We start from the raw sequence: 43,975 nt of genomic DNA, 5'->3' as shown, positions 1-43,975 counted from the left end.
GAGCGTGGTGGGCGTGCCGAACAACCTGCCCAAGCCGACCACCGAGCCGGTGTTTCAAGGCGGCGAGATCGACCCCGGCGCGGTCGGCCCGACCTTCAAGGTGGTGGTGGAACCCAACCCCGTCCTCTTACCCGATGACAGGTTGACCGTTCACTGGGAGGGCCGACCTGGTGCCAGTACGTCCATTACCAACCAGCCATTTCCAAGCTCGGGCAACCTGGAAGTCACGTTGGCCAGTGATCCTTACATCGCTGGCAATAGCAATGGCTACGTAGAGGTTTGGTACGAGGCCACCCGCAACAGCCAGCCGGTGGGGAGCTCGCAGCGGCTGCAGCTGCATGTCGGGGCGGCGGCGGAACGGCCTTGGCCGCTGCCCAAGCTGGTGGATGCGTCAGGAAGCCAGGTCAACCCCTGGTCACCGGTCAGGCCGGGCACTCAGTTCGACAGCAACACGGCAACCATCGTGGTGACAGACAACCGCATCGTGTCCGGAGATACGGTGGGTGTGGTGTGGGCACTGCCCGACGGCACTCGGCCCGTTGTGCCTTGGCAAAACGCCGGGGCGTCCGGCGAAGCGCGCCTGCCGGTGCCCCCGCAGGTAATGGCGCAAAGCCTTGGTCAAACCGTTACGCTGGCATATGCCGTGTTTCGTGGGCCGCAGCAGACAGTGGTGGGTACTTCGACCGCCGACCTGCAGATCGGGCAACTGCCAGCATCGGCACTGAGCGAGTTATTCATCGTGGAAGCGGCTAATGGTGGGGCGGGGCCGGAGTTTGATGTCAGTGGGTTGACTGGGAATGCGACTGTTAGGGTCGGACGCTGGCCCCTCATTGCAGCCGGTCAAACGGCATGGTTGACCCTTGCAGGTACCAAGCAGGATGGTACTGCGTACAGCAAATCGCTGATGACAGGTGGTGCGACGGATGCGGATTGGGTCAGTCAGGGGTTCAAGACATTCAGCATCCTTAATGATGAGTTGAAAGGTCTTAAAAACGAGAGTCCGCTTACTGTTACGTTGAAGGTATCACTCGGCATGGGCTCGACCGAGAATCTTGCCACTATGTTCACCGTCAGGACCTATACAATCAAAGCTATTACGTTTGTTCGCCCAACTATTGCTTTCGTAGTGGATTCAACCGGAAATATTGCCAGTGGAGGCACGACATATGATTCTGAAGTCACAGTCGCAGGTGCCGCGAATCCAAATCAAGAGATACAGCTTATGTCTGGAGGAGACATCTTAGGTCGGGTCGATGCGAATATCAGTGGGACTTGGACTGTGCGGGTAAGCAACTTGGCAGTCAGAACCCATAGATTAGTGGCAAGAGAGCTAAATGGGAGTGGTTTATCATCTATTGAAAGAGTGTTGATCCGAGCAGCAGGGCTGAGCATTGATACCTCGGTTATGGTTTTGGATGGTACACACGCTCATTTGGAATATCATCCCTCTTGGGTTGCAACAGGTAGCTATGCCGCGAACGTCGCGGTCACGCGCAGAGCCACCGGTGGGAGCGGGGCTATCAGCTATCGATCGTCTAACACGAGCATAGCTACCGTTGATGGTAGTGGAAGGGTTATCAGTCAACGTAACGGTACCTCGACGATCACAGCATCTGATAGCGCGGGGCATGAGGTAAGCTACTCAGTCAGATGCACGAATAACTTTTTGCTGGTATACACCTCAGAACTGTTTGACTATCAGCAAAATCTGAATTGGCTAAGGCAGGATAGTAGAAACCATCCAGTCGATAACCTGACCGTGACTGGCGCTGCTGTTTTACATGCGATAGGAGTTCAGTTCAGGGATCAGGCAAGCCCGGGCGTGCAGAAACACCATACAGGTACACGCTACCCCTCACAGGCATCTACCAATCTTATCGTACGCGATGCCAATATTGGGCTAGCTCTACTGGGTCCAGTCGGCCTGGGTACTCAAGCTCATGGTCTATGCTTCCGAGCAAGATAGTTTTCGTGTCGACAAATAATTTTTTGGGTGTAAAGTGCTGGGAGCGGTGATGCCCGTTTTACTTAGTATGGGAAGGCGGCGGGATCCGTAGTTGGTGGAGGCGGGGGTGTGGTTGATAAGCAAACTTCGGCTAGTCCATGGGAGGGGCGGGAATTAGGGTGGGGTTAAGTGGTCGCTTATTTCTCTATAAGCTCCGCTTTTTGCAGCCCTGCCGTCCGCTATGGTCGCTCGCGCATGTACCCTGTTCAAATGGCTAGGCGCTTGGCTTTAACTATTCTGAGCCTGCCTCGAGCTCTTCGTGATTGTCCTTCCCCAGCCCTATACCTCGACCACGAGCTCATTACAGTTGCCTCACGCTGTTCGGCAAAGCCCGCTCGTACTTAGCCAAAGCGCTACAATTTTTTTTGTGCAATACATTAGGTAGCCTTGCCCAGTCGCTGCCAAATCAGCGGCCGGGTTTAGTAGCCTGAACAAATTTCCAGGCGCCAAAGCGCCATAACTTCCCGAAGTGCGTTTTTTTACGTTTGCCGGTATGTGTTATGGCGGCTGTGCGCAGGGCACCTTGTGTGCGCTGGGTTCCTGGAATCCCGGTCTACTAACCTGTGTCACAGCCGCCACCTTTCGTTTAGTAGCGACATCTGGCGGCTCCATCATTCCAAGAGCTCCACCATGGTCAAGCCGACCCCCGATCCCCCCGTCGTTCCACTCCCGCCCGATCAGCCTCTGTTTCATTACCCAAGCGTCTCCGAACATGTCGATGGCCACACCGTGGCTACTCGTTGCAACGTGCAGATGCCGGCACCGCCGAAGCTTTGGTGGCGGCCGTTCGGGCAACGGGGCTGACGGTTGTACCGCGCGAGCGGGACGGCCGCTCGTGCTTCCCATTGATGTTGAAAAGGAAATTGACCATGGTGGAAATCATTCAAACCTGCAATGTGCCGGTAGGGGCGTGCGGGTCGGATAAACCGGCGTTGTTCAGTGTGAATGCCGGTATTGCGCTGGAGGAGGCACTGGCGCACCTCGGGGTGTTACTGGAGTGCGCTCAGCTGACGGCGAATGAGTTGTGGGATGCGCCGGATCGGAGTTTGCTGGGCGTGACGTTGCATTGCATCGAGCAGGCGCAGGCGGTGGTGGCTTCGTTGCGGGTGCCGCAGGATTGATTCAAGGTTCTGTGGGAGATTTGTCTGGAATGTGTGTGGGCAGGGACGGCCTCTTCGCGGGCAGAGCCCGCTCCCACAGGGGACGTGGGCTGGCTGGGTGCGGCTTGACAGCGCCGTAGGCTGCCAGCCTTGCCCCGGTGTTGGCCGGTGGGCAATTACGCTATAATCCCCGCCTTTCGCCGCCCGTCGCCCCAGAGGCCTGCGGGCGCATCTACCCGTTCAAAGAGGCTAGACCCTTGGCATTGACGATTCTTGGCCTGTCCGGCGCCCTTAGCCATGACCCTTCCGCGGCCCTGTACATCGACGGCAAGCTGATTGCCGCCGCCGAAGAAGAGCGCTTCGTGCGCGACAAACATGCAAAGAACCGCATGCCCTACGAATCGGCCAAGTTCTGCCTGGAACAAGCCGGCATCAAGCCGTCGGACGTCGATGTGGTGGCCATTCCGTTTGCGCCCATCAGCCTGTTCGGCAAGGCGCGCTGGCACTACGCCAAGCGCTACTGGTACGCCCCGGACCGCGCCCGCGGCGCGTTGTTGATGGGAAGCCGCCGCTACAAGCGCTACCGCAACAAGATCGTCTTCTGCCTGGAGCAATTGGGCTTCGACGCCAAGAAAATCAAGATCGAACCGGTCGAGCACCATCTGGCTCACGCCTCCAGCGCCTACCACTGCTCGGGCTTCCAGGAAAAAACCGCGATCCTGGGCATCGACGGCAAGGGTGAGTACGCCACCACGTTCTTCGGCTACGGCGAGAACGGCAAGATCCACAAGATCAAGGAGTTCTTCGACCCGGATTCGCTGGGCGGCCTGTACGGCGCGATCACCGAATTCCTGGGTTTCGAGATGCTCGACGGCGAGTTCAAGGTCATGGGCATGGCGCCCTATGGCGACGCCAGCAAGTACGATTTCTCGCGCCTGGCCTCGTTCGAGAACGGCGAGTTGGTGATCAACACCGACTACGCCAACGTCATCGGCCTGCGCCGCTATAAAGAGAAGGGCAAGGGCTTCTATTTCTCGCCCAAGCTGATCGAGTGGCTGGGCCCGAAACGCGAAGGCGACATCGCCGACGAGCCGTACATCCACTACGCGGCCAGCATGCAGGCGCTGTTCGAGAAGCTCGCCTTGCAGATGATCGACCACTACCTGGGCGATGTGCTCAAGCAGACCGGCAAGCTGGCCTTCGCCGGCGGCTGTGCGCTGAACGTCAAGCTGAACCAGAAGATCATCGCCCGCCCGGACGTGAAAGAGCTGTTCGTGCAGCCCGCTTCCGGCGACGCCGGTACGGCGGTGGGTGCGGCGGCCTATGTGTCCCATGCCCGTGGTGTGCCCGTGGAGAAAATGGAACACGTGTATCTGGGCCCGTCCTACACCAACGAGGACGTGATCGCCGCCTGCGCGCGCCATCCGAACAAGCCCAAGGGCCGCATGCTTGGCAACATGCCCAAGCAGATCGCCCAGATCATGGTCGACGGTAATCCAGTGGCCTGGTTCCAGGGGCGCATGGAGTTCGGCCCACGCGCGTTGGGTGGTCGTTCGATCATTGGTTGCCCGAGCGTGCCGGGCGTGGCCGACCGCATCAACCACCAGATCAAGTTCCGCGAGCGCTGGAGGCCTTTCTGCCCCTCGATGCTCGACACCGTCGCGCCGCAGATGATCAAGATCGACCATCCGGCGCCGTTCATGACGTTCACCTTCGAGGTGGCCGAAGAATGGAAGACCCGTGTGCCGGAAGTGGTCCATGAAGATGGCACCTCGCGCGCCCAGGTGCTCAAGCGCGAATACAACCCGCGTTACTACGACATGATGAAGGCCCTGGAAGAGTTGACCGGTAACGGTGTGTCACTCAACACCTCGCTCAACCGTCGTGGCGAGCCGATGATCTGCTCGCCGACCGATGCGTTGAACATGTTCTATGGCTCGGACCTGCAGTACCTGATCATGGAAGACATTCTGGTGGTCAAAGAGGGCGCCAAAGCCTATGACACGCTCGACTGAGCGTCATGTACTGCAAATCTGCCACGGCTATGACGGGCTGCTTCTCGAAGGCGTCCGTCAATACGCCGGCGTGTTGGTGGGCCGTGGTTATCGGGTCACCACCGTGTTTTTGACCGGCGCAGCCGATGCTCGGGTGGCCGCCGACTGCGAGAGCGGTGAAGTGCTGTTCATGGCCTGCAGCGCCGAGGCCTTGGCGGGTCTGAAGCGCGGTGCCATCGGCGAGCTGCGCAAGATTGCCGCTGCGCGAACATTTGCTTTCTGCATCGCGCATCAGTTCGAGCCTGTCTACGTTGCCCTGTTGGGCACTTCGCTGCGGGTGATTGGTGTGCATCATGCAAGCGGTGCCTATCAGCGCCGTTCGCGCCGGCTGTTTGTGCAGTTGTTCCGCAGACGCCTGGGGCTGCTGGGTGTGTCCGATGTGGTACGCGACGACATTCGCCGCTGCCTGCCTGGCTGGGCATCGGAGCGTATTGCCACGCTCTATACCCGCATGAATACCTTCACCCTGCAGAAGCAGTTGCTGCCGGCGGCCGAAGCCCGCCAGGCCCTGGGCCTTGCGCCCGATGCCTGGATCGTTGGCAACGTGGGCCGTCTGCACTCGGACAAGGACCAGGCCACCTTGCTGCGCGGTTTTGCCCTGGCCTTGGCAAAGCTGCCTGAGCGAGCGCTGCTGGTGATCATCGGCTCCGGAGAGCAGGAGCAGCACCTCAAGGACCTGGCCGTGGAGCTGGGTGTCGCCGAGCGGGTGCGGTTGCTTGGCCAGGTGCCGCAGGCCCGGCTGTATTTCAAGGCGTTCGATGTGTTCGCCTCGAGTTCCCCCAACGAGCCTTCGGGCAGGGTCCTGCTCGAAGCCATGGTCGCCCATGTGCCGCTCCTGGCGGCGGCCTGCGGCAGTGCGCCGGAGATCGTCGAAGGTGCCGGTATCCTGTTCCCGCAAGGTGATGCCGAACGTCTGGCCCAGGGCCTGGAGCACATGGCCACAATGGATCGCTACCAGCGTGCGGAGTACCAAATGCTCATGGCCGAACGCCTGGACGCCCGCTTCTGCGAACGGGCCGTGCGCAGGGCCTTCTGGCAACTGCCGATGGTCACGGCACTGACGGCGCAAACATGATGCTCAATCGATTGCAAAGCGTGCGCGAGCGGGGCTGGCAAACGCTGGATGCAGCCAGCTACGCCCAAGCCTGGACACAGTTCGGCGGCAGTGTGGCCACTCATCCACTGGTGGTCGAGCGCCTGGCCGAGCTGGCCGGCATCCCGGTGCGCTATCTGGGCTGGGAACATGCGGGTGGACTGGTCGCGGCAATACCCACCTGGGGCCGTTACCTGGCGTTGTCCAAGGATGTGCTCAAGCAGCACGGCAAGAAGGGCTTGTACGATCTGGGCAATGCCGAGTTGATCCTGCCGGCAGCCAAGGATGCCCAGGCGCCGCTGCGCCACCATGGCCGTTACCTGTCCGAACTGAACCAGGGGCGTTTCAGCGGCTTGAAGGCGCAGGCCGAAAGCCTGGCCATGGCGCGCACGCCGGAAGACTTGTCGAAGAAGTTTCGCTACAACCAGCGCCGTGAACTGCGGCTGCTGGAAGAAGCGGGCGGGGTGGTGAAGCCTGTCGCCGAGTTCAGCAGCGCCGAGCTGGCGGCGATCTATTGCGATCTGTTCCAGCGGCGCTGGGGTTTTGCCGCAACCGGTGCCGAACGCATGGGCGAGGTCATCGAGTTGCTGCGCGAGCTGATGATCGGGTCTGTGCTGCTGCTGGATGATGCGCCCATCGCCATCCAGTTGGTGTACCGCGTCGAGGCTCCGGAATGGGTCAGTGTGGAGTACATCAATGGTGGTGTGGATCCGCAGTCCCGTGCGTTCAGCCCTGGCAGCGTGCTCAGTTATCTGAATACCCAGAGTGCCTGGGAACAGGCCCGCGCGGTGAACAAGCCGCTGCGTTTCTCGTTCGGCCGGGCCGATCGTGAATACAAGGACCGCTGGTGCAACCCCGTTCCGGTGTTTCAGGCATGAGCCGCAAGCAGGCGTTGCTCGCCCGGCATCGGCGCAATAAGCGGCGTGTGCTGCTGGCTGGGCTGGCGGTGATGCTGCTGGCGGGGGTACTGATCGCCTGGTGGTTGCCGCTGCCCCTGCTGGTGCTGGCCTGGGTAGCCCATGAGGCGTGGTTTGCCGATCATTTGTTCTATTCCCCCGGCGACGATTACGCCTACAGCTTCGACAGCACCGCGGAGCTGGCCGGGGTCAGCCTGAACGGCGACCTGCTGCAGGTCGCGGAGCGTCTGGAAGCGGCGGATACCTTGATTCTGGCCGTGGATGTGAAAGCGTCTTGGCTGGGTCGATTCCTGGATCCGTGCGTGCAACTGCAGGGCGTCGAGCTGGCGGACCGGCAGACGTTCGAGCGCGGTGTCGATGGTTTGCGCTATCTGAACCTGAGCGGCTTTGCTGACGAACTGAACCAGGGCCGCCTGCGGGTGCGTGGGCGTTTCTGTCGGATCGTCGGGGAACCGCGGTTGTGGCGCTTCCAGCATCCGGATTTTACCCAGCAGCGGGTCATGGTCATCGCACCCCATGCCGACGACGCCGAGTTGGCGGCTTATGGTTTGTACAGCCGAGCGGCGAGCAGTTGGATCGTGACCGTGACGGCAGGGGAGATCGAAGCCGAGCACTATCAGGCGATGGGGCTGGCGCCGGCCGAAGCGGCGCGCCTGAAAGGACGGCTACGAGCTTGGGACAGTCTGGCCGTACCGCGCTGGGCTGGGGTGCCGGCCGATCAGTGCGTGCAGTTGGGGTATTTCTGCCTGCAATTGCCGGTCATGCAGGCGGCGCCTGACCAGTCGTGTGGCTCGCGTGAGGCGGACATGACCGATATCCGCCCGTTCCGCCAGCTCAACCCTTTCGCCTTGCCAGCTGACGCCGACGGCGCGCCGACCTGGAACAATCTGGTGGCGGACCTGCGCGAGCTGTTGCAGCGTGCGCAACCGGAGGTGCTGGTGATGCCGCACGCGAGCATCGATCCACACCCCGACCACATCTGCGCCCAGGCGGCGGTGTTGCAGGCGCTGGAAGGGCTGGCACACCCGCCACGCCATCTGCTGGGCTATGCCAATCATTTGCATGACAACGACCGCTGGCCCATGGGCAGTGCAGGCGAGGGCGTGGCCCTGCCGCCGTTCTTCGATGCCCGCGAGCGGCTGGTGCCGTGCAGCCTGCCGGTCAGCACCACGGTGCAGATAGACAAGGCCATGGCCCTGGGCATGATGCACGACCTGCAACCGCCGGCCCCGTTCAAGCGTCGCGTGCGGCGCTGGCTGCAGTGGTTGCTGGCGGGTCGACGTTGGCCGGCCACCGGTGAGAACGAGTTCTTCCGCAAGGCAGTGCGCAGTCATGAGTTGTTCTGGCGCAAGGACTTGTAAGGCGGCGTTGGGGCGTTGAGGAAAGCTGCACGGCGTTCTTGCAGGTACATCGCCTGCGCCGCCGACGCGGCTTGCGCCGCTGCTACAGGGGTTGTGTTGTTGCGGGGACACCGCGGGCGCCGCTGATGCGGGTGGTGCGAATTTCTGGTGGGCACCGCGATCCCCTGTAGCAGCGGTGCAAGCCGCGTCCGGCCATACTGCGTCGGGCCTGGTGTTATTTCAGAACGGCCTTGTTCAGCTCTGCCAACGGGAAGCAGGCGGTCAATCGCTCGCGCTCCAGGTAGCGGGAGAAATGCTCCAGATTGCGCTTGATCAAGCGCCTGGACAAAGGCCCTCGCGTGAAGCTCATGTCGGCCATGTCGATCAAGCCCAACGCCCCTTCGGGCGTGACGATCACATTGCCCAGGTGCAGCGAGCGAAAATACACCCCGCAGCGGTGCAGCTGGCGGATCAGGGCGATCAGTGGCTCAAGGCTCTCCTGCCAGGTGAACTCGGCAGTGTCCATCAACTGGCGCAGATTCCTGCCGGGCAAGGGCTCGTACAGCACGGCCGTCATGCCGGGCTTGTCCAGACGGTAGTGCTGCAGCACCTTCAAGGTCGGCACGCCCAGTTGCTGAAGACGCTGGGCATTGGCGATGAAACGCGCCGAATAAGGACGCAGCAACGCCGAGGAAAACAGGCGTTTGCGACGGAACAGCTTGAGGATGTTCCCGTCCGCGAGCAGGTACACTTTCGCGCCATGGCTGTCGGCCTCCAACACCTTGGCGCCAGCGGTCAGCGTGTCAAAAGCGGCCTGAGGAAGGCGGGTGCATTGCATCGTGATAAAGCCTTGATTGAAGAGGGCGGTTGGCATGATGCCCAAAAGCGGCGGCATGTTCTACCGCCAGGCCCACGGCAGTGCGCACTTCGCGGGCAGAGGGCTCGGCCGCCCGCCCCGCTCCCACAGGGGACTGTGCAGGGAGCCCTTCGCGGGCAGAGGCTGAAACCACAAGGGACTGTGCTGTGGGAGTGGGCTCTGCCCGCGAAAGGCGCGGCGCTGTGTTCCTGCTGCACTGCGATCCCTGATCCGCCCCTGTGATAAAGTTCCCGTTCTACGCCAACAGTGAGTTAGACGATGAGTGATTCACCGCGCCCAGCGGAACAGGATTCAAGCCTGAAAATCTATTTGCGACTGCTCAGCTACGTTCGCCCCTACGTGGGCATGTTTCTGATCAGTATCCTAGGTTTCGTGATCTTCGCTTCCACCCAGCCCATGCTGGCCGGGATCCTGAAGTACTTCGTCGACGGCCTGAGCAATCCCGAAGCGGTGCTGTTTCCCAACGTGCCCTACCTGCGCGACCTGCAACTGCTGCAGGCGGTGCCGATCCTGATCGTGCTGATCGCCGCCTGGCAGGGCCTGGGTTCCTACCTGGGCAACTACTTTCTGGCCAAGGTATCGCTGGGGCTGGTCCACGACCTGCGCGTGGAGCTGTTTAACAAACTGCTGGTGCTGCCCAACCGCTACTTCGACACGCACAACTCCGGCCACTTGATCTCGCGCATCACCTTCAACGTGACCATGGTCACGGGCGCTGCGACCGATGCCATCAAGGTGGTGATCCGCGAAGGCCTGACGGTGGTGTTCCTGTTCATCTACCTGATCTGGATGAACTGGCAACTGACCTTGGTGATGCTTGCCATCCTTCCGCTGATTGCGGTCATGGTCGGCAGCACGAGCAAGAAATTTCGCAAGCAGAGCAAGAAGATTCAGGTCGCCATGGGCGACGTGACCCACGTGGCATCCGAAACCATCCAGGGCTACCGGGTGGTCCGCAGCTTCGGCGGCGAAGGCTACGAGCAGACCCGTTTCGCCAAGGCCAGCCAGGGCAATACCGACAAGCAACTGCGCATGACCAAGACCGGTGCGATCTACACACCGATGCTGCAGCTGGTGATCTACACCGCGATGGCCGTGCTGATGTTCCTGGTGCTGTACATGCGTGGCGACGCCACCGCGGGTGATCTGGTGGCGTATATCACTGCAGCCGGTTTGCTGCCCAAGCCGATACGCCAGCTGTCCGAAGTCAGCTCCACGGTGCAAAAGGGCGTTGCCGGTGCAGAAAGCATCTTCGAGCAATTGGACGTTGCCCCCGAGTTGGACACCGGCACGGTGGAACGCGAGCGCGTCAGTGGCCTGCTGGAAGTGCGCAACCTCAACTTCACCTACCCCGGCACTGATCGGCAGGTGCTCAACGACATCAATTTCACTGCCAAACCAGGGCAGATGATCGCTTTGGTAGGGCGGTCGGGCAGTGGCAAGTCGACTTTGGCCGGGCTGATCCCACGCTTCTATCATCACAACGAAGGCGAAGTGCTGCTCGATGGTGTGGAGATCGCCGATTATCAGTTGCGCAATCTGCGTCGGCACATTGCCTTGGTGACCCAAAGCGTGACGCTGTTCAACGACAGCATCGCCAACAACATCGCCTACGGTGATCTGGCCGACGCGCCGCGCGAGGACGTGGTGGCGGCCGCGGCCGATGCCTATGCCAAGGAGTTCGTCGATCGCCTGCCTGAAGGGTTCGACACGCAGGTCGGCGAGAACGGCGTGCTGTTGTCCGGTGGCCAACGCCAGCGCCTGGCGATCGCTCGGGCGCTGCTCAAGAATGCCCCGGTGCTGATTCTCGACGAAGCGACCTCGGCGCTGGACACCGAGTCGGAGCGGCATATCCAGGCAGCGTTGGACCACGTCATGAAGGGGCGAACCACCTTGGTGATCGCCCACCGCTTGTCGACGATCGAGAAGGCCGACCAGATTCTGGTGATGGACCAGGGCCGCATCGTCGAGCGTGGCACCCACGCCCAGTTGCTCGCGCAGAACGGCTATTACGCCAGACTGCACGCCATGGGCCTGGACGAGCCGGCGAAAACCGACATCACCTGACCCCCTGTTTGTTCTGCGGGGCGGGGCACGGCACGTGGTCTGTGAGAGCGGAACTGTGAGCGCGGAACTGTGGGAGTTGGGCTGTGGGAGCGAGACTGTGGGAGCGGGTCTCTGCCCGCGAAGGCTTCACCGCGACCTGCCTGCCATACCGCGTCGCCTTCTTCGCAGGCAGAGCCCGCTCCCACAGGGGCGGGCCGGGCACGGCATTTGGTCTGTGGGAGCGGGTCTCTGCCCGCGAAGGCTTCACTGCGATCTGCCTGCCCTACCGCGTCGCCTTCTTCGCGGGCAGAGGGCTCGGCCGCCCGCCCCGCTCCCACAGTAAGGGCAGGGGCGGGCCTATCGGGTGCTTGCGTGTTAATATCGCCGCCCTGTTCATTTTGTATGTGGGTTGCCCATGAAGTTATCCATGCCGCGATTCGAATCGGCCCCTGTGCTGGTGGTCGGCGATGTCATGCTCGACCGTTACTGGCATGGCGGTACTTCGCGCATTTCCCCGGAAGCGCCGGTCCCGGTGGTCAAGGTCGAGCAGATCGAAGACCGTCCTGGTGGTGCCGCCAACGTCGCGTTGAACATCGCAGCCTTGGGCGCGCCGGCTTCGCTGGTCGGCGTGACCGGGACCGACGAAGCCGCCGACAGCCTGAGCGACAGCCTCAAGGCCGCTGGGGTCACTGCAGTGTTCCAGCGCATTGCCCACCAGCCGACCATCGTCAAGCTGCGGGTCATGAGCCGCCATCAACAATTGCTGCGCATCGATTTCGAAGAAGCGTTCGCCACCGACCCAGCGGCGCTGGCCGCTGAGGTCGACGCGTTGCTCGACGGCGTCAAGGTGCTGGTCCTGTCGGACTACGGCAAGGGCGCCCTGAGGAATCACCAGGCGCTGATCCAGGCGGCGCGTGCACGCGATATCCCGGTGCTGGCCGACCCCAAGGGCAAGGACTTTTCGATCTATCGCGGTGCCAGCCTGATCACGCCCAACCTCAGTGAATTCGAAACCATCGTCGGCGGCTGTGCCGATGAGGCGGACCTGGTGGCCAAGGGCGCCACGCTGATGCGCGACCTCGAGCTGGGCGCCTTGCTGGTGACCCGCGGCGAGCACGGCATGACCCTGTTGCGCCCCGAGCATCCTGCCTTGCACTTGCCTGCACGAGCCCGTGAAGTCTTCGATGTGACCGGCGCCGGCGATACGGTGATTTCCACGCTGGCGGCGGCCATCGCGGCGGGCGAAGAACTGCCCCATGCCGTGGCGCTGGCCAACCTGGCGGCGGGTATCGTGGTCGGCAAGCTGGGGACCGCGGCGATCAGCGCGCCTGAATTGCGCCGGGCGATCCAGCGCGAAGAAGGTTCGGAGCGTGGCGTGTTGAGCCTGGAGCAGTTGCTGCTGGCGATCGACGATGCGCGGGCGCACAACGAGCGCATCGTGTTTACCAATGGGTGTTTCGATATTCTCCATGCCGGTCATGTGACGTACCTGGAGCAGGCCCGTGCCCAGGGTGATCGTCTGATCGTGGCAGTCAACGATGATGCCTCGGTAAGCCGCTTGAAAGGGCCGGGGCGCCCGATCAACAGCGTCGACCGGCGCATGGCAGTGTTGGCCGGGCTGGGGGCAGTGGACTGGGTGATCAGCTTCGCCGAAGGTACACCGGAGAACCTGCTGACCCATGTGCGTCCGGATGTATTGGTCAAAGGCGGTGATTATTCGGTGGATCAGGTGGTAGGCGCCGACATCGTCAGTGCTTATGGCGGCACGGTGAAAGTGCTGGGCCTGGTGGAAAACAGCTCGACCACCGCCATCGTCGAGAAAATCCGCAGCCGTTGAAGCGTCGGGTTTTACCGCGTTCCCGTAAATGCACCGCGTCCACCGCCGACGCGGCTCGCGCCGCTGCTACAGAGACCGCATCCACCGCCGGCGCAAGCCGCGGTTTCCCAGGCACACCGCACGACGGTAGCCGGTCGGGACAATGGGATTACTTGTGCAGACCGCTGCGCACCTTACGCACCAATACTCGCGCCTTGACCTTGAATTTCTCCAGGCTGGTACGTGGCTTCTTCGGGATGGCGAGGCCTTTTTCCGCCACCCAGTCACGCCACCGCACACGCTCGTCGCGTACCAGCCAGCCATCCTGTGCGGCGAAGCTCTCGGCCAGATAAACGCCCCGTGTGCTGGCAGCGTGCAGCTTGTCCTTCTTCAACGTGTACAGCTCGGCGACCGGCTGCCCGTCCTTCAAAGGAATCAGATACAGGTCAGGCTTGCTGCGGCTCAGGCGGGTGATTAATTCACCCTTTTCCAGCCGCTCCTCGACGTGGAACAGGCTCAGCCCCTTGGCCTGCGGCGGCACTTCCAGACGCAGGTCGTACACCAACTGCAACGAAGCCGTCGGTACGTGCACGTAGGCTCGGGGCCGCTCGATCAGGTTCAGGCTGCCACACTTCACCGGTCGCGCGGCACCGGAGCGGGTGCTCAAGCGAAAGGGCAGCTTCTCCTGATAGCGCAAGACCTGGTCATACGGTGTCGGCAGCCAGGTGTCGTTGAAGCGCCCACCCAGCCAGCCTTCCGACGTCTCCAGCAGGCATTCTTCGGCAATTTCCTGAATGGCCGTGTGCAGCGGCAGGTTCACTTCATGAGCCGGGACATAGCCAGAGATCAGCTTGAGCACCACGTCGCCGCGGTCTTCGCGGCGCTGGCGCACCAGCACCCAGTAGTCGCGGCCACGCCAGTTCAGGGTCAGCCGGACCGACACGCCGAGGTTGGCCAGTTCCACGCGAAAGCGTTCGCTGTCATTCACCTCGACCGGTTTGCGCCGCTCCAGGGTCTGGGCAAAATTCAACGGCATGCCCACGGCTTCATAGCTCAGGGCTTCGGGCGTGGCATCGACGGCAAGGGGCAGGGTCTTGAAATTGCCTGGATTCTTTCGGGTCAGGGTACGCGGCATTACGGCTCCTTCTTGCGTCGGGGTCGGCCGCGTCGGCGGCGTCAATTCCTGAGTAGCACGGCAGCGGCTGTCGCTACGTTGTGGGACAGGTGCAGCGGATTTATCGTTCCGACAATAGCACTGGCCACCCCGGGGTGAGCAAACAGCAGCTCGAAGCTGGCGCGCACCGGATCCACGCCCGGAGCCAGGCAGGCATGACCGCTGGCCAACGCCTTTTTCACCAGAATGGCCTTGCCGTGGGCGGCCGCGTAGTCGAGCACCGGGCGCTCGGACTGCTCGTTCAGGTTGTAGGTGACCATGGCGCAGTCCCCGGTTTCCAGGGCTTTGAGCCCGCCCTGCACGGTTTTGCCGGAAAAGCCGAAGCCGCGAATCTTGCCTTCGGCCTTCAGCGCCGCCAACGTTTCGTACACCTCACAACCTTGCAGAATATCCAGATCGTTGCCGTCCGAATGCACCAGCAGCAGATCGATGAAGTCTGTTTCCAGGCGTTTCAAACTGCGCTCCACCGAGAAACGCGTGTGCTCGGCGCTGAAGTCGAAGCGTGACTGGCCCGATTCGAATTCTTCACCGACTTTGCTGACGATCACCCAGTCCTGCCGCTGACCCCGCAGCAGCGGCCCCAGGCGTTCTTCGCTGATGCCATAGGCCGGCGCGGTGTCGATCAGGTTGATGCCCAGCTGACGTGCCTGGCCCAGCAACATGCGCGCGGCGCTGTCATCGGGAATGGTGAAGCCGTTGGGGTATTTCACCCCTTGGTCGCGGCCCAGTTTCACCGTACCCAGGCCCAGGGGGGAAACCCGCAGGCCGGTGTCGCCCAGCGGGCGGTGCAGGTCGTGCAGGGTGGGCAGGCTCATGGCAGCAGTTCATCCCAGACAGGTGTGGCCAGGGCCGGCTTGGGCAGCTCTGGCAGGGGAGCATGGCTGTGCGGTGCAATGCCATCGCGCTGCAGGGCAGCGATAACGCGGTCGGCAAAATCCGGCGCCAAGGCCAGCTTGGTCGGCCAACCCACCAGCAAGCCGGGTTGATCGGCCAGAAATGCGTTGTCCGGACGCACCAGTCCGGATTGAGCGGGCTCGGCGCGATTGACCCGCAAGGTGGCCCAGCGCAGCTGGCTTTGATCGACCCAGGGCAGCAGTTGGCCGATTTCCTTCTGGGCAGCGGCGATCTGCTGGGCCGGATCGCGAGCCACGCCATCGGCTTCGGCGATCTCGCCACCCAGGTACCAGACCCATTGGCCGTCGGCCCCCGGATGAGTGGTGACGGTGATGCGCGGCTTCGGCCCGCCGCCCAGGCAGTGGGCGTACAAGGGTTTCAGGTTGGCGCCCTTGGCCAGCACCATGTGCAGTGGCCGTCGCTGCATCGTGGGTTGTTCGACGCCCAGTTCCGCCAACAGGGCCTGGATGCCTTCACCCGCGCTGAGCACCACGCGCTGGGCGCGAATCACCCGGCCATCAACGATCAGTCCGGCCAGCCGGTTCTGGTCATACAGTGGCTCGATCCGCTCGCCCGCCAGCAGCCCATCGCCGGCCAACTCGGCGAGCCGAGCGACCAGGCTGGGCACGTCCACCACCAGCTCGGCCAAGCGATAGACCTTGCCCTTGAACGCGCGGTCCTGCAGAGCGGGCGGCAGTTGCTCGCCCTTGACCTGATCGACCCGGCCGCGCACGGCCTTGCTGGCGAAGAAGCTGGTGAGGTTGCCTGCCAGGGTGCCCGGCGACCACAGATAATGCGCCTCGGACAGCAGGCGCACGCCCGAAAGGTCCAGTTCGCCCTGGCCAGCCAGCGCTTCTCGCCAGCGCCGCGGCATGTCGGCGATGGCTTCGGAGGCGCCGGTCAGCGCGCCGTGCAGGGCGTATTTGGCACCGCCGTGAATGATCCCCTGGGCCTTGAAGGTCTGCCCGCCGCCCAGGCGCGCGTTCTCCACCAGCACCGTCGAATAGCCCAGGGCGCGCAGCCGCGCGTTGAGCCAGAGCCCGGCGACACCGGCGCCGACGATGACGATATCAGTGGACAGTTCAGACGGCATTGCAGACCTCGCAGGCTAGGACAGGCGGGGGAGTATACAGCCTCAGTGCCCGGTGGTTTTCGAGAACAGCTGGATCACCACCACGCCCAGCACGATCAGCGCCATGCCGAGCATGGCCGGCAGGTCGAGCTTCTGCCCGTAGATGAACAGGGCGGCGATGCTGACCATGACGATGCCCATGCCTGCCCAGATGGCGTAGGCGATGCCCACCGGCACCGTGCGCACCACCAGGGTCAGCATCCAGAACGCGATGCCATAGCCGGCCACCACCAGAAACAGCGGCAGCGGTGTGCTGAGCCCTTTGACCGCCTTCATGGAGACAGTGGCGATCACTTCGGCGCAGATGGCGATGGCAAGAAAAGCGTAGGCGTTCATGGTGGGGCTCCTGTTCGATGCAGGCATTCTAGGCGATGCACGGCCGGCGCGGGTTCGTCCATTTGGAGTGATCGCCGGGCAATCGGTTCGCAGGGTTGCGGCGGGCACTTGGTCAAGGATCATGACCTGAGTACACTTCGCCGCCATGAACAGAACTCTCTACACCTTGCTGTTTCACCTGGGGCTGCCGTTGCTGGCCGTGCGTCTGTGGCTGCGGGCGCGCAAGGCGCCGGCCTACGGGCAACGCCTGGGCGAGCGTTTCGCCTACCGGCTGCCGCCGATGCAGCCGGGGGGTATCTGGGTACATGCCGTGTCGGTGGGCGAAAGCATTGCCGCCGCACCCATGATCCGCCAGTTGCTGCTGCGCCACCCCGAGCTGCCCATCACCGTGACCTGCATGACGCCGACCGGGTCGGAGCGCATCCAGGCACTGTTCGCTGGCGAGCCGCGCATCCAGCATTGCTACCTGCCGTACGATCTGCCGTGGGCATCCGGCCGATTTCTCGACCATGTACGACCGCGCCTGGCCGTGATCATCGAAACCGAGCTGTGGCCCAACCATATTCACCAGTGCGCCCGGCGTGGCATTCCGGTCGCATTGGCCAATGGCCGGCTCTCCGCGCGTTCGGCCAGGGGCTATGCACGTTTCTCTCGGTTGACCGCGCCAATGCTGGCGGAAATGAGCCTGCTGGCGGTGCAGACGCAAGTCGAGGCAGAGCGTTTTCTGGCATTGGGTGCGCGCCCCGAATGTGTGCAGGTGACCGGCTCGATCAAGTTCGATCTCAACGTCGACCCTGCCGTGCCTGTCCGCGCCGCTCGGTTGCGCGAACAGTGGCAGGCGAGCGAACGTCCGGTCTGGATCGCTGCCAGCACTCACGAGGGTGAAGATGAGGTGATCCTGGCCGCCCATCGTCAGTTGCTCGCCAGCCACGCCGATGCCTTGCTGATTCTGGTCCCGCGGCACCAGGAGCGTTTCGCTTCGATGCATGCGTTGTGCAAGGCCCAGGGTTTCACCACGGTGCAGCGCTCGCTCGATCAGCCGGTCACGGCGGCAACCCAAGTGTTGCTGGGCGATACCATGGGCGAGTTGCTGTTCCTCTATGCCCTGGCGGACATCGCGTTCGTCGGCGGCAGTCTGGTGGCCAATGGAGGGCACAACCCATTGGAGCCTGCCGCGCTGGCCAAGCCGGTGCTGAGCGGGCCGCACATGTTCAACTTTCTCGAGATCGGCGCGATGCTGCGCGAGGCTGGTGCATTGGTCGAGGTCGACGATGCACAGGGTCTGGCAACGGCAGTGCGACAGTGGATAGAACTGCCGCGTGATGCGGTGCGCAGCGGAGAGGCCGGGCTGGCCGTGATGCGCGCCAACCAAGGCGCGTTGAAGCGTCTGCTAGATGCCCTCGACGCCAAGCTTTAGCGCCACGCGGAACGCCGGGGGCGGCCCGAGGTCTGTTATGCATCGACCTCAAGGAGCTGCACCATGGACATCATTCGCATCATTTTCGCCATCCTCCTGCCGCCTGTCGGCGTGTTCATGCAAGTGGGCTTCGGTGGCGCTTTCTGGCTGAACATCCTGCTCACGTTGCTGGGCTACATCCCCGGCATCATCCACGCGGTGTACATCATCGCCAGTAGAAAGTAACGACGTTGTTGCCGGTGCGTTCGTCCTTCGACGAGCGCACCGGCACCCGTTCAGAGCAGGTCGACCAGTCCGCGGTCGTCCTCCTGCATCACCTGCAGATAGAACCGCCACTCATGCTCCAACGCATGCGCGAGGTTCGCGACATTGCGAAAGCCATGCCGCTCTTCGGCATAATAATGCGCCTCGACCGGTATGCCGTTGGCCTCCAACGCAGCCACCATGTCGCGGGTCTGCTGCGGCACGACCACTACGTCCAGCTCTCCCTGAAAGAAGATCACCGGCGCGGTGATTCGGTCCGCATGCAGCAACGGCGTGCGGTCGGCGTAGCGCTGGTGGTCGATGTCCGGGTCGCCGATCAGCCAGTCCAGGTAATCATTCTCGAACTTGTGGGTGACGCGCCCCAGGGCGGCCGGATCGCTGACCCCGTACTGGCTTGCGCCGGCGCGGAACACCTTGGCGAACGCCAGAGCGCACAAGACCGTATAGCCACCCGCGCTGCCGCCACGCACGAACGCACGGTGCGGATCGATGCGGCCTTGCGCGGCCAGGTACTCGACCACAGCGCAGGCATCCTGCACGTCGGTTTCGCCCCAGCGCAGATGCAGGGCGTGTCGATAGGCGCGGCCATGGTTGCTGCTGCCGCGATAGTTGAGGTCGGCGACGGCAAAGCCGCGTTGAGTCCAGTATTGAATGCGCGGATCGAACACCGGATAGCACGCCGACGTCGGCCCGCCGTGGATGAACACCACCAGAGGCGGATGCCGCTCGTCGCTCTGTGCCGCGTAGAAGAAGCCGTGTGCCTGCTCGCCGCCGCTGGGGTAGCTGAGCGGGTGCGGCAGGCTGACCTGCTCGGCCGGCAATGGCGAATAGCCGCCCGCCAGGGGACGTACGCTGTGGGCGTGGCGGTGGGAGGCAATTACCGCCGATGGCTGCACCGGCGAGCCAGCGATGGCGGAGAGGGGATCGGCGCCCATGGCCAGCGCGCGAAAGCGGGGGGACTCGCCGGTGTAGTCCACGCATCGGCCTTGCCCATCGCACAGGCCCAGACGGCCGAAGCCTGCTTCGAACCAACTGCTCAGGTAGCCTTGGTCGCTCGTCGGCAACCAGGTGCAGGCACCCAGTTGCCAAGGGGCCGCGGCGTGATCGGCCTGGGCGGCGGGCAGTGGCGCCCAGTCGTCGCCGACCTCGGCCCAGGGTTGCCAGAAGCCCTGTGCGTCGGACAGGCAGTACAGCCGCCCCTGTTCGTCGAAGCGCGGCTGCTGCAGGCTGAAACCACTGGCCACGCATTCCGGGACAGCCGCCAGTTCGCTGCACATCAGGCGCGTTTGCGTCCAGGGCTGATGGGGCCGATCCCATTCGATCCAGGCCAGGCGGGTGCCGTCCGGGCTCAGCGCCGGTGATGCATAGAAGTCGGCGCCTTCGGCCAGCACGCGATGGCGTTCGCTGGCCAGGTCGATGGCCACCAGACGATGCGTGTCGCCGTCTTGCTCCACCGCCAGTACCTGGCCTGCGGCATATTCCAGCCCCCCGTAGCGCATCTGGCCGAAGCTCAAAGGCTGCGGCAGGCCACCGGTCACCGGCTGACGGTACAGCTGCTGGTCGGCCTCGTTGACGAACACCAGTTCGTCATTCGCCAGGCAGAACGAACCACCACCGTATTCGTAGACGCGGCTGCGCACGCTGTAACCGTCGGGTGTCAGGCACGTTGCTATGCCGTCGTGCTCGGTCCACACACGGCAGGCGCCATCCTGGGGGCGGAACTCGTTCCAGAACACGCCGGCGGGGCCGACGCGAAGCTCGGCGAAATCGGTCCCGGCGGCGACGGCCTGGGAGGCGCTGAAGCGGTCATGCTTTGGCGATGATGCGAGAATTTCGTTCATTGCGGAAGGCCAGTTGTTCGATCGTCTGGGTGGCGTGTTCCGCTTCTTCGCGAGCCCGCAGAATCACGCCATGGTGGGGTGACTTGCTGCACACCGGGTCAGCATTGGCAGCGTCCCCGGTCAGCATGAAGGCCTGGCAGCGGCAGCCGCCGAAGTCCTTCTCTTTCTCGTCGCACGAGCGGCAGGGCTCGGGCATCCAAGCATAGCCGCGGAAGCGATTGAAGCCAAAGGAGTCGTACCAGATGTGTTGCAGGCTGTGATCGCGAACGTTGGGGAATTCCACAGGCAACTGACGCGCGCCGTGACAGGGCAGCGCGGTGCCGTCGGGGGTCACGGTGAGGAAAATGCTGCCCCAACCGTTCATGCAGCCCTTGGGGCGCTCTTCATAGTAGTCGGGCGTGACGAAGATCAGCTTGCAGGCGCTGCCGGCCGCTTCCAGCTTGGCGCGGTACTCGTTGGTGATACGCTCGGCGCGTACCAGTTGCTCACGGGTGGGCAGCAGGCCCGCACGGTTCAGCTCGGCCCAGCCGTAGAACTGGCAGGTGGCGAGTTCGACGAAGTCGGCCTCCAGAGCCACGCATAGCTCGATGATGCGGTCAATCTTGTCGATGTTGTGCCGATGGGTGACGAAGTTGAGCACCATCGGATAGCCATGGGCCTTCACCGCACGGGCCATTTCCAGCTTCTGCGCGAAGGCTTTCTTCGAGCCGGCCAGCAGGTTATTAACCTGCTCGTCGCTGGCCTGAAAGCTGATTTGGATGTGATCCAGGCCGGCGGTCTTGAAGTCGGCGATCTTCTGCTCGGTCAGGCCGATGCCCGAGGTGATCAGGTTGGTGTAGAACCCCAGGCGCCGGGCTTCGCCGATCAGTTGTGCAAGATCCTGACGTACCAGCGGTTCACCACCGGAAAAACCGATCTGGGCCGCGCCCATCTCGCGGGCTTCGGCCATCACCTTGAACCACTGCTCGGTATTCAATTCCTTGCCTTGGGCTGCGAAGTCCAGGGGGTTGGAGCAGTACGGGCATTGCAGCGGGCACCGGTAGGTCAGCTCCGCCAGCAGCCAAAGCGGCAGGCCGACTTCAGGCGTGGGTGGCAGGCTGGGCAAGTTCGATCCAGTGCTGTGCACGGGCGACCTCCATGAATTGCTCGATGTCCTCGGCCAGTTCGGGCACGCCGGGAAACTGTTCTTCGAGCTGGGCGATGATAGTGGCCACACTGCGCTGACCATCGATCAGCCCGCCGATGGCGCTGGCACTCTCGTTGAGTTTGATCATGCCTTCGGGGTAGAGCAGCACATGGCCTTTCTGCGCGGGCTCGTACTGGAAGCGGTAGCCTTGGCGCCATTTTGGGGTGCTTTGACGGTCGAAGCTCATAGGGCGATCCCCTTATGCCAGACGCGCTGGTCGGTGACGCTGTGATAGGGCGGACGGTTCAACTCGTAGGCCATGCTCATGGCATCGAGCATGCTCCACAGAATGTCGAGCTTGAACTGCAGGATTTCCAGCATACGCTGCTGGCCTTCGACCGTCGTGTAGTGCTGCAGGGTGATGCTCAGGCCGTGCTCCACATCGCGCCGGGCCTGGCCCAGGCGGGTGCGGAAGTATTCGTAGCCGGCCGGATCGATCCACGGGTAGTGGGCGGGCCAGCTGTCCAGGCGCGACTGATGGATCTGTGGTGCGAACAGTTCGGTCAACGAGCTGCTGGCCGCTTCCTGCCAGTTGGCCCGCCGCGCGAAGTTGACATAGGCGTCCACGGCGAAACGCACACCGGGCAGGACCAATTCCTGGGAGCGCAACTGGTCGGGATCCAGGCCCACGGCCTGGCCTAGGCGCAGCCAGGCTTCGATGCCGCCGTCTTCGCCAGGAGCACCGTCGTGGTCGAGCAGGCGCTGGATCCACTCGCGACGAATCTCGCGGTCCGGGCAATTGGCCAGGATGGCGGCATCCTTGAGGGGGATGTTGACCTGATAGTAGAAGCGGTTGGCAACCCAGCCCTGAATCTGCTCACGGGTCGCGCGGCCTTCGTACATCGCCACGTGATAGGGGTGGTAGATGTGGTAATACGCACCCTTGGCACGCAAGGCCTGCTCGAACTCGGCGGGGGTCATGGGGGTGTCGGACATGGTGGTTCTCCCGGGGAATGTGTTGTCAGTGAGGGCCTCTTCGCGGGCAGAGGGCTCGCCGCCCGCCCCGCTCCCACAGGGATTGCATCGATCCTTGTGGGGAATGTGTTGTCTGTGAGGGCCTCTTCGCGGGCAGAGACCCGCTCCCACAGGGATTGCATCGATCCTTGTGAGGAATGTGTTGTCTGTGAGGGCCTCTTCGCGGGCAGAGACCCGCTCCCACAAGGGATTGCATCGATCCTTGTGGGGAATGTGTTGTAGGTGAGGGCCTCTTCGCGGGCAGAGGGCTCGCCGCCCGCCCCGATCCCACAAGGGCTGCATTGAACCCTGTGGGAGCGGGTCTCTGCCCGCGAAGAGGCCCTCCCTGACACTCCACTACAACTCAATGCTCATCCCATCGAACGCCACTTCGACACCGCGCCGGGCCAGTTCGGCCCGCTGTGGCGAGTCTTCGTCCAGGATCGGGTTGGTGTTGTTGATGTGGATCAGCACCTTGCGCTGGCGCGGCAGCCCTTCGAGCACTTCGAGCATGCCGCCCGGGCCGTTCTGCGCCAGATGGCCCATTTCGCGTCCGGTGCGGGTGCCAACACCGCGTCGCTGCATTTCGTCATCATCCCAGAGGGTGCCGTCTACCAATAGACAGTCCGCGTCCGCCATGCGTTCGAGCAGGGCATCGTCCACCTGGCCCAGGCCCGGTGCATAGAACAGCGTGCCACCGGTACGGGTGTCTTCCACGATCAAACCCAGGTTGTCGCCCGGATGCGGGTCGAAACGGTGGGGCGAGTAAGGCGGCGCGGCGCTGCGCAACGGCAGAGGGGTGAAACGCAGGTTCGGGCAGGCCGGAATCACGAAGCTGCCTGTCAGTTCGATGCGTTGCCAGTCCAGTCCGCCATTCCAGTGGCTGAGCATGTTGAACAGCGGAAAGCCGGTGCTCAGGTCCTGATGCACCATGTCGGTACACCAGACCTGATGCGGGCAGCCTTCGCGCAGGCTGAGCAGGCCGGTGGTGTGATCGATCTGGCTGTCGAGCAGGACGATGGCTTGTATCCCGGTGTCACGCAGGGCACGGCCCGGCTGCATGGGCGCAAAGCTCTGCAATTGCGCACGGATGTCCGGCGAGGCGTTGCACAGCACCCAGTTCACCCCGTCGTCGGACAGGGCAATGGACGATTGCGTGCGCGCATGGGCACGCAGGCTGCCATCGCGAAAGCCACTGCAATTGGTGCAGTTGCAGTTCCACTGGGGAAAGCCGCCGCCGGCGGCGGAGCCGAGAATCTGGATATGCATGGAGAACTCGCAGCATCAAGCCTGGAAATGAAAACGCCCCGGTCATTGGCTGGCCGAGGCGTTGCGTTGCAACTGAAGCTTAGCGGCTGGCGAAGTACATGGTGACTTCGAAGCCGATGCGCAGATCAGTGTAAGCAGGTTTGGTCCACATAAGAGATCTCCTTCTGGGTTGATGGGCTTGTAGCATTAGTCCGCCCCGACGGTAGGACGTTCAATGCTCCTTGGGGCGCTATGTTACTAAATAAGAAAGCCGCCTATGGGTATTTATTCGATAAAGTCCGTTACCTGCCCGGTAACGATCGCTGGGCCGGCACCCACGAAGGCTCCAGCGCAGGTCCCGTCGCCAGGCACAGCCAGCCGCCGGTGCCGCTGGCCAATTGCTGCGCGGCTTGGTGCAGATCGCCCGGGCGCAGCTCGCGCACGGCTCGCTGCAGGGCACTCAGGTAGTCGGCACCATGGCCGGCCTGACAGGCTTGCCAGAGCAACTCGGCCAAGGGCAGCAGGTCCATCTGCGAGCGCTCGTGGCGACTGGCGAGCTCTTCGCGCTGAGTGTCCAGCGCAGCGGGTTTCAGGGTATCGATCAGGGTTGGCAGGGTTTCGATGAAGGTCTGCACATGGCCCAGGATATCGGCCAGCGGTGCCTGGGGCGACTGGACACCGAACACCAGACCCGTACGGCCAGCCATCTGGCGCAGGCCACTGAACACGGCGTAGCCCAATTGCAGCTCGACGCGCATGCGCTGGTAGAACGAGGTCTGGCACAGCTGCGCCAGCAGGCGCCAGGCGGCTTCGTCGGCGATGCTCTGGCTCGGCACCGGGCAGAACAACAGCAGCGCCTGTTCGCTCGACTGGCAGGGCACATGACTCCAGCTACGCCCCGATTGAACCGGATGCGGTTGAGCCCGCTGCGGGCTGGCGGTGCCGGGCATCTTGCGCAACGCATTGTTCAGGGCGCTGCGTTCACCGTCGTTCATGCCGACGGCCAGGCCGTCCCAGCGCGCCGCGCCCCACAGCTTCTGCAAGGCCAGTGGGCGCAGGTCTTCGTCGGAGGTGCGGCTGTGGAAATAGCCCAGGCTGTGGTCGGGCAGGCGCTTGAGCAGTTCCTTGATGGGGGTCAGGGTGGTACTGGCGGATTCCTGCCCGGCCTGGTGCCAGACCTCCGGGGCCGGTATGGCCAGCAGCTCCAGGGCTTGCTCCAGCAGCGCCGGGATGGGCGCCTGCACGCCGCTCAGCTTGAGTTGCCAGTCGTCGCCCAGGCTGCTGAAGACCATCTGCACACCGGCCTGGCGTGCTTCTTCGGTGAGTTTGCGCAGGCTGTCCCGCAACGTACGGAACAGTCCCTGATGGCGCGAGGCATTGACCCGCCAGCGCAGGTACAGAGCGGCTTCATGGCTGTGCGCCGAAGCGCCGTCCCGATAGGCCAGACCTTGCGGATCCGGTACGGGATGGTCCGGGCGGCGGCTGGGGCGCAGAAAGCGGTTGCGCGGCGGCAGTCGCCAGCGACCGGCCAGGTCGCGTTCCGGACCGGCTGCCAGTGGATGCAACAGATGCTCGGGACGCAGGTGTTCGAGAATCTCGCGCAACGCCTGCAGGGCCTCTCGGCTCAACTCGCACGGCGTTTCATCGCTGTGATGGCGAGCCAGCTCCAAGGCGCTGGCGACCTGCAAGCGGCGCTCGTTGAGCAGGCGGAATTCCTCGCGCAGGCCTTGCCAGTCGTCGTGGGCCTGGAAGAACTCCAGCCAATCGAAGCACAGCTGGCCGATCAGCGCGGTCGCCGTTTCGCCTGCTGGCGTGAGCTTGAATTCGATATTGATCAGGGCCTGGTCGGCGAAGGTATAGAACGTGCTCAGTTCCAGGGTCTGCACCAGTTGCCGACGGCGCAGCTCGGCCAGCAGGCCGCCGTGCTGGCTGGCGCCCAGCCAGGTGGCGAGGAACTCTAGCGCCTGCGTAGCACCGCGGGGCAGGTTTTCGCAGGCGAACAACAGGTTGAAACGGCCTTTGTCCGGCGGCTCGACCGCTTCGCTCGGCGTGCCCACCAGCGGTGGCGGGGCGATCTGTTCGGCGGTGTCGCCGGGGCGCAGCGCTCCCGCCGCTTTCTCTGCCATGGCACGCAGCTGCTCCAGCGGTTGCGGGCCGACCAGGCACAGGGTCATCTGTCCGGTCTGGTAGAAGCGCCGGTAGAAGCTGCGCAGGTCCTGCTGGAACGAATCGCGCGGCACCGGTAGGCTGTAGCGATTGCCGGCGTGGAAGGCCCGCAGCGGATGCTCGGCGTCCAGCGCGCTGGTCAACCATTGCTGGTGGCGTGCCTCGGGGTCGCGCGACCAGGCGACGAATTCGGCGTGCAGCACTTCGCGTTCGCGCAGTTGCTCGGCCTGGGTCATGCGCGGATGGCCGAGCATGTCGCACAGACGTTCCAGCGCACCGGCGAAGGCATTCACCGGCACTTCGAAGAAATAGTCGGTGCAGCGCTCGCGGGTGCTGGCGTTGATCTGCCCGCCGTGGTTCTGCACGAAGGCCATCAGCCCGTGGTCGCCGCTGTGGCGTTCGGTGCCGAGAAAGAACAGGTGTTCAAGGAAATGGGCCAGACCAGGCCAGGCGGCGGGTACGTCGTGGCTGCCTGCGGCAACGCGCATGAAGGCGGCGGCACGCTTGAGACGTGGCTCATGATGCAGGCGCACGTGCAGGCCGTTGTCCAGCACCACATGTTCGGCGGCCGGCAGTGAAGGTTGAGGCATGTCAATTCCCTTTGAGCGGTCAGGCTGTAGGGCGTAATCGTAGCGGATTTGGGGGTAGGCGGGGGAGCCGTTCGCACTGGGATTTTCCAGACGAAACGAGCTTTTTTGCGGATTGCGGAGAAATACACATCTTGGGAGGCGATGTGGCGGCCGCCGACATGAACCGGCACCGCCAGACCACGGTCTTCAACTCAGCTCACAGACAGGCTCAAGCCTTGTCATCCTGCTCGTCCTGCTGCTCGTCGTCGTGCTTGAGCGCTGGCTTCATGCCCGGCTGTGGCGCGTGCTCGGCGTTGGGTGCGATCTCTTCGCCGTGGTTCTTCTTTTCCTGCTGGACTTTCTTGTCGTGGGCAACGTTGCGTGGGTCAGTCATGGGAATTCCTGGTGTGGGCAGATGATTCGAATACCCGTCGACGCGAAACGCTGGCAATGAGCGCCCGGGCAAGACTTGGAGTGGAGCGCTTGCCCAAGCGTTCAGTGCGGCTTCAGGTCAGATCACTGACTCAGCGCATTGCCAGTAGCGACCACGGACGCCGAGGGCAGCAGTTGGCTGATGAAGCGGTTCCAGCGGGTGATGTCCGAGGGGCCGACGAACACGACGTCCGAGGCTTGCAGGTCGAACTGGCGGGCAAGCAGGAATGCGGTTGGCTTCTTGGCGTTGAGGTAGAACACCGTGGCGGGTTGCTGGGCGCGCTCCTGGGCGCCGCGGATCACGTAGATGGCCTCGGCGTTGGCGGTTTCCTGGGACAGGCCGCCGGCGTTGCCCAGCGCTTCGAGCAGGGTGAAGGTGCTGGTGCCGTAGGTCATCACCTGGGGCGAATTGACTTCGCCGAGCACGTAGACCTTGTTCGCCCGGTTGTTGCCCAGGTGCAGCTGGTCGCCGTTCTTCAGGTAGATGCCGTTGAGCTTGGAATCCTTGCGATTCAGGGTGTCGATGTCGAGCAGGTACTCGTGACCGTCGCGCTTGAGGATCAGCCCGGCCAGGTTGCCGCTGCCATCGTCGCCACCGGCACGGCTGACCGCTTCGATCAGCGACAACGGCACGTTGTTCAGCACCTGGGGACCGGCGTTCTTGAACGAGCCGGAAAACACCACGCGCTGGCTGGCGTAGTTCTGCACGTTGACGTCCACCTGGGTGTCGGTCAGGTAGCGCGAGAGGGCGCGTTGCAGGTCATTGCGCAGTTCGCTGACGGTCTTGCCTTCGGCCTGGATGGAGTTGATGAAGGGGTAGTACACGGTGCCGTCGTTGCGCACGATCTGCGTGCCCTGGGCGCGCGGTTCCTGGTTGGTCGGCGAGTTCAGCTCGACGTGGTCCCAGACGGTGATCTGCAGACCATCGCCGGCGCCGATGCGGTAGTCGCCTGGCTTGTAGGCATACAGCGCTGCCGGCACGGGTTCGGGCCGGTACTGGTTCTGATGCTGGGCGACGGTCTGCGCGTTGATCGGCAGGACCGTGACCGGTCCGGTTTCGCCGATGTCATCGGCGGCATCCTCGGGCGTCATGTGTTGCCCTGGGGAAAACACACATCCTTGCAGCAGCACGGCGAACAACGCGACTACGAATACAGTTCGTTTCATTGCAATCTTCCTTGGAGAATCGGACTTCTCACACGGTATTTGGGAGGTTCGGAACAGCGGTGTGGCGGTGAAGTCTTTTCGTGTGGCCTAGAGCTTCTGGGCTGCGGCGAGCAGCAGACCGGCGTCGGCCAGGCCCAATACGGGGTTGCAATCGAAGGCGTCACCCAGGCGCGCCTCGTTCCAGCGGTTCTCGACGAACTGGCGCATTTCCCGTTCGAAGCGCTTTTCCGCGAATTGCAGGGCGTTCTCGCGGCAGGCGCGGGGGTTGAAGCGCGATGCCTGGCTTTCGAACGTCTCGATGGCGGCGGTGAGCGCCGCCACGGTCTGCTGGTAATAGAACACCCCAGTAGGGTTGTCCTCGTTGAGCCCGCGTACGGTTTCCAGGGGGCCGCCGCGGCCGAAGGCGATCACCGGCGTGCCGCAGGCCTGGGCTTCCACCGGGCTGATGCCGAAATCCTCTTCGGCAGCGAAGACGAAGCCGCGGGCGTTCTGCATGTGCTCGCGCAGCACTTCGAACGACTGGTAGCCCATCAGCGTGACGTTGGGGCCGCACACCGCACGGCACTTGTCCATTTCCGGGCCGTCGCCGATGACGATCAGGCGCTTGTCGGGCATGGCGCTGAACGCCTCGACCATCATCGGCACCTTCTTGTACGGCACCATGCGCTGGGCGGTCAGGTAGAAGTCCTGCTTCTCGGTCTGCAGGTTGAAACCGGTGGTATCGACCGGCGGATAGATCACGGTCGAGGGACGGCGATAGGCCTTGTCGATGCGTCGGCCGATGAACTGCGAGTTGCTGATGAACTCGTCGACACCGGCGGCGGTGCGCTGGTCCCACATGCGCATGTAATGCAGGATCATCCGTGCCACCTTGCTCTTGATACCGGCCAGCAGATTGGCCTCGCGCAGGTACTGGTGCTGCAGGTCCCACGCATAGCGGATGGGCGAATGCACGTAGCTGATGTGCAACTGGTTGGGGCCGGTCAGCACGCCCTTGGCCACCGCGTGGCTGCTCGACAGGATCAGGTCGTAGCCGGACAGGTCCAGTTGCTCGATGGCCATGGGCATCAAGGGCAGGTATTTCTGGTAGCGCGTGCGGGCCTTGGGCAGGCGCTGGATGAAAGTGGTGGTGGCACGCTTGCCGCCCAGGTGCACGCGATCTTCGTCGCTGAGAAAGTCGATGACCGAGAACAGATCGGCGTCGGGCCAGATCTTGAGCATCGAGGCCAGGACCTTTTCGGCACCGGCGTAGGTGACAAGCCAATCATGGACGATTGCTATTTTCATAGGGCACCTGCAGTTCGGGAATGAGGGGCGCTCTGGGACGAGCACGGGTGTTGAGTCGTTTGCTCAACTGGATAAAAGGCAGTTCGACGAGGCGATAGCTCACGTGCGCGGCCAGCAGCGACAGCGCGGTGGCAAGCAAGGTGACCGACAACGAACGACCGGGAACGCCCAGCAAGTAACGGCACAACAGCTCCATGCTCGGGTGCAGCAGGTACAGCGAATAACTGATGGTGCCCAGCCACAGCAACAACGGTTGATGCAGGCGAATGCGCTGGGTCAGCAGCATGAAGCTGCTGATGGCCAACAGGTAGGTGAAGCAGTAGCGAAACCAGTACTCGCCGTTGCCGGCATCGAAGCCGTAGGCGGCGTAGAAGGTCGGCGGCAGGGCCACGGCATAGGCCAGCAGCAGGCCCTTCACGCAGCGCCGCACCTGGGCATCGGCCTGGCCGAGCAGGCAGTCGCGCCAGATCGAACCGAACAGCATCAGCGACAGGCCCAGTGGCAAGGCCACCGGCAGCTTGCGTTCGAGCAGCATGCGCATCATGCCCATGCCCACCGCAGCGGCCAGCAGGGCCAGGGCGCAGGCGGCGCGGAAGCCGGTACTGCGCAGGCGACCGATCAGCATCAGGCCCAGGCACAGCGCATAGAACAGCCACTCGATGAACAGCGTCCAGTACAGCCCCATCACGTCTTCGACGCCCATGGCCGCTTGCAGCATGGTGATGTTGGCCACCACGCGCTGCCAGGTCGGCAGGGTTTCGCCGGTCAGCGCCAGCATGCTGATGTACAGCGCCAGCGACAGCCAATAGGCCGGGTACAGGCGCAGCACCCGCGAGACGATGAAGCGACGTGCGCCGCCGGGGCCAGGGTGCAGGCTGAACGGGATCACCACACCGCTGAGCAGAAAGAACCAGATGACGCCCAGCTTGCCGATGTCCAGCCAGAAATGCGGCAGCGCACCGGGGCCCAGCAACGGCTGCCACAAGTGACAGACCACCACCAGCAGGGCGGCAATGCCGCGCAAGGCATCCAGATACCCCAGGCGAGTCATGAGTGCTCCTTGCCGGGCGACGGCTGGGTCAATGCGGCACTGCGCGGACGTCGTGCCTGGACCGTGTCGATACGGTCGCTGATCAGCCGTGCCGATGCCTCCCAGCTGAACCGCGACACGTTCTGCAGGCCCAGGGTGCGCAGGTGCTGGCGGATGGTCAGGCTGTTCAAGGCCAGCGCCATCGCCCGGCTGATGTGTTCGATGTCCAGCGGATCGAAGTACAGGGCGCTGGACTGCAGCACCTCGGGGATCGAAGCGGCATTTGCCGCCAGCACCGGGCAACCGCACGCCTGCGCTTCGAGCGGCGGAATGCCGAAACCTTCATACAGCGAAGGAAACACGAACGCCGCCGCGCCCTGGTATTGCCCGATCAGTTGCGCGTCGGTCAGGCGCCCGAGAAAGCGCACCCGTGGATCGCTGTTGGCCAGGGCTTCCAAATTCGGGTCGGAAAACACCGCGCCGCCGCCACCGACGATGCGCAATTCCACCTGCTCGAAGCCCTTGAGCTGCAGGAACGCCTGGATCATGCGGTTAAAGTTCTTGTGCGCGCTGGGTGAGGACACGGCCAGCAGATAGCGCGGACCGGCCTGCAACGGTTCGCCGGGTTGAAATTCTTCACCCACGGCATTGGGCACCACGAGGATCTTCTGCGCCGGAAAATCGTAGAACTCGCCGATCTCGCGCTTGGAAAACTGGCTGACGGTGATCAGTGTCTTCAACCGTTTGAGCAACAGTGGCGTCATCAGTCGATAGGCCGTGCGGAACTGCCAGGTGTAGCTCTGTGGATGACGCACGTAGGTGATGTCGTGGTGCGTGGCGATCTGATTGCCATAGAACAGCGGCGCGGTGGCGCACAACGACAGTAACAAGGGGTTGCCCTGGCTGCGCAGGTAGCGCGGCAGGTCGAGCTGCTCCCACAGGTGGCCGGTACGCGTCCCTACGACCTGGGCATCCAGCAGCCGAGCGGTCTCGTGCATGCGCACACCCGGCGAGGTGACGAACACCAGGTCGTCACGTTGACGCTTGAGGGCCAGGCAGGTCTGCTCGGCGAACCGTTGCACCCCGCGCAGCTCCTGGGTCAGAAAACGTGCATTGATGACAATCATCGGAACATCCTTGGCTCACGCGCTTGCTAGAGGTAGTGCCGCGTCCAACGGTCGCGGTCGAAGGCGGCGCAAGGTGCACCGCAATTAAGGCCCGCTCCTGCGGGCGTCGCGTTTTCTACTGGGTGAACAACCAATTGGCTTTGCCCAGGCTGATGATCTTGGGGAACTCGGAGGCGGTCACCACGGTGGTGCAGTAGTGCTCACCGCAATCCCACGGGTTCTCGCTTTCGCGCATGCCCACCCCGGCCTGGCGTGTGTCGATCAGCCGCGCGCCGCCCTGCAGCAGGGCGCTGGACTGGATCCGTACCGGCCGCGACTGACCCACCGCCCAGACCACCAGCACCTGTTCATCACCCTTGGCGAAGCGCAGTTGGTACAGCGTGTCGCTGATCACGCTGTGCTTGGCGTCGTAGCGGTACTGGGTCAGGTACGGTGCAATCGCCTTGAGCGTGGTGTACGCCGGCTTGGGGTTCAGGTCGTTGTCGAGCAGGCCGAAGTTGTGTTCGCGCTCCTTGGGATCGCGGCCGTCGTTGAGCAGGTCGTACCACCACATGCCCTGGATCGCCGGATGAATCCGCGCCAGGAAAAACCCTCGCGCCAGGTACGCGGCCTGGGTGGTTTCGCTGACCCCGCAAGGCTCGTCGGCGCTGGGCCAGCTCATTTCCGTCAGGTACAACGGCACCGGGCGCTCGGCCAGGGCGTCGAGGCGGCTGGAGATGTCGCTCAGCCACTTGATCCAGCTTTCCGGGGTGTTGCCTGCATGGTCCTTGCGGCAGTGGACATACGGGTGCAGCGACAAGCCGTCCAGATCGTCCATCACACCGGCCTCTACCAGCCGGTCGGCGAAGCCTTCCTGCAGGCCCTGAGTGGTTACCGCGCCGGCCACCAGGCGCACGTCTGGGTCGTTGCTGCGCACCAGCGCGCTGGTTTCCTTGATCAGCGTGGCGTAGTCCTGGCTGAAGGCTTCGCTGGTCGGGTCTTCCAGGTCCCATTCGTTCCAGATCTCGTAGAAGTCCACCTGGCCACGCAGGCGCCGGCTGATGAAGTTCACGTAATTGGCGAAGGCATCGCGCACGAACGGGCTGCGCGGTTTCGCATCTTTTTCATACCACTGGTTGCCGTAGCCCAGGATGAGCATGTTGCCGATCTGCCGTTCGCGCAGGGCCTGCAGATAGCGCTGCCAGCCCATCGGAAAGTTCAGGCGCTTGGGCTCCAGTTCTACTGTTGACCAGAACAGGTCATCGCGGGCCGAGGTGATGCCAGCCTCTTTCATGAGCAAGGTCGGCCGTGCCACCGGCGCGCTCGAATGAAGCAGATGGGTACCGACCCCGACGATGAAAGTGTCGGCGGCCTTGGTGTTCGCATGGGTGAACAGCCCCAGCAGTAACCAAACCATACGTTGCAGCAATCTGGGCATAAAAAGGTTCACGTCAGTTGAAGGCCATCGGGGTAGTCATCACGGTTGCTGCGACGTCGCTCGGTAATCAACCACTGCACAGGCATGGCCTTGCGGCGCAGGGCATGGGCGATGGCCATGCCCAGAAAGATCCCGCAGACCGGCACTTCCAGCACGTCAGTCGTCCAGCCCACCACCACCACGCACAGGGAAATGCTCAACAGGGCGCGAGCCATCCAGCTGTTCTTGCTGCGCAGTGTCATCAGCAGTGGCAGGAGCAGCGCGTAGAGCATCGGGCCCATGACGCCGAAACTGGCCCACAGGTACATGAACAGACTGTCAGCCACGGCCGGGTACTTGACGTTGTCCACGGGAAACATGTTCACCGCGCTGCCGACCATGCCCAGGCCGCCGCCCGTCCAGCTCCAGTCGCGGCGGGCCACTTCATCGGCCAGGCGCGGCCAGGTGTTGATCATGCGGTCATACAGCGACACCAGGCTGCCTTCGGCGCCACTGGCGGCCAGGCTCGGATCCAGCGGCGTCCACAGGCCAACCAGCGGCAGCACGGCGCCCATGCCCACCAGTACGACGAAGGCCACTCGGCAGAGCAGGCGCTGGTTGTAGAACGGCATCACCAGCAACACGGCGATGAGCGCCACGGCGGTGGACTTGTTGGTGGTCACCAGAATGGTCACGAACGCCACGCCCAGCAAAGCAAGCAGCAGCACCTTGGAGCGGGTGAAGGCGCACAGATACAGGGTGAAGACCGCGGTCAGGGTGGCGGCGGTGGTCGACATCCGCGCGAAACCTGCAGGTCGGTCGATACCGTCGGCTGCCCAGGTCATGTTACCGGTCAGCTCCTGGTCGCCCAGGTTGTAGCTGTAGCCTTTCCAGGGCACCGAAAACAGGCTGTCGGCGTACACGCCGACGATGGTGGCCAGCAGGCACAGGCCGATCGCCCAGCCCAGCAGCTTGCGGCGTTGTTCCAGATGCTCCCCGCAGACCAGCCCGAACAGCAGCGGAATGTAGCCGAACAGGGCGAACAGCGGGTTCACCAGGGCCGCGCCGTGGAGCATGCCCAACCCGGCCGAGACGACCAGGCCCAGCAACAGGATCCAGAACAGGCGGTGGGTCTTGAGCGTGGTCAATTCCAAGGCGAACAAGCCCACGCACAGCACCTTGGGCAGGTACAGCAAGGCCGAGATGCCGGCCTGGTCGAAGTAATAGCGCAGCGCACCGGAAAACGTCTCGACTAGCAGCAGGGCGATCGCGGTCCAGACCACCAGCGTCGACTTGTTCATCGCAAGTCGTGTCGCCGGTGCCTCAAAGCGACTGAGTGACAGGGCTGATTTCATGATGGACATTTCTTCTTTGCAGAACATCGAGGAACAGCTGTTGATAACTGTCGAGCATCCGTTCCTGGTCGAGCAGGTGCTCGACGCTGTTACGCGCCTGGGCGCCCAGGCGTTCGCGCAGCTCGGGGTCGCGGTACAGCTGCAGCATCGCCAGACCCAGGGTCTGTGGCTCGTCTGGGTTGCACAGCAGACCGTTGACGCCGTCCTGGATGATCTCCGGCAGGCCGCCGCGGGCACTGGCGATCACCGGCACCGAGTGGGCGCAGGCTTCCACTGCCACCAAGCCGAACGGCTCGTTCCAGATCGAAGGCACGATGGCCACGTCGATCTGCCGATAGAAACTCTCCGGCGACTGATAGCCGACGAAGTGGATGTTTTCGCCGCTGGCTTCAAGCTTGAGCACCTGCTCGTAGTCCAGCTGCCCGCGCCCGGCGATCTGCAAGGTGGCGTTGAACGGCAATCGCTTGAACTGATCGATCAGCCAGCGCAGGCCCTTGGGCTCGGACAAGGTGCCCAGGTAACCGAAGCGCAACGGTTCGCCTTGGGCCATGCGGGTGAAACGCGACGGTGCAGGGTCGATCTTCGGGCTGGCGTTGTAGATCACCTGCTGCGAAGCGTTGCGGAAGAAGCGTGCGTCGGTGAGCTTGCCCAGCAGGTGCTGGCTGACCCCCACCACAGCGTCGACCTGGGCCGAGCGTTCGGCATGGCCCTGGCGGAAGTGCCTGCACAGCGTGCAGGGCACCTTGCAGGCGGCGTTCTTCTTGAACATGTTGCTGCTGGGGCACATCAGGTACATGTCGTGCAGCACCTGCACCAGCGGCAAACCGGAGGCGGAAATCTCGTCCCACGCCGACACCGACCAGCCACTGAGGTTGTGGCACACCACCAGGTCGACGTGCTCGGCGGCCAGCACTTCGCGCAGGTAGCTGCGCATGCCCATGTTGTACTTGTCGCGCAGATGCCAGCCCAGCCGGGCCAACGCGCCTGGGCGCTGCTCGCTGAAGTGCCAGTAGGTGTTGAGCAGCCCGGCGCGGTAGACCTTCACGCCCTTGACGTATTCATGCTTGAGGCCCGCATCGGGGCCGGTGCTCAGCACGCAGACCTGATGGCCACGCTGCTGCATGCCCTCGACCGTGCGTTGCAGAACGATTTCAGCACCGCCACCGATATGCGGCGAGTACAGGCTGCTTAGGAACAGTATCTTCATAGTGGGTAGGATTCATGAATGCCCAGACGACCCGATTCCCCGTCACGCATGGCTTGTTCGAGCAAGCCCAGGCGTCGGTCCGAACCGCTCCTTTTTGCGAAATAGCGCAGCAACAGCAGAAACACCGAGCGATTGAGCCGATACAGCAGCGTCGAGCCAGCCCACACGTGCTTGTCGAACCAGGCCTGATTGCGCGCGGTGTAATAGGCGCGCAGGTCCGAGTTGCCGAGCAGGAAGCTCTCGAAAATGTTGTTGGTGCGGGCCTTGGCATTCCACGACTCTTCCAGGTCGTCGAGCAGCGCCTCGGTCACCAGGAATATCTGCCCGCCGCTGGCGGTGATGCGCCAGGTGTATTCGGTGTCGTCGGCATACAGCAGCAGGTCTTCGAGCGGCAGGCCGATGCGCTGGAACACGCTGCGGTGCGCGAGCAGACCGCCATAGGTGGTGAAGGGCAGTTGCACCAAGGGCTTGCTGGCCGCCTTGCGCCCGGCCGGTTTTCCCCAGGGCGTACGCCGCCACAGCTTGTAGGGCAGTTGGGCAATGTGGAAACCGAAGCAGCTGGAGCGCAACTGGATCGCATAGCGATGCGGCACTCCGGCGGCGATGTCGGCCTGGTGGTTGGGGCGAAAACCGATCACGGCCGCCTTGTCCACGCCCACGATGCGCTCGCACTCGTGCAGCCGCTGGTGCAGGGTCTCGACAGCGCCGAGGGTGGGTGCATTGTCGTCGTCCATCAGCCACAGGTATTCAGCGCCCTGTTGCAACGCCGCCTCGATACCGACCTTGTAGCCATTGGCCGAACCGGTGTTGCTGGGCAACTCGATCACGGTGATCTGGGTCGGCCATTGCGTGCGCAGCGAATTCAGATCGGCGCGCGACGCGTTGCTCACCACCACCACCCGTTCGATGTGTGCAGAGGCCAGCGAACGCTCGATCAGCGCTTCGAGGTAACCAAGGCGGTCGCCGTACGTCAGTGTCACCAGGGTGGTCTTGGCATTCATCGAACTGCTCTCCTGAAGCATCGTATGTCGGTGCGCCGCTCAGCAGGCGTGCGCGGTAAGCCGCTGCAGGCTGCTGCGCGGCAGGCTGATACGCTGTTCGCGCTGCAGCAGGTTGAGCAGGATCACGGCGCGTTCGTCGCCGTCCTCGCAGAGGAAAATGGCCTGCACTTCACTCTCGCCGGTGCGCACTCGCACCGCTTCGCCTTCGGTGAAACGCACCGCGTTGGCGGCGCTTGCCTGGGTGCGCTGGCGAATGCTGGCGATCAGGCTGTCCGGTACCGGGCACGGCATGCCGCCGAAGGCGACGACGCGGCACACGCCACGGGTGGAGCGGATCGGGTACCAGTTGTCGTTGCAGTCCAGGCGAATGAACAGGTAGCCGGGGAACAAGTCCTCGTCGGCCACGCGGCGGCTGCGGGTCAGGGCAGGGGCGGCGCGTAATGGGCGAAAGCACTCGTATTGCTGACGCAGCAGATGTTCTTCGGCACGGGCTTCCTGCCGCGGCTTGGTCTGGATCAGGTACCAGTTGGCATTGCTGTCGAAGTCGTTCATGAGCGCATCTCGATGGCGTGGACGGAAGGACTGGTGGCCACCCTGTGGGTGTCCTGTGCAGCGCTCGGCTTGAGCGTGCTGTAGCACGGCAGCCATTGGCGAATCCGCGATACGGGGTTGAACATCAGCACGTCGATGATCGACAGGTTGGGCACGAACGGGTCTTTGAACTGCGTGTAGCAAAGCTCGTCCATGCGGTGGAAACGCAGCTCCAGGTCGTGGCGGGCGAAGTACTCTTCGTCGTACAGCGCCGTGCCGCCGATAGGATTGAGGTAGCGCTGCGCGCCGAAGTGGCGGGCCAGCTTCACCACGCGGTCCTGCTTGTCCTGCACCTGGCGCTCGTCCACCGGCAGGGTGGAGGCGACGTGGATCGGCGTGTCGATCTGCAGGTATTCGCAGACCTTGCGCAGCGAGTACTCCAGGTACAGCGCCAGGTTGCGTTCCGGGCAGGTCATCAGCGGCTTGAGCAGCGCCAGCACGTCGTCGCGGTAAGGCGCCCGGGAGTAGCTCATGGCAATCGTCTTGAGCAGCTTGCCCAGCACCTGCGGAGCACTATCGCTGAGCTCGCGCTGGTTGATCGCCAGGTCCGAGCGGTCCTTCTTCAGCGGCAAGGTGAACAGGGCCGGCGCGCCACAGCTGAGCAGCCGGTTGCGGTTGACCCAACCCGGATGGACGTACTGCAGGTTGTCGCCGAGCACAAAGGCATCAGCGCCGGCGATCAGCTGGAAATAGCCGAAATAGGGAAACCAGTAAGGCTGCATCATTGCAACGGTGCGGGGCATCGGGAGACTCCTGCCTGGATCGGCGATCACTTCTTGCTCGGCGAATAGTCGTAGCCGTAGGCAGCGCAGTCGTACTCGGCGGTGGACGCCTTGCGGATCACGCCGTTGAATATCGCGCCCTTGACCAGCACGCCGTTCTGCGCAAGACGACGCTTGCTGACCTCGATCTCCTTGACCGAACTCTGGCCGAAGCGAGCGACCAGCAGGGTGGTCCCGGCCTGGCGCCCGATCAGGCTGGCGTCGGTCACGGCAATCACCGGCGGAGTGTCGATGATCACCAGGTCGTAATGCGGCGACAGCTCGCGCAGCAGCTTGCTGAAGTTGTCATGCATCAACAGTTCGGAAGGGTTGGGCGCGGCAAAGCCGCAGGCGATCAGGTGCAGGTTGTCCACTTCGGTGGCATTGATCACCTCGGTGTTGCCCAGGCGCGCGGCCAGGGCATCGGACAGGCCGTGCTTGGGCTGCAGGCCGAACGATCGGTGCAGGTAGCCCTTGCGCATGTCGCCGTCGATCAGCAGCACGCGCTTGCCGGCCTGGGCAATGATCACCGCCAGGTTGGCGCTGACGAACGACTTGCCCACGCCGGGCATGGGGCTGGTGATCATCAGCACGTTGTTGCGTGCTTCCATCATCGCGAAGTGCAGGCTGGTGCGCAGGCTGCGCAACGACTCGATGGCCAGCTCGCTCGGCGCGGCCACGCTGAGCAAGCGCGATTCGCGGTTGGTCACACCCTTGCCACGTTTCTTCTGCAAACGTTCCTGCTGGCGCGACAGCGGCAGCGAGGCGTACACCGGCATGCCCAGGCTCTCGATCACCTCGGGGTTTTCCACGCCGCGGTAGAACGCCTGGCGGATGAAGATGATGGCCACGGCGACCAGGGTGCCCAACAGCATCGCCACCAGAACGATGACCGCGCGCATCGGCTTGACCGGCTCTTCGATGTTGCTGTCGGCCTTGTCGATGATGCGCACGTTGCCGATGTTGCCGGCGCGGATGATGTCCTGCTCCTGGCTCTTGTTCAGGACCAGGGTGTAGGTCTGGGTGGTCACCTGCATGTCACGGGTCAGGCGCAGCAATTCCTGCTGAGTCTCGGGCAGGCCCTTGATCTGCGCTTGCAGGGAGGTCTTCTGCGACTCGATCTGGCTGATCTGCTGGCTCAACGCTGCCGACGCGGGATGCTGACGGGTGTACAGGCGATCCAGGTCGGTGCGCTTGAGGCGCAGCTCCGAGAGTTGGGCGTCGTAGGCGACCATCTGGTCGAGCAGGGCCTTGGTCTCAAGGGTGATGTCCACCGACTTGGTACGCATCTGGAAGGCGTGCAGGGCTTCTTCGGACTTTTCCAGTTCCTTGCGCACCACGGGCAGTTGCGAGCGCAGGAAATCCAGGCGCTGGGCCGCTTCGGCCGAACTGCGTTCCACGTTCTGGCGCACGTACAGGCGGCTGACTTCATCCAGCACGCGGTTGGCCTGGACTGGGTCGGTGTCGTTGATGCTCAGGTAGACGATGCCCGAATCCTTGCCCGACTCGGCTACGCGCAGACGCTGCTGATAGTCCAGCGAGGTGTTGAGCAGGCGGTTCTTCACCAGGCGAAATTCAGTGCCGGGGCGAGCGGTGAGCTCGGCCAACTGCAGAGTCACGCCGTTGCCCTGGCTGACCTCGCCGACACGGCCGCTGAGCAGTGGCGCGCCGTCGGTACCCACGAGGCGATACGTGCCGTTCGGCCCGGCGATCAGGGTCAGGCGCTCGCCCAGCAGGTTTGCCGGCACGTCCAGGTTGAACACGTCGATCTTCTCGCCGCCCCAGGCGAACGCCTCCAGACCGAACAGCGGCGCGGCCAGTGTCTGGTTGCCGGTCGGGGTGAATTCGCGCGCCATGTAGCGCCCGATCGCCGGGAAGTAGCGCGGCGTGGCCACCACGTCCAGCTTGAGGTCGCTGACCACCTGGCCCAGCACGGTACGCGACTTGATCAGCTCGATCTCGGTCACCGCTTCCGATACCGAGGACGGCTTGGTGTTGAGCTGCGGGGTCGCATCCAGACCGACCTTCTTCGGTTCGATCTGGATCATGGCGTTGGCCTGGTACACCGGCGTGGCGACCACGGCGTAGAAAGCACCCAGCAGCGTGAACAGAGCCACGACTCCGGCAATCAGTTTCTTGTGATCGAACAAGGTCCGAAGAATCGTCGCGAGATCGATCTGGGTGTCCTTGTAGTACTCCAGGTTTGAACGGTTCATCGCGGTCATCTTTGTCGATCCTCGGAACTCAGGTAGGGCAGCCAGCCTTCGATACACCGAGTCAATTCGGTGTAGGTCCTTTGAAAGGCGGCAATGGGGCGGCGATAGGGATCGTCGATTTCGAAATCGTCGCGCCACTTGCCGATCAGAAACGTTTTGCCGCGCGTGTGCGGGGCCGTGTCGGTGATGCTGCGCAACTGGCGCTGGTCCATGACCAGAATCAGATCGGCCCAACGCACCTGCTCGTCGGTCAGCTGGCAGGCAGCGTGCGCCGGCCGTGGCACTTGGTTGTCGGCCAGTACCTGTGCGGTCAGGCTGTCCATGTCTTCGCCAACACAGGCCCTCAGGCCCGCCGATTCAACCTGCAGGTGCGGCGCGTGGTGACGCAACAGCGCCACTGCCATGGGGCTGCGGCAGATGTTGCCGATGCAGATCACCAAAACCTTGTTGATCATCTCGTCTTCAGCCTCTCGCCGCGGCCGGCGTCAGGCGCCGTATCAGGTTGCGGCTGACGTTGCCCGACACATGCAGCAGGGCGCGGAATTTCTGTACCGGACGGATCGCCGCCACACACATGCCGGACACCTGCACCAGAAAGTGCTCGTAGAGCACGCGGTCGCCCTGGCGGAAGTAGTAGTTGGCCAGGCACGCGTAGGTGTGCAGGGTCATCTGCAATTTGTTCTGGCCCGGGCGCTGGGAAAAGATCCCGCCAGGGTGCAGGCGGTAGCGTGCCGGGGCGATGTCGGCCAGGTACTTGCCCTTGCCGTGGGCACCGAGCATCGACCACCAGCACAGGTCCAGCACCGGCGCTTGCGCAAGCTCGCGGGGCAGCTCGTGCAGCACGTTGCGAAAGCAGGTGGTCAGGGTCGAGATCGGGCGGGCCTTGAGCAGGTCCATGGCGCTGGCATCGGCCTGGTACTTGCCGATCAGTTGGATACCCCGTTCACCTTCGCTGTCGAACGCCATGGCGTCGTGGTAGGTCAGCACGTAATCGGCGTTGGCTTCGAGGAAGTTCACCTGCTTCTGCAACTTGAGCGGGTCGATCCAGTAATCATCGCCCTCGCAATAGGCGATGTACTTGCCGCGGGCCCTGTTGAACAGCGCTGGAAAGCACCAGCGTCCCAGCTGGTATTGGTTGTGCTGATGAATCACCGGCTTGATGAGGTTCGGGTACTGCTCGGCGTAGCGCTCGATGACCTGCGTCGTGCCGTCGCTGGAGGCGTCGTCGTTGATCAGTATCTCGAAGGCGAACGTGGTGCGTTGCGCCAGAAAGCTGTCCAGGGTCTGCTCGATGTACTCGACCTGGTTGTAGGCCGGGCAGGTGATCGACAGCAACGGTTCCTGCCCCTGTGGCCAGGCCTGCATGATCTGTTGTTCGGTCCGCTTCATCGTTCGGCGCTCGCTCTGCTCAACTTGAGGAAGACCCGCAGGGCCAGTGGTTTGTAGGTGGCGGCCACCAGGGCCAGGGTCAGCACGCCACACACGGCCAGGGCGGCGAAGATCACCAGTCGGTCGCTGGAGCCGCCGGCAATGGCCTTGAACAACGGATGGGTCAGCAGCACGCCGAACACGGTGCTCAGGCTGATGCGCAGAATGTCGTGCAGCCAGGGCCGGTGCAGGCCGGGCGCCAGGCGCCGATGCACCACTTGTGGCCACAGCGCGAACGACACCAGGCGCAGCATGAACCAGGTCACGGCCGCGCCCAGGGCGCCCCAGCCGTACACCGCGATGATCATCGCCGGCACGCTGATCACGGCCGACACCACGCTGTAGCCGATGTGCAGGCGCATTTCGCCGTAGGCGTATTGCAGGTGGTACTGGAACGCGCTGACCGCCAGGATGGCGCTGCCCAGGGCGTACCAGAACAGGATCGGCGCCCCCCACTGAGCGGCTTGTGTATCACCGCTCCAGGCAAACAGCAGCGGCTCGGCATGGAACGCGATGATCGCCGCCAGCGGAAACAGGAAGGTGCTGACGAAGCGGCTGGCACCCAGGTACAGGGCATGCATGTCGCTTTCGCGGCCTTCGGCGACCTGTACCGTCATGCGCGGCAGCAAGGTCTGCACCAGTGGGTTGATCATCATCATGATGCCGGTGGTCAGCAATGCGACCAGCGAGAAGTAACCGTATTCGGCCAGCGGCAGCACTTTGGACAACAGCACCTTGTCGAGCTGGGTCAGCACGATCCAGACCACGGCGGTCAGCGATACGCTGGCCGCGAACGGCAGGATCGGCTTGACCAGCGCCCAGTTGAACCCGCTCAACGGGGTCGGTGCAGGCAGGTGGCGGTAGGCCTTGGCAGCGAAGATCAAGGTCTCCACCAGCGCCACGAACAGCTGGAACTCGAAGAACACCTGCGCGTCCTGCGACACCCAGGTCACCAGCACCAGGCCGCCGAAGTAGCGCAGCGTGGCGATGACCACGTTGGCGTTGTTCAACCAGGCGTGCATCTCCAGGCCTTGCAGGCCGCTCTTGTACAGCGTGGCGAACAGGCGCAGGCCAACCATCACCCCCATCAGAATCACGCAGTTGACGATGGTCTGCGGCTCCAGTGCCTGGGCCTGCAGCCAATGGGCGGCCATCCAGTCGCTGGCCAGGTACACACCCAACGCGCACATCAGTGCCATGGGCAGAAACACCAGCTCGAAGGAGCGCATCAACCAGCCGCCGATACGCTTGGCCGCCGCGCTGTCGCTGCTGCCCTGGTGATGAGCGATCTGGCGCACCAGCGACGGCGACACACCAGCGTCGAGCAGCAGCAGCCAGGCCTGCATCACGGCATAGAAGCCGATCAAGCCATAGGCCTCGGCACCCAGATGGCTGAGGTAGAACGGCATGATCAAGATGCCGATCACCAGCGCATAGGCCTGGCCCAGGTAGCTGAGGGCCGTGTTGTGGATGACCGAAAGCTTCTTCATCGACGCGTGCCCTGGTTCAACGAATTCATGCCTGTTTTCATACAGCGGTGGCCCATGAAACGGATTGTGGGTAACTCAGTTCGTGGCCGCGCAGCAGGGTGTCGACGACCTGGTCCTGAGTCGCCCGCGCCAGACCGGGGTAGATGGGCAGGCAAAGCACTCGCTCGCTCAGACTGCGCGACTGGTACTGGACCGCTTGCGGCTGCAGATATTCAAGAGTGTCGAGCGAAGGGTAGAAATAACGCCGTGGATTGATGCCGCCGGCTTGCAGTTCGGTGCGCATGGCCAGCACCTGGGTTTCGTTCTGCAAGGCTACCGGGAAATAGCTGTAGTTGACCTGGCTGTCGTCGGCCTGGCGTTGCAGGTCCAGATAGCCACCCAGGCGCTGGCGGTAGTAATGACCCATCTCGGCGCGACGCTCGAGGATGTTGTCGATGTCGTCGAGCACGCTCAACCCCATGGCGGCGCAGAATTCGTTGAGCTTGGCGTTGGTGCCCAGCCCCTCGATCTTGTCCACGTCGGTGATGCCGAAGTTGCACAGCTTGCGCACCCGCGCCGCGACTTCATCGTCGTTGGTGACGATCGCGCCACCCTCGATGGTGTGGAACAACTTGGTGGCATGGAAACTCAGGGTGCTGGCATCGCCCCAGTGGTACACGGACTGACCAGCGTGCTTCACGGCAAAGGCGTGGGCGCCGTCGTACACCACCTTGAGACGGTACTGACGAGCGATTGCTTCGATGCGTTCCACTGCGCAGGGATTGCCGAACACGTGAGTAGCGACGATGGCGCTGGTGTCGGCCTGCAGGCTGCCTGGAATCTGCTCTGGGTCCAGGTTCCACGTGTGCGGATCGATGTCGGCGAACACCGGACGAATACCTTCCCAGTGCAGCGAACTGCTGGTGGCCACGAAGCTGAACGGCGTGGTCACGGCGCTGCCGGAAAGGCCTAGGGCGCGGTAGGCCACTTGCAGCGCCAGCGTGCCGTTATTGGTCAGGATCAAGTGGCGCACGCCCAGGTAATCCTTGAGGCGCTCCTCCAGCTCGCAGCACAGCGGA

38 protein-coding genes (1 of these 38 running past the window's edge) are annotated in these 43,975 nt (G+C 63.3%); 10 read left to right on the top strand and 28 right to left on the bottom strand.

Annotation, left to right across the window (positions count from 1 at the left end):
- The 6 genes from AC788_RS21775 to AC788_RS20830 all read left to right on the top strand — a co-directional run.
- The coding region (locus tag AC788_RS21775) for a hypothetical protein (protein WP_161804309.1) at positions 1 to 1,966 on the top strand (1,966 nt) is incomplete at its 5' end.
- Between the two features lie 779 nt (positions 1,967 to 2,745).
- Positions 2,746 to 3,126, top strand: coding sequence for a DUF3077 domain-containing protein (locus AC788_RS20850; protein ID WP_152965781.1), 381 nt, complete (start codon positions 2,746 to 2,748; stop codon positions 3,124 to 3,126).
- Between the two features lie 236 nt (positions 3,127 to 3,362).
- A complete protein-coding gene (locus AC788_RS20845; RefSeq protein WP_049862463.1) occupies positions 3,363 to 5,120 on the top strand; it encodes a carbamoyltransferase family protein in 1,758 nt (585 codons plus the stop codon).
- Positions 5,104 to 6,234 (top strand): glycosyltransferase, encoded by a 1,131-nt coding sequence (locus AC788_RS20840; RefSeq protein ID WP_049862462.1) that lies wholly within the window; start codon positions 5,104 to 5,106, stop codon positions 6,232 to 6,234. Before AC788_RS20845 ends, AC788_RS20840 begins: the two co-directional genes overlap by 17 nt.
- On the top strand, positions 6,234 to 7,130 hold the full coding sequence (locus AC788_RS20835; protein WP_049862468.1) for an antimicrobial resistance protein Mig-14: 897 nt from the start codon (positions 6,234 to 6,236) through the stop codon (positions 7,128 to 7,130). Before AC788_RS20840 ends, AC788_RS20835 begins: the two co-directional genes overlap by 1 nt.
- Complete coding sequence (locus AC788_RS20830) at positions 7,127 to 8,530, top strand: PIG-L deacetylase family protein (protein ID WP_049862461.1); 1,404 nt, start codon at positions 7,127 to 7,129, stop codon at positions 8,528 to 8,530. The genes AC788_RS20835 and AC788_RS20830 overlap by 4 nt, the downstream gene beginning before the upstream one ends.
- Before the next feature lie 214 nt (positions 8,531 to 8,744).
- Here the strand turns inward: AC788_RS20830 and AC788_RS20825 are convergent, their stop codons facing one another.
- Entirely contained in the window at positions 8,745 to 9,347 is a 603-nt protein-coding gene (locus AC788_RS20825) for a lipopolysaccharide kinase InaA family protein (RefSeq protein WP_049862467.1), read from the bottom strand.
- Between the two features lie 297 nt (positions 9,348 to 9,644).
- Here AC788_RS20825 and msbA point away from each other — a divergent pair, with 297 nt between their 5' ends.
- Together msbA and hldE are read left to right on the top strand one after the other, a co-directional pair.
- Positions 9,645 to 11,453, top strand: coding sequence for a lipid A export permease/ATP-binding protein MsbA (gene msbA, locus AC788_RS20820; protein WP_049862460.1), 1,809 nt, complete (start codon positions 9,645 to 9,647; stop codon positions 11,451 to 11,453).
- Positions 11,454 to 11,847: 394 nt separating this feature from the next.
- Positions 11,848 to 13,269: a bifunctional D-glycero-beta-D-manno-heptose-7-phosphate kinase/D-glycero-beta-D-manno-heptose 1-phosphate adenylyltransferase HldE gene (gene hldE, locus AC788_RS20815; protein ID WP_049862459.1), complete on the top strand. Its 1,422-nt coding sequence runs from the start codon at positions 11,848 to 11,850 to the stop codon at positions 13,267 to 13,269.
- A 148-nt stretch (positions 13,270 to 13,417) separates the two neighbouring features.
- Here hldE and AC788_RS20810 read toward each other — a convergent pair whose 3' ends face one another.
- The 4 genes from AC788_RS20810 to AC788_RS20795 are packed head-to-tail and all read right to left on the bottom strand — an operon-like array spanning position 13,418 to position 16,784.
- Entirely contained in the window at positions 13,418 to 14,383 is a 966-nt protein-coding gene (locus AC788_RS20810; protein ID WP_049862458.1) for a hypothetical protein, read from the bottom strand.
- A gap of 41 nt (positions 14,384 to 14,424) precedes the next feature.
- Positions 14,425 to 15,237 carry an aldo/keto reductase gene (locus AC788_RS20805; RefSeq protein WP_049862457.1) on the bottom strand — a complete coding sequence of 271 codons (813 nt, stop codon included), beginning with the start codon at positions 15,235 to 15,237 and terminating at the stop codon, positions 14,425 to 14,427.
- Positions 15,234 to 16,409 carry an NAD(P)/FAD-dependent oxidoreductase gene (locus AC788_RS20800; protein ID WP_049862456.1) on the bottom strand — a complete coding sequence of 392 codons (1,176 nt, stop codon included), beginning with the start codon at positions 16,407 to 16,409 and terminating at the stop codon, positions 15,234 to 15,236. The genes AC788_RS20805 and AC788_RS20800 overlap by 4 nt, the downstream gene beginning before the upstream one ends.
- A 42-nt stretch (positions 16,410 to 16,451) precedes the next feature.
- Positions 16,452 to 16,784, bottom strand: coding sequence for a DMT family transporter (locus tag AC788_RS20795; protein ID WP_049862455.1), 333 nt, complete (start codon positions 16,782 to 16,784; stop codon positions 16,452 to 16,454).
- Between the two features lie 145 nt (positions 16,785 to 16,929).
- On the opposite strand from AC788_RS20795, the gene waaA reads away from it, so the two are divergent.
- Positions 16,930 to 18,201, top strand: coding sequence for a lipid IV(A) 3-deoxy-D-manno-octulosonic acid transferase (gene waaA, locus AC788_RS20790; RefSeq protein WP_049862454.1), 1,272 nt, complete (start codon positions 16,930 to 16,932; stop codon positions 18,199 to 18,201).
- A 63-nt stretch (positions 18,202 to 18,264) separates the two neighbouring features.
- A complete protein-coding gene (locus AC788_RS21510; RefSeq protein ID WP_082223739.1) occupies positions 18,265 to 18,426 on the top strand; it encodes a YqaE/Pmp3 family membrane protein in 162 nt (53 codons plus the stop codon).
- A gap of 50 nt (positions 18,427 to 18,476) precedes the next feature.
- Here the strand turns inward: AC788_RS21510 and AC788_RS20785 are convergent, their stop codons facing one another.
- From AC788_RS20785 to AC788_RS20685, 23 genes are all read right to left on the bottom strand, one after another.
- Complete coding sequence (locus tag AC788_RS20785; protein WP_049862453.1) at positions 18,477 to 20,306, bottom strand: S9 family peptidase; 1,830 nt, start codon at positions 20,304 to 20,306, stop codon at positions 18,477 to 18,479.
- Complete coding sequence (gene pqqE / locus AC788_RS20780; RefSeq protein ID WP_049862452.1) at positions 20,272 to 21,432, bottom strand: pyrroloquinoline quinone biosynthesis protein PqqE; 1,161 nt, start codon at positions 21,430 to 21,432, stop codon at positions 20,272 to 20,274. Before pqqE ends, AC788_RS20785 begins: the two co-directional genes overlap by 35 nt.
- Positions 21,386 to 21,679: a pyrroloquinoline quinone biosynthesis peptide chaperone PqqD gene (pqqD, locus tag AC788_RS20775; protein WP_049862451.1), complete on the bottom strand. Its 294-nt coding sequence runs from the start codon at positions 21,677 to 21,679 to the stop codon at positions 21,386 to 21,388. The genes pqqE and pqqD overlap by 47 nt, the downstream gene beginning before the upstream one ends.
- The gene (gene pqqC / locus AC788_RS20770) at positions 21,676 to 22,428 is read right to left on the bottom strand and encodes a pyrroloquinoline-quinone synthase PqqC (protein ID WP_049862450.1); all 753 of its coding nucleotides are present in this window, start codon (positions 22,426 to 22,428) and stop codon (positions 21,676 to 21,678) included. The genes pqqD and pqqC overlap by 4 nt, the downstream gene beginning before the upstream one ends.
- Positions 22,429 to 22,803: 375 nt before the next feature.
- A complete protein-coding gene (gene pqqB, locus AC788_RS20765; protein ID WP_049862449.1) occupies positions 22,804 to 23,715 on the bottom strand; it encodes a pyrroloquinoline quinone biosynthesis protein PqqB in 912 nt (303 codons plus the stop codon).
- Between the two features lie 79 nt (positions 23,716 to 23,794).
- Positions 23,795 to 23,866 carry a pyrroloquinoline quinone precursor peptide PqqA gene (pqqA, locus tag AC788_RS21505; protein ID WP_008365141.1) on the bottom strand — a complete coding sequence of 24 codons (72 nt, stop codon included), beginning with the start codon at positions 23,864 to 23,866 and terminating at the stop codon, positions 23,795 to 23,797.
- A 130-nt stretch (positions 23,867 to 23,996) separates the two neighbouring features.
- Positions 23,997 to 26,450 (bottom strand): pyrroloquinoline quinone biosynthesis protein PqqF, encoded by a 2,454-nt coding sequence (gene pqqF / locus AC788_RS20760; protein ID WP_049862448.1) that lies wholly within the window; start codon positions 26,448 to 26,450, stop codon positions 23,997 to 23,999.
- Positions 26,451 to 26,658: 208 nt separating this feature from the next.
- Positions 26,659 to 26,823, bottom strand: coding sequence for a hypothetical protein (locus AC788_RS21885; protein ID WP_090360818.1), 165 nt, complete (start codon positions 26,821 to 26,823; stop codon positions 26,659 to 26,661).
- A 122-nt stretch (positions 26,824 to 26,945) separates the two neighbouring features.
- Positions 26,946 to 28,028: a polysaccharide biosynthesis/export family protein gene (locus tag AC788_RS20755; protein ID WP_049862447.1), complete on the bottom strand. Its 1,083-nt coding sequence runs from the start codon at positions 28,026 to 28,028 to the stop codon at positions 26,946 to 26,948.
- Positions 28,029 to 28,115: 87 nt separating this feature from the next.
- Entirely contained in the window at positions 28,116 to 29,315 is a 1,200-nt protein-coding gene (locus tag AC788_RS20750) for a glycosyltransferase family 4 protein (RefSeq protein WP_049862446.1), read from the bottom strand.
- The gene (locus tag AC788_RS20745; RefSeq protein WP_049862445.1) at positions 29,293 to 30,366 is read right to left on the bottom strand and encodes an acyltransferase family protein; all 1,074 of its coding nucleotides are present in this window, start codon (positions 30,364 to 30,366) and stop codon (positions 29,293 to 29,295) included. The genes AC788_RS20750 and AC788_RS20745 overlap by 23 nt, the downstream gene beginning before the upstream one ends.
- Positions 30,363 to 31,472 (bottom strand): glycosyltransferase family 4 protein, encoded by a 1,110-nt coding sequence (locus AC788_RS20740; RefSeq protein ID WP_049862444.1) that lies wholly within the window; start codon positions 31,470 to 31,472, stop codon positions 30,363 to 30,365. Before AC788_RS20740 ends, AC788_RS20745 begins: the two co-directional genes overlap by 4 nt.
- Positions 31,473 to 31,587: 115 nt before the next feature.
- Positions 31,588 to 32,868, bottom strand: coding sequence for a hypothetical protein (locus AC788_RS20735; protein ID WP_236690552.1), 1,281 nt, complete (start codon positions 32,866 to 32,868; stop codon positions 31,588 to 31,590).
- Between the two features lie 29 nt (positions 32,869 to 32,897).
- Positions 32,898 to 34,169, bottom strand: coding sequence for a hypothetical protein (locus tag AC788_RS20730; protein WP_049862442.1), 1,272 nt, complete (start codon positions 34,167 to 34,169; stop codon positions 32,898 to 32,900).
- A 22-nt stretch (positions 34,170 to 34,191) separates the two neighbouring features.
- The gene (locus tag AC788_RS20725; protein WP_049862441.1) at positions 34,192 to 35,430 is read right to left on the bottom strand and encodes a glycosyltransferase family 4 protein; all 1,239 of its coding nucleotides are present in this window, start codon (positions 35,428 to 35,430) and stop codon (positions 34,192 to 34,194) included.
- Positions 35,427 to 36,431 (bottom strand): glycosyltransferase, encoded by a 1,005-nt coding sequence (locus AC788_RS20720; RefSeq protein ID WP_049862440.1) that lies wholly within the window; start codon positions 36,429 to 36,431, stop codon positions 35,427 to 35,429. The genes AC788_RS20725 and AC788_RS20720 overlap by 4 nt, the downstream gene beginning before the upstream one ends.
- A gap of 39 nt (positions 36,432 to 36,470) precedes the next feature.
- A complete protein-coding gene (gene rfaH / locus AC788_RS20715) occupies positions 36,471 to 36,983 on the bottom strand; it encodes a transcription/translation regulatory transformer protein RfaH (RefSeq protein ID WP_049862439.1) in 513 nt (170 codons plus the stop codon).
- Complete coding sequence (locus AC788_RS20710) at positions 36,980 to 37,765, bottom strand: WbqC family protein (protein WP_082223737.1); 786 nt, start codon at positions 37,763 to 37,765, stop codon at positions 36,980 to 36,982. The genes rfaH and AC788_RS20710 overlap by 4 nt, the downstream gene beginning before the upstream one ends.
- 26 nt (positions 37,766 to 37,791) lie before the next feature.
- Complete coding sequence (locus tag AC788_RS20705) at positions 37,792 to 40,008, bottom strand: polysaccharide biosynthesis tyrosine autokinase (RefSeq protein WP_049862438.1); 2,217 nt, start codon at positions 40,006 to 40,008, stop codon at positions 37,792 to 37,794.
- Positions 40,005 to 40,454, bottom strand: a complete 450-nt coding sequence (locus tag AC788_RS20700; RefSeq protein ID WP_049862437.1) for a low molecular weight protein-tyrosine-phosphatase — start codon at positions 40,452 to 40,454, stop codon at positions 40,005 to 40,007. The genes AC788_RS20705 and AC788_RS20700 overlap by 4 nt, the downstream gene beginning before the upstream one ends.
- A gap of 7 nt (positions 40,455 to 40,461) precedes the next feature.
- Positions 40,462 to 41,388, bottom strand: a complete 927-nt coding sequence (locus AC788_RS20695; protein WP_049862436.1) for a glycosyltransferase family 2 protein — start codon at positions 41,386 to 41,388, stop codon at positions 40,462 to 40,464.
- A complete protein-coding gene (locus AC788_RS20690) occupies positions 41,385 to 42,917 on the bottom strand; it encodes a lipopolysaccharide biosynthesis protein (protein ID WP_049862435.1) in 1,533 nt (510 codons plus the stop codon). The genes AC788_RS20695 and AC788_RS20690 overlap by 4 nt, the downstream gene beginning before the upstream one ends.
- Before the next feature lie 37 nt (positions 42,918 to 42,954).
- On the bottom strand, positions 42,955 to 43,975 hold the 3' portion of the coding sequence (locus tag AC788_RS20685; RefSeq protein ID WP_049862434.1) for a DegT/DnrJ/EryC1/StrS family aminotransferase. Its footprint extends 95 nt past the window's final position; only the last 1,021 of its 1,116 coding nucleotides appear in the window; the start codon falls outside the window, past its right edge — the gene reads right to left on this strand; the stop codon is at positions 42,955 to 42,957.

Origin of the sequence: Pseudomonas sp. RIT-PI-a (genome assembly GCF_001187875.1) — a bacterium.
Lineage (GTDB): Bacteria > Pseudomonadota > Gammaproteobacteria > Pseudomonadales > Pseudomonadaceae > Aquipseudomonas > Aquipseudomonas coleopterorum.
The sequence above is the reverse complement of the archived record's forward strand: the minus strand, read 5'-3'. Positions and strand labels throughout refer to the sequence as shown.

Bases quoted from the DNA above. Each gene is read 5' to 3' on its own strand.
- AC788_RS20840 (WP_049862462.1), top strand. From the start codon at position 5,104: ATGACACGCTCGACTGAGCGTCATGTACTGCAAATCTGCCACGGCTAT.
- AC788_RS20835 (WP_049862468.1), top strand. From the start codon at position 6,234: ATGCTCAATCGATTGCAAAGCGTGCGCGAGCGGGGCTGGCAAACGCTG.
- AC788_RS20830 (WP_049862461.1), top strand. From the start codon at position 7,127: ATGAGCCGCAAGCAGGCGTTGCTCGCCCGGCATCGGCGCAATAAGCGG.
- AC788_RS20825 (WP_049862467.1), bottom strand. From the start codon at position 9,347: ATGCAATGCACCCGCCTTCCTCAGGCCGCTTTTGACACGCTGACCGCT.
- msbA (WP_049862460.1), top strand. From the start codon at position 9,645: ATGAGTGATTCACCGCGCCCAGCGGAACAGGATTCAAGCCTGAAAATC.
- hldE (WP_049862459.1), top strand. From the start codon at position 11,848: ATGAAGTTATCCATGCCGCGATTCGAATCGGCCCCTGTGCTGGTGGTC.
- AC788_RS20810 (WP_049862458.1), bottom strand. From the start codon at position 14,383: ATGCCGCGTACCCTGACCCGAAAGAATCCAGGCAATTTCAAGACCCTG.
- AC788_RS20805 (WP_049862457.1), bottom strand. From the start codon at position 15,237: ATGAGCCTGCCCACCCTGCACGACCTGCACCGCCCGCTGGGCGACACC.
- AC788_RS20800 (WP_049862456.1), bottom strand. From the start codon at position 16,409: ATGCCGTCTGAACTGTCCACTGATATCGTCATCGTCGGCGCCGGTGTC.
- AC788_RS20795 (WP_049862455.1), bottom strand. From the start codon at position 16,784: ATGAACGCCTACGCTTTTCTTGCCATCGCCATCTGCGCCGAAGTGATC.
- waaA (WP_049862454.1), top strand. From the start codon at position 16,930: ATGAACAGAACTCTCTACACCTTGCTGTTTCACCTGGGGCTGCCGTTG.
- AC788_RS21510 (WP_082223739.1), top strand. From the start codon at position 18,265: ATGGACATCATTCGCATCATTTTCGCCATCCTCCTGCCGCCTGTCGGC.
- AC788_RS20785 (WP_049862453.1), bottom strand. From the start codon at position 20,306: ATGAACGAAATTCTCGCATCATCGCCAAAGCATGACCGCTTCAGCGCC.
- pqqD (WP_049862451.1), bottom strand. From the start codon at position 21,679: ATGAGCTTCGACCGTCAAAGCACCCCAAAATGGCGCCAAGGCTACCGC.
- pqqC (WP_049862450.1), bottom strand. From the start codon at position 22,428: ATGTCCGACACCCCCATGACCCCCGCCGAGTTCGAGCAGGCCTTGCGT.
- pqqB (WP_049862449.1), bottom strand. From the start codon at position 23,715: ATGCATATCCAGATTCTCGGCTCCGCCGCCGGCGGCGGCTTTCCCCAG.
- pqqF (WP_049862448.1), bottom strand. From the start codon at position 26,450: ATGCCTCAACCTTCACTGCCGGCCGCCGAACATGTGGTGCTGGACAAC.
- AC788_RS21885 (WP_090360818.1), bottom strand. From the start codon at position 26,823: ATGACTGACCCACGCAACGTTGCCCACGACAAGAAAGTCCAGCAGGAA.
- AC788_RS20755 (WP_049862447.1), bottom strand. From the start codon at position 28,028: ATGAAACGAACTGTATTCGTAGTCGCGTTGTTCGCCGTGCTGCTGCAA.
- AC788_RS20750 (WP_049862446.1), bottom strand. From the start codon at position 29,315: ATGAAAATAGCAATCGTCCATGATTGGCTTGTCACCTACGCCGGTGCC.
- AC788_RS20745 (WP_049862445.1), bottom strand. From the start codon at position 30,366: ATGACTCGCCTGGGGTATCTGGATGCCTTGCGCGGCATTGCCGCCCTG.
- AC788_RS20740 (WP_049862444.1), bottom strand. From the start codon at position 31,472: ATGATTGTCATCAATGCACGTTTTCTGACCCAGGAGCTGCGCGGGGTG.
- AC788_RS20735 (WP_236690552.1), bottom strand. From the start codon at position 32,868: ATGGTTTGGTTACTGCTGGGGCTGTTCACCCATGCGAACACCAAGGCC.
- AC788_RS20730 (WP_049862442.1), bottom strand. From the start codon at position 34,169: ATGAACAAGTCGACGCTGGTGGTCTGGACCGCGATCGCCCTGCTGCTA.
- AC788_RS20725 (WP_049862441.1), bottom strand. From the start codon at position 35,430: ATGAAGATACTGTTCCTAAGCAGCCTGTACTCGCCGCATATCGGTGGC.
- AC788_RS20720 (WP_049862440.1), bottom strand. From the start codon at position 36,431: ATGAATGCCAAGACCACCCTGGTGACACTGACGTACGGCGACCGCCTT.
- rfaH (WP_049862439.1), bottom strand. From the start codon at position 36,983: ATGAACGACTTCGACAGCAATGCCAACTGGTACCTGATCCAGACCAAG.
- AC788_RS20710 (WP_082223737.1), bottom strand. From the start codon at position 37,765: ATGCCCCGCACCGTTGCAATGATGCAGCCTTACTGGTTTCCCTATTTC.
- AC788_RS20705 (WP_049862438.1), bottom strand. From the start codon at position 40,008: ATGACCGCGATGAACCGTTCAAACCTGGAGTACTACAAGGACACCCAG.
- AC788_RS20700 (WP_049862437.1), bottom strand. From the start codon at position 40,454: ATGATCAACAAGGTTTTGGTGATCTGCATCGGCAACATCTGCCGCAGC.
- AC788_RS20695 (WP_049862436.1), bottom strand. From the start codon at position 41,388: ATGAAGCGGACCGAACAACAGATCATGCAGGCCTGGCCACAGGGGCAG.
- AC788_RS20690 (WP_049862435.1), bottom strand. From the start codon at position 42,917: ATGAAGAAGCTTTCGGTCATCCACAACACGGCCCTCAGCTACCTGGGC.